Genomic DNA, 48,090 nt, shown 5'->3' with positions numbered 1-48,090 from the left:
ATATAGATTTCTCTGACTATATGCATCTTCCTCGCATGATGATTCTAGTAATAACGCACCTTCTCTTACTTGCTGTAATGTATCAACCGGGCTAAAATCTTGCTTATTCAATGTAACTTTAATTGTATCTCCAGCTAATCTAATATCTAATTCTCTTTTTGCTGAAGTAAACAATTGTATATTAGAAGTATCAATATCTTCTAAACACGCTAAATCTTCTTTCTTTAACACCAATTCCACGCCATTCGTGCTCTCTACAATTATCAATTCATTATTGCAAATCTGTACTTTCACATAATTTTGCAAAGGCTCATCTGCTCGAAGATAAATTCCCTGACCACCTAATACATTTCCTTGAAGCGTTACATGCAATTGAATGTCCTGATATGTCTCACTTTCTTTTAATTTTATTAAGCCTACATCGCTTGGAAGTGAGGTAACGGTAATCGACTCTTCGCTAAACTGCATTGCACCTTTTACTAATTCATATTGCTTGCTCTTCTTCACATCTCCAATTTCAAATGTTGTATCTTGCTTTGTATCATCCCATATTCTCATTAATAGATGATTGGAAGACCAGTATGCTTGCGGTTGCATTCTTGTCAAATCATAAAGGTCGCACTCCTTATTATTAACGCTGTATCCTTCCCTATTATAATTCATAGAAAACATTTCTTTTATTCGCTCTTCATTAACATCACTTACCTTTTGATTGTTTCCGAAGCGTTCCGTATTTGCATGCATTAGCACATGTAACACAGGTATGTCTCCAATGCCTTTTTTATAACTTTTCTCTAGTTGCTCATATTCCGTTGTAATACGATCCTTCATCTGGCGATATGTCTCTTTGGGAACTCCGTCTTCATCTCGTATATAATCCATTAGATAATGATTATATCTTCGATTCAACTCATTTCTAACTTTCACAAATTCATACGAGGATAGCTCACCAAGATAGTTATCTTCCTTGTCAAATACATTAATATACGATAGGCGATATCCATTCGTACCAAGTTCCCAGTACGTCTCTTTCTCTAACTTTTTCAAATCCTTTGCCTTTAAGAACTTCGCATCTTTACACGCAAGCTTATCTCCATAGGTAAGCATTGTTGCTTTTAAATTATATTTCTCCATTAATTTTCCTGCAAAGATTGCCGTTCCTGCATACCCATCTTCGAACATAAGAAAAAGAGCTTTCTCTGGTAACTTCTTCCCATTAAGATAATAATCTAATATATCTTGCTGTGTTATCGTTACATAACCATTTTTCTTTAAAGCTTCTATATGTTCTTCCAATTTCTGCGTTGTTATTGTTACATCATCGCCTGTTCTACTAACTCCAAAGTAGGATAATGCCACAAATCCATAGTCTTTCGACTGCTTATTCACCTCTTTATAAGGAGTATACTTACTTATCGATAACAAAGCTCGCAATAGCAGAAAAAGTAATAGAAGTAATACAATCCCCTGAAAAGTCCCACGAATTAATTTCCTTTTATCTTTCACCTATTCTCTTCCTACTTTCCCTTTTTTCATATACTAAAATATCACTTGGCGTCATACGTGTTCCCCATGTTGATTTCCAGAATGTTACCCATGCTATCGGCATTTGCCATAAGAGTACACCTTCATAGAATAAACAAAATGCAAGACCAAATAACCATGTAGTACTTTTTCTTAATAACAATTGCACCACGCTCATCATCATCGCCATCATTAGCATACCAACTAAAAATGTTGTAGGAAAAATGCCGAAGCGAAGCGGTGCGATAACGATGTTATAAACAACGATAATGGGCGCAAGTACCGGAACAAGTAATCCCATGTAGAAACTAACTGCCGCAAACGGTTCCTTTTTCCACATGAATTTACCTGCCATTAAAGACTCTCTTAGCCAAGAACGCTTCCATCTCATCTGCTGCTTTAGAAACACTTTATATTTGTTAGGAACGATTGTCGAACAAACCGCAGTATCTTGATATCCTGTTCTATATTTTTGTAATATAAAGTTTGTCATTGCACGGTCGTCTCCAAATGTCGCCTTCTGTCCTAAGAAGCTCTGACTTAGCCACGCCTCAATATTATCTTTCACATATTCCTTGCGATAGCAAGCAAGTGGCCCTGACAAACAGGTTACTGCATCAAAATATCCTTCTGCCGCTTTCATTATTCGAAATGCTATATAGTAACGAACAGACTGCATCTTTGTAAGTACATTTGTATATGTATTCGCCACATCGGTACGCCCAGCAACGCCTCCCATCTTAGGGTCTTTAAATGGCTGCACTAGATTTCTGATTGCATCAGGATTTAAGAAACTATCCGAGTCCACAAACACGACTAGTTCATGCTTCGCTTCTAATACTCCTTTTGCTAATGCCTCTCTCTTTCCTCCATTCTGCTCTTGTACAATATATCGCAATCGATTCGATATATCATATTCCTCACCTTCTTTGAAAAGCTGTTCAGCAATTTCCTTAATCTTCTCAACAGATTTATCATTGGAACAATCATCTACTACGATTACTTCTAACTTATTCATTGGATAACTCTGATTCATACAACTAAGTATTGTCTGCTGAATCCACTCTTCCTCATTGAAACACGGAATGATTATACTAACAGAAGGCGTATAATCTGGGTCCACTTTTACAGGGCGATAGAATGAGCCAAACAGATATCTTGTTAGTAAGAATGCTGCTGTAACAATACTATATAGATACAGCCATTTATTAAATTTGAAGTAAAGAACGCTTTCCGCTCTCATTAGCATAATAAACAACGTAATAAAAGCCAGTAAGATACACGATGCCACTAACGCATAATTTCCTCTCTTTTCTTTTGCTTTTTGCTTTAAATCTTTCCGAAATTTCAAAGCAATCATAGTTGTCTCTTCCTGTTCTACTTTACGCACAAAGTCCGCCTTTACGCGCATCTTCATCTCATACCCCTCTGGCATTGACCCTGGAGAAACTTGAAAATGTACTACTACATATTCCGACTCCTCCAAAGTTTTGATATCTTCTTCCCGTTTTAGCTGAACTAAAATACCACTTGTAGAAACATCAACCGCAACACCGTCTATTTTTTGCTTTCGAACTCCTTGCTTGTAACAGGTTATTGTAACAGGATACTGTACTATATATCTTGTTTTACTAATACTGTCCTCTTCCTCTACACTACTTCCCCGACGTTCCTTGCCAGAACGTATCTTCTTCGCGTCAGGAACGTTTGGTAATAGTCTTCTATCTTTTTTTGTTTCAATTAATATGTCTTCCACTTTTTTCTTTTTTCCTATCTCAATCACCTCTGTCATTCTCATCTTTCATTACCTAGATAATCACTTATTCTTGCAAAATGATATCCTTGTGATAAATAATATGGTATTACTATGTCAAGTGCCTCTGCTGTATATCTTGCCTCATCTGACATATGCATAACGATGATACTTCCATTTTCAATCTTGGAGACGTTCACATTTTCTTCTACGATTCCATTCTTCATTACCTCTACGATTTCATCAACACTCTTTGCTTCATAATCATGCGTTGAGAAATCTCCTGCTATAATTTGTGTTGCTCCTGCTTTAAAGATAGCCTCCATTCCTTTCTTGCTAACCGCAAGTGTTGGTGGACGCATAAATGTCTGCAAGGAAGGACGATTATTAATCAAGATATCCCCTACTATATGCTGCAAGATATCGTATGATTTAATAAAATCTTCTTGTAATTCATCTGCTTGCTTCTCATCAAGATTGCTATACACACCACGTTGCTCTGTCGCATTTGCTAATACCATATGGGAATTGGTATGACTTGCAACATCATGGCCTGCAAGCGCAATTGCACGAAGCAGGTTCGGATTCCCTTCTACATATTCTGTCCGGATAAAAAATGTCGCTTTTATATTATATTTATTCAAAACATACAATAATTTTGTGATTGCTGCATCACTTCCCCAATCATCAAAACTTAAAAACAATACTTTATCAGAAGTAAATCTTCCTGTTTTATCCAACTTCGTAATCTCTTCTTCCGTAAAGCCAGGCAAAGTGCCCATTGATGGTATAAAACCATTTCCTATATATCGCTTTGCTATATAATCTACCATAATCTCTGATAAAGCAACTTTGTCTCTTTGAATCTTGTTCTTCGTAATATCCAAGATACCAGATTCTTGCAGAGGATACTCATAGATACCATCGCCCTCTATAAGTTCACTTAATGTCTTAAACTCATATCCATCTTTTCGAATTCCCTTTTCTAGAAAGCCAATCACATCTATCTTTTCTCGCTTTATCTGGTCTAGCACATTTGCAATTACGGTAGAATCTTCATAATAATCCATACGAAAATGTGCAATATATCCTCTTGTTGCTGTTATATTTCCTTGATGAGAAATCGACTCCATAATATCTTCTTTTGTTGCCTCTTTTTCCACTTTTGAAGTTGCAACAGAAATATTCTGGCCAATTGTTTGACATTTTGTTGCTGCAATCGCTTCTAAAACTTCTTCTTGATAATCCACATCATAAGCATATCTTACAAGAGTTGCCTGTTGGCTATAGGTATCATTGATAAATTCTTGTATTGTTAGTATTGTTGTCGCCACTTCTGTATAGGAAGCCCCATCAGAATCCAACAGAAGAATCTGTAGCTCATGTCCTTCTTTCACAATCTTATCAATCATCTCTTTGGAATTCGTAATATCCTTTATAGAAATAAAAAATGTTGCATGTATGTCTATTTTTTTCAATTTTGCTACTACCTTCTTGGCAACATCTTGACGACTGATGCCTGAGAAACTATAGCCAACTACAAAATCGGTTGTATGTACGAAACGATTTACACTCGCTAACTTCCCTTTGTTTTGCTCTCTTAATTTTGCTACTTTTTTTAGCAGTTCTTTTTCTTTTTTTATGTCTTTTTCTTTATTTTCATCTTTATTTTCATTCTTATCTTTATTTTCATTCTTATCTTTACTTTCATTCTTATCGTTATTCTCTGTAGTTGAATTCTTTTCTGTACCCTTTGATGTGTCTTTTGCAGAATTCTTATCCGATTTTGTTGTTTGATTTTCTGTTTTGTTACTATTTTTCACTGTAGCTGCTGTATTCTTTGTTTCTGTATTCTTTGTTTCAGTTTGCTGTGCTGTATTCAATCGTATGTTTTGCAATAATACACTTACCATATCCACGGAATGTTTGCTTTCCTCTATGCTCTGTGCTAATGTATTAAGAATCTCTGTAAACTGTGTGCAATATCCCATTGGCAGATACATAATATCCCCTGTTTGCAATGGTACAACAAAATACTCCTTCGCTTGCTTCGCATTGATATCCTTTGACGTAATTGGATATTTGTTATATGTCACAATTGTATAGTCTAACAGTTTTGCAATTTTTCTTATTGTTTCATTACTTTTCCCATAAGCAGGCATACACAGTTTTGCCTTTATCCCTACCTTTTCTGTTAGCAATGTGTCGCATCTCATAATTTCATAGTAAGCTTCCCCTACGCTCATCTGTGTAATATCTTTTCCAGTCAACCCTCCATTGCCAATCTCATTTCCTCGCTTAACAATCTTTGCAATTCTCTCCGGATACTTAATAACCTCTTCTCCTGTAACAAAGAATGTTGCTCTATAATCATACTCTTTGAGAAATGCTAATGTTGTCTCAAACTGCTCTTCATCCTCTATCCCTCGAAACACGAGTCCCACTTTTCCTGCACTGTTTGGTATTGATTTGTATTCTTTTGCTTCCTCTCCTAACTCTTGTGACACTATACTATAATCTTGCTCCAACGATTTATCATAATAGTTCTCCAAATCTTTACATAGTACAGTATCTATCTTTTCTTCCTCGATTGCTTGCAATATCCATTCTATAATCTGTACAATTCTCTCTTCCTTTGAGCCTTCAAGTACTTTCGCTTCCTCTAATTGTGCCTGCATATCCTTTGCTGGTTTTTCCTCATCAACAACTGGCTGATATTCTATCTCATCTAATTCTCCCTCAAGCCTAATTGTAAGAATTGCACCTTGGGGAAGTTTACGAATATAGCTCTGTACTTGTTCATAAGAAGTAAAACTTCGATAATTTAGGATATAATTACTCTTTACTACCTGCTCATTTCCACTTGCATATGCTGCTTGCAATACCTGATTAGTATATTGCGTTGCGGTACAATAGAGTAAATGTTGCTTGTTTTGATTGCTATATGTATTTAATATTCCATTTGTCCGCACAAAAGAATTCACCAGTTCTTCCATTGCTAATTTTTCCATAGAGCCTTCGCCATTAAGTCCATTACTTCCTATATTATGCCCTTCTCTTTCCAGTCTTTGTAACAATTCCGAATCCTCTGCTGCCAAAATTCCCGACATAAAAAATGTTGCCTTATCACCATAGGATGATAACAAAGCAAGAATTGTCTTATTCGTTTTACTATCTAATAGTCCAACAAAATTCAATGCTACAACATAATCTAATGTCTTTGTATCTGTTATCACAGTTGCATTATCACAATTATTCTCTATCTCTTTCCATGCTGAGTCAAATGTTTTTTCCTCATCATAACTCACATAACTCTGAACACTTTTACTTGCTGGTGATCCCTTTTTATTCTGAATATGTCCGCAAAAAAATCCCCCAAGCACTATCAGCAATAAGATTCCTACTACTGCTATAAACCATCTTATATTTCTCCACTTCATATTCTTCCCCTATAAACTCCAATACGAGTATCCATTCTTCTTCATTTCCTCTCGATCCATAATACTCTTCACATCAATAAACACCTTCTCTTCCGAAGTATCATTCTTAAATAAGCTGTCGTATGCTTCTACTTCTAACCTTTGAAATGCTTCATGTGCAACTGCTACAATAACACAGTCTACTTCCTTTACCTCATCTAATGGTACAAGCTTTATACCATATTCCATCTCTAATTCTTCCTCATTTGCCTCAGGGTCTACTATTACAGTCTGAATCTCAAATTCACGTAGTCTTGCAATAATATCTAGTACCCTTGTATTACGAATATCCGGACAGTTCTCCTTAAAGGTAACACCAAGAATGCAGACTCTTGAACCTTTTATACGTTTTCCTGCTTGTATCATCTGCTTTACGGTAATATCTGCAATAAATCTTCCCATGTCATTATTAATCTTGCGCCCAGCAGATATCAATGGCGAGTGATAGTTCATCTTCGATGCCTTGTATATAAAATAATACGGGTCTACCCCGATACAATGTCCACCTACTAATCCTGGTGTAAATCCTAGCGCATTCCATTTTGTATTCATCGCTTGAACTACCTCATATGTACAGATTCCCATACGTTCAAATACAACTGCCAACTCATTCATAAATGCTATATTGATATCTCGCTGTGCATTCTCTGCTAGTTTCGCCGCCTCTGCCACTTTAATTGAAGAAGCCCGATATACGCCCTCTTTCACTACAAGTTCATATACTTTGGCTATCTCTTCAAGTATCTCTTTATTTATTCCTGATACAATCTTTACAATGTTATGCACTCTATGTACAGGATCACCTGGATTAATTCGCTCTGGAGAATAGCCAACTCCAAAATCCTGACCACATATAAGCCCTGATACCTGTTCCAATATTGGTATGCATACATCTTCGGTAACTCCTGGATATACGGTTGATTCAAACACTACTACACTTCCCTTTTGTAGATGACGGCCTACTATTTCACATGCACCTTTTACTGGTGACAATTCAGGTGTCTTGTCTGATTTTACAGGAGTTGGAACTGCTACAATAAAGAATTTTACTTCTTGTAATTGCTTTTCATCATCTGCAAATTCAATACTACTTAGCTTTATCCTGCTATTTCCCACCTCCTTAGTCTCATCCATTCCTTGCCGATACTGCTCTATCTTCCTTTGGTTTATGTCAAACCCTATGACCTCCACCTTTTCCGCAAATGATACTGCCAAAGGTAATCCCACATAACCTAGTCCAATAATTGCCAACTTGTCTTTTTTGTTAATTAAGTTCTCATAGATTGTCATCTTTATACCCATGCATATCAAAAATCTTCCTATGATACCGCCCAAACACATATAGTTGAAAGAGCCTTTGGGTTGCATGTTCTCCTTTATATTTATTTTCTTTCAACTTCTTCTTATTGAGAAAAAACGCTTTCTAATTTATTCCTCAATAATACATTCTATTAGCACTATATTTAATTTATTCGTAGTATGGTGGGATTTTTTGATTTTGCATTGGGGGAAAATACTCTTGATGAAAAGGCTTCTATTACTAATCCTTATGATGGAACTGAATCTAATGAAGTGTTTTTCTTAAGCTATCCTAACGGTAATCCTTTCGTTATAAGGAATTAAATAATTAATACGTTCTTTTTATCTTACAGAAACACTTATATAAATAAAAACCTCAACTCAAATAGTGATAATAATATCATTCTATTTGAGTTGAGGCTTTTATTTATTACACTATTCTTTTGTTATCATGCAACCTCTTACTCGGAAGTATCAATTTCCTTACGATGTTGTAGATGTATTCCTATATGCCCAATTCCTAATATCACAGTAGAAATCATTAACCATATAACCTTTCTGTATATAGCAAGTAACTAGTACTTCTCCTATCTTTTCAAAACATACTAATATTTTATTTTCATTCTGTGAATCATAGTTCTGCGGTTGCTTCTTTGTCCATAGGTTTCAATACTCAATTTCCATCATAATCCACTTTTCAACTAATTCTCGTTCCTCGGTTTTCTCCAAGGTAAAACCAAAGCCTTGCCCATGGCATCTTCTGTATGATTTTCCGTTAATCGTGTACCTTATATTGTGCTCCACTAAATCTGGTCTTTTCGTTGCACAACCAGTACATTCATGTTTCCCGTCAGTCAAAGGAGTTAACATATTTTCAGGAAGATATTTTATTATATTGTCTTCACATGCAAAGTGACCCCCAAAAGGAAATACCTTACAGCCCTCTATCCCCATACTTATCTTACATATCTTTTCTTTGGTTCTACGAGAGGTGTAAGTAAGAATAAGGTTTGAATTAAAATTGTTAATCTCACTAGTGACGCTACAACCATTAGTTGTTAAAAAATTATCCATGCTAATAATCCACTCCCTAATTTCCTGCGGATGAGGATTAAGGAACAAATTGAAATTCAATTCTTTCACCCTTGCACTCTTATTGGCAAGCGGATAAAAATCACAGCGCATAAACTCTGCTTTTAAGTTATAGTAAGCAGTTTTCTTCTTTGTTTGAGCCTCAGCAAGAAGTTTCAGCCCAAGGGGCAGATAGGCATTATTCTCATGTTTTACATAAAAAGTTTCTATTTTTGTGAAATCAATTTCCTTTGATAAATCAACACCCTCAAATATAAAACCAAGTACTGACAGAATTTGAAACAACTCTGTTTTTCGTTAGTTTGGTATATTTATAAATGAATTATATTTTTCATTCTTATGGTCAAACGGCGTAAGTAAATCATTAACTGTTAAGAGTAGTTTATATTCTAGTTTTGTTTCCAGTTTGCCACGATAACCAAGGTTGAATAAAATAACAGCAAGGTCATTGATTACCGGAAAGCACTTATGAACAGAACCTTCACAACACACATGCATTAATCCATCAACGGAATCTGGTGCAAAATTTTTGCTAGTTTCTATATCTATTTTATCCTTATCTGCAACCAACTTGTCATATAGAATATATAAAAACTTACGAAATGCGGTTATTCCTGCGTTTAATTCTGTATCAGACAAGCCATATCTAAAATTCTCTGCTATAACAAAATCATCTGGTATATCCGAAACAACAATGGCTTTCATATAATTGCAGACGTCTGATAAATCTTTTTTCTCATTGTAGCTTCTTGCAGAAATTCCGTAATCACTTGACACCTGACTGATTGATTTTGATTCCATATGTTTCCTCATTTCATTTTCTTTTTTAGGACAATGACGCACTTTGAACTCGTCTCAAATAACGTATCTTAATGAGTTACTTCGTTATCTTCCTATGTTAATTTTAAACATGGCACGGTGTCAAAGTCAAGATGTTTTTAGGCATAATACTGCGCTTGCGCATACCACAACTCATAATATTTCCCCTGCTCCTCCCCAACAAGTTCACCATGACTTCCCCTCTGCACAATCTGCCCTTTATCAAACACAACGATATCATCACAAAACCGACAACTTGATAGTCGATGACTAATATAGATTGCCGTCTTGCTCGCGATAATTTTATTAAACTTTGAATAGATTTCATACTCTGCAATAGGGTCAAGTGCCGCCGTTGGTTCATCAAGAATCATAAATGGGGCATCCTTATAGAGGGCACGGGCAAGAGCAATTTTTTGCGCTTCTCCGCCAGAAACTTCAACTCCCTTTTCTTCAAAATCCTTATACATGTAAGTCTCAACACCACTTGGCATTTCAGCTAGACGTGTTCCAAATCCAGCTTCCTTTAGGCAATCTTTCACCTGAGATTTATCGTAATCCATACTTACCGCAACATTCTGAGCTAGGCTGAATGAGAATAGTTTAAAATCCTGAAACACAACGGAAAAAATACTCATATACTCATCATAATCATACTTTTTGATATCAATACCATTGAGTAGAATTTCACCTTCTGTAGGGTCATATAGTCGGCAAAGTAGTTTAATAAATGTTGTTTTTCCACTCCCATTCATCCCCACTACTGCAAGACGTTCCCCAATACGGATTTTCATACTGACATGACGTAGTGCATATTCATCAGATTCATGATATCGAAAGGACACATCACGGAATTCGATTTCATAATCATTATCTCCACCATCGCAGAATGCTCGTTTTTCAATAGGTAACGTCCCTTGGTACTTCTTGTTCGGTATATCAAGGAATTCAAATAACCCTTGCAGATGTGAACAATACACCCCATTATCTGTAAGAACGAACATGATATCTTGTATGCCTGTTCCTAGGCGTGTGAGAACACCTACATACTGAACAATGCTTCCAACACCAAATGCTCCAAAAAATGCTTTCAACACAACAAACAGATAACATAGTGCATTAAAGATATCCGTAACAAAACCCGCCAACAAGGAGCACATTGACATCTTGAATATATGGTTATCATCCTCTACATTGTGCTGTAAAAGCCTCTTTAATACACAATCAGCAATCAAGTTTTGCTCATACATTCTAACATCCTTGGCACGTTCTGGATTCATATATAAATCACGTCCAAAGAAGCTAAATGCCCGATTGAACCATACTGTTCCATTACTCCACTCTTCTAAAATCTCGTTTTCCTTACTATTCGCTTTGGAACTGCACCGTCCCCCAAGCAAGATACAGACAAACAATAAAGCAATCCAAAGTGGTGAATCCATCACACGATTTCCTGTTGCTTGTGTGAATAACGTCACTGTCATTAAAACAGATACTATAACAGTCGTTAACGCTGTCACAAGTCCAGTAATTCCCCACACTAACTGACCAAGACCATTCGCAAACATAAACAAATTCTCTTCTGCCTTTTTTCTTTGATGTTGGATTTCTGCATTTTCAATATCCACATAATCCATTGACATTTGCTTGTCTGTGAATATCTTACGGAAGAAACTCCACATCTGCGATTCCTTTTCGCTTGTTATTTTATCAATTATATTTCGTAGAACCGATGTTGCTAGGTTTATTAAGACAACAAAACAGACATACAAAATCAACATATTTATTCTACGCTGACTAGATATTTCATTAATAATCTGTGCAGAAAACCAGATAGATACAAATGGTTGAAGTGATACAACAAGTGCAGACAAGGCTTTCCCTTGAGCAAGTCCTGGACAATATTTATTTAAGATGCTCCAGCCTCGTGTGGTAATCTTTACACGCTCCCTTATCGTTAATTTTTTCATTCCTGCATCGCCCCCTCACCATTTGAATTCTGTTTACTATTTGAATTCTCTTTGCAGTTTGAACTTTCTTTGTAATTTACATTCTCTTTGTAATCTAAATCCACCTCATCACTCTGATGTTCACGATAATACTTTGCCTGTGTTTCAAACAAATCGTAATAGATTCCCTTTTGAGAAAGCAAACTTTCATGAGTTCCCTCTTCGATTAGCTTTCCATTGTCAATTAGCAGAATTCGATTACAAAAACGTGTGGAAGCAAGTCTGTGAGATATAAAAACAGAAGAATACTCCTGCATGATTTGGTTATAGGTTTCATAAAGCCTGCTCTCTGCTATAGGATCAAGTGCCGCCGTTGGTTCATCAAGAATCATTACTGGTGCAGATTTATACAATGCACGTGCAAGCAGTAATTTTTGTATTTCACCACCTGAGAACTCAACACCATCATCATAAATTGCTTTTCCAAACTCGCTCTTTGTACCTTTTGTAAGATAAGAAATCTTATCCCAAAGTCCTGCCTGATGTAAGCACAGTTCAACTCTTTTACTATCAATACATTCCGTAACTGTTTCTGCAACAATTTCTTCAATCGTCACGGGCATAATGGAAAACTGCTGAAATACCACTGAAAATAATCTATAATAACTACGGCGGTTGTATTCCTTTACATCAATTCCATCATACAGTACAACCCCTTCTGTAGGGTCAATTAATCCACAAATGAGCTTAACAAGTGTCGTCTTCCCTGCACCATTTAGCCCTACGATGGCAAGATGCTCCATTGGATTAATTGTTAGGTTAATATGTTGGAGCGTATCATGTTCTGCACCTTCATAACGATAGCTAACATTTTTTAGTTCAATCGTTTTAGGGCATTCCATAATGTTGTTTGTTTCAATGCCTCCATCTCTTGTATAATGTTCTGGATATTCAAGATAGTTGCGAAGATAATTAACTGCTAAGTTGATTCGATTTAATGTATTAACCTGTCCTAAAATTCCACCTAACCACATAGAGAAGCCAGTGATTACACCAAAGTACAGCACGAAATCTGCTACACCAATTTTTGATGACAACACAAGATATAAAAGATAGGCATAGGCAACACACTCACGAAGTAGTGACAATATACTATCAACGGCGGATACCTTAAAAACTTTTGCTGTAAAACGTCTGTACCAGCTTGCCAAGCCTTTCATATTACTATGATAAATCTTCTCAAACCATATAGACATATTGTAAAGCCTAATATCTTTTGCTGACCAGATATCGCCAGAGACATCATTGATATAATTCGTTCTTTGCTCATATCCTATCTTTTCTCTGTTGTTATCTGTCAACCATTGAACGATACGCTTGTTTAAAAAATAGCTGACTATCGTAGTCGCAATCAAAAATAGCACGACAAAAATATTCAGCTTCACAAGTATTCCAAAGTATACAAGAAACCCAAGTGCATTGGAAAGTAATGCAATACCAATATCATAAATCTGTGTCAACGGAGAATAGTGACCGTTACAACAGCCAAAACTTTCCGTTTGTAATTTCCGAAAATACTCCTTTTCCTGATTACAATAATCCGTCGTCAATCCTTTATTTGCAACTTTACATGTGTAAAACGTATTCATTCGAAACTTCTGAAAGGATATATATTTTTCAAAAAAGCGTTTCACTCCAAGTAAAACAGCCGTACTCAGCATAAATACCAATGTAGTAATAATTAGTTCCTCTACACTGCTTCCATTTGTAATTTTCTCAATCACAACCTTCGGCAAAAAGATTGCAAGTACTGGTAACATTACATTCACGACAACTGCCAGACCGCACCATAGAAGTAACAGGGGATAGCACTCTAATGTATTTTTCAGGCAAAAAAGAATATTTTTTGTGATAGAGTACTCTTTGGCATTTAATTCATTTGATAATTTCTTTGTTTTCAATTTACTCACCTCTTGCCGCTATCGTACCATAAACTACTATCATTAAGATAGTTTTTGCACGAATGGTAAAAATTCGAACACGAATGGATTTCTGTTTACAGTGGAAGCATAATCTCTGTTGCAAACACACCTTCTTCGTTCTGTCGATTGATGTAACCATCGTATTTATCAACAATTCGATCAACACGCATAAGTCCAAAGCCATGACCTGCACTGTCCTTTGTTGATAGATACGTCTTTCCTGATTTCTTAACTACTCCACGAACAGAGTTTGATACTGATATATATAGTTGCCCTTTTAACACACCGATAAATACACGGATGAATTGTTCGCTATTTTTATTATCTTTATTACTTTCATCATCTTCAGCTTGCTTCAAACATGCTTCCATCGCATTTTCAAGCAAATTGCCAATAATGGCGCAAAGGTCAATCTCAGATATTTTTAATTCTGCTGGCACAACTGCTTTCGCATTTACAGTAATATGTTTGGATTTAATCAGCGATAATTTGCTGTTTAGAATTGCATCGACCATGATATTTCCTGTTTTAATAACAGTATCAACCATTGTCAAATCGTCATTTAACTTGAGCAGATATTCACGTACCTGCTCCTCATTCCCAGATAGAGCTAGAAGTGTTTGGATGTGATTATGATAATCATGTCGCCAACCACGCATTGTTTTATAGATATTCTGTACTTCATCATAATGTTTTGTAATAAGGTCATTCTGGTATTCCACAATACGGCGTTCAATCATACGCCCAAAAAGTAGATTTGTAAATTTCATCTTAGTAACCTTGCCTTTCTAAACATGTTACAAATTTTATGCCTCAAACAACAATTTTGAGAATTTCTCTTCATATAATTTCTCTAAAATAGCGAATAAATGCTTGATTCACCATATTATAATTGTTTCGTGACAATGGAACTGTAATCCCATTATCAAGGATTATCTCTGTCTTTGAAATACTCTTGATATATCGAATTCCAACAATATAGGAACGATGGCAACGAATAAACTCATCCCCAAACATCTTCTCTATATCTGATATACTTGTTCTAATTTGAAATTCATCACTTGTTGTTGTAACAGTACATGAATGTGCAAATGCTTCTATTAAGACGATATTGCATACTTCAACACGTATCGTTTTACCACCAAGATTAAAAATCACGTGTTTTGCAAACTTTTGAAGATTCTGTGCCGCTTTATCAAGCACTCTCCATAATTTATCTGCTGGTACTGGTTTTATCAGATAATGCAGTGCTGATACCTCATAACCTTCGGCGATAAAATCAGGAAAACCCGTGATGAAAACAATCTGAATCGAATTATTTTCATCACGGATTTTCTTTGCAAGCTCTATGCCATCCATCTTTCCCATTTCAATATCAAGCAACAAAATATCATAATCCGTATTATCTGCATAATGAAAAAGAAACTCTTCTGCTGAAGTAAATGTTTTTATATTTACTTTATTATGTGATAGCTCTGCCCAATTAGATACCATCGTAGATATATAATCAGTATCTGCTTTACTATCATCGCAAATTGCAATACGAAAATTCATTTTGTTGCCTCACTTTCTTATGGTTTTTAGACAATTAGGAAACTCTTTTATTAAAAGAAAAACTCCTGTGGATCTTTGATTTGAAAAACCTTAATTAACTTCTCCATCTCTGGATATGTCCAGTCTAATTTCCCTTGTACTTTCTTTGTTAACGTCTGTTTACTGATTCCAAGGTTCTCTGCTAAGTCACCAAATGTCATATTATATTCTTCTAATAATTTTGCTATCTTTTCTTGCAAATCATATCTCCTGTTCTTGAACGATAGCACGGATTGCTACTTATTTCATGCACCCACAATCCTAGTATCATCACCTTATTTTAGCTTTTTCGATCTATGTAGTAAGAACATTGCTCCACTAAGAATAACTCCACCACCAACAATATTACCAATCGTTACTGGAACTATATTATGAAAAAATGCATTGGATACTGTCAATGAATTAATCTGTTCTGCTGTCAAATGATATGTTTCCTTTGCTATCTCAACATATTCACTGTTTCTTGCTGCAAGTAAACCTGCTGGTAAATAATACGCATTTGCGATACAATGCTCAAAACCTGAAATTACGAATACAAAGATAGGGAAGAAGATACCAAAGATTTTTCCTACTGCATCTTGTGCACAACCGCCAACTAAAATTGCACCTGCAACAAGAATATTACACAGGATACCAGATAAGAATCCTGGGAATGGTTCTACATTTGCCTTTGCAACTGCATTTTTAATTGTATATGCTCCTAATGCACCATGATTAAAATCAAATTGTCCTGAAAAATAGCACATCGCTGCAATAAATATCGCACCAATTATATTCGCTACCCAAACGATTGTAAGATTCTTTGCAACCTTTGACCATGTAACCTTCTTGTCCCAACCTGCCATAAACAATAGGCAGTTACCAGTAAACAATTGTCCACCAATAATAACAACTAACATTAATCCAACAGGGAATACAACACCTGCTACTGTTTTTGCAACACCTGGATCTGCAATATTATGAATTGCTAATAAACTTCCTTGTGCTCCAATCGCAATAAACATACCTGCAAGAAGTCCGTATATTACGACTTTCATAAATGAGTAATTTGCTTTGTGTGTGTAATCGTTAATTGCATTTTCAACGATTTCACTTTGCGTATAATAATTCTTTTCCATAATCTAACCTCTTTTTATTTTTTTATTTACTTCGTATTATTTTTATCTTGTTTCTGTTAATAACACACTATTCAACATTATAATAATCTATTTACAATTTAGCAAATATAAATCGAAGGAAATTACAGTATTTTTTGTTCTTTTTTTGAAACAAAAGCAAAATGTGCATTATTTTAAAAAAATCGGTGTATAAAACACTTCTTATAAGCGTTTCACACACCGATTTTTATTGAGTCCTTTATTGAATTTTTATTAACTTCTATGCTGTCATTCCATCTTCGAATAATTCTCCATCAATGATTCGAACAATTCGATCGGCATGTTCTGCTACTTTCAAATCATGTGTAATCATAATAATTGTATTTCCTAAATCATTTAATTTCTTAAACAATGCTAGTACTTCTTGACCTGTTTGTTGATCTAGAGCACCTGTTGGCTCATCAGCAAGTAAAATTGCTGGATTTCCAACTAGCGCTCTCGCAATTGCAACCCTTTGCTGCTGTCCACCAGAAAGTTCACTTGGTCTATGACTAAGACGATCCTCTAGTCCTAACATCTTCGTTGTTTCTTGGCATTCTTCTGTTGCCCATGCTAAGGTCTCTCCTCTTGTAAGAAGAGGCATTACAATATTTTGAAGCACTGTATATGTTGGTATTAAATGATATTTCTGAAAGATAAAACCGATCTCTTGATTACGGATACGATTCAGATGTTTTTCCTTTGCATCATGTATTGCAATATCATTCAAGAAGTATTCTCCAGAATCAAAGTGATCCATACAACCAATCATGTTCATGAGCGTTGATTTTCCTGAACCTGATGGACCTAATATGGCAACATACTCTCCTTTCTCTACAGTAAGACTTACATCCTTTAGAATTTTCAACGATTCACTGCCCATTTGGTAGCTCTTGCATATATTTTTCATTTCGATTACTGTACTCATACTATTCTTTCCTTTCCAAATGGTTTTCTGTTACTTCTATCCAACAATATAAATCGCAACAATAACCTCTTCACCTGCTTCATTTGTCTCAACAACAACTTTTAACGTATTATCAATTGCAATTCTTGAGAATGTAGAAACTGTTCCAAGTAGGGTTGTTACAGGTGTTCCTACTGGTATTAGCATTGTCTTCTCTTCTCCTGTTAGCGTATACATCACTCGTGATTGTTTGCTGCTATCTTCTGTGTTAGAGGAACTTGATTTCCCACCTTTACTTGAGCTACTATCTGAACTGCTGTCCGTATCTTGACCTGGGAAACCATCTGGCATGTTGCCACTTGGCATTTCTCCGCTTGGCATTTGTCCGCTTGGCATTCCTCCACTTGACATCTCACCATTAACAGAGCTATCACTGTTTGGTATTCCTCCATTTGGCATCTGTCTATCTTCTTGTGAAGTACTTCCTTCAGAATTCTGCGCTGTGTCTGCTCCTTCTGACGTATTCGAACTACTATTTTCCGAAATACTCTCACTTCCCGACGTACTCTCTCTATTTCCACGTCCACCTTGCATACTACTTAAATCTACTTCTTCCGCAAGTGCTAATGTAATCTCATTTCCATTAATTGTGGATACTTGTGCAATTAGTAATGTTTGATTGTCAGCCAACTTTAAATCACCATCAATTGCTGCATTCGTCGTACTGCTGTCTTTTCCACAACCTGCTAACGTTACAGCTAAAATTAATAACATACTTATGACTTTCTTACGCATCCCTTCTTCCTCCTATTCTTCTGTCAAAGCTTCAATTGGAACTAAAGATGCTGCTTTTAATGCTGGATAGAAGCCGAATACTGTACCTGTAGCAACTGCGAACAGAATCGCAATTACACTTCCTGCAGCGGATGCTACTACACTTACACCATAATGCTGTGCAATTGGCAGAATAATGAAACTAACCGCAACTCCTGTCACACCACCGAACACGCTAATCATACTTGCTTCTAGTAAGAATTCAATTAAGATATCTTTCTTGGAACAACCAATTGCTTTTAAGATACCAATTTCTTTCGTTCGTTCCTTTACCGATACAAACAAAACATTCATAATACCAATTCCACCAACAACAAATACAATTCCAGCCATCACTACTAATAACATCGTCAATGTACTATTTGATTTTGATGCTGCTTCCATTTTGCTCCCTGCATCACTAATTGTAAATGTTGTGTTTGGATATGATTCTGCAAGTACTGTTTCAATATTCGTTTTCACTACATCTACATTATTCACATCTGATGCAATTACGGTAATCGTTGGGCTAACATCTGTACCTGTTATGTATTTGATACCTGTATTATATGGAATAAAGATAGAATCATCCGGGCTAATTCCCGAAGACACCGAACCCATCTTATCTAAAACACCATTAACAACGTATGGTCTTCCATCTATATAGATTGTGCTATCGTAGGCATCTATGGCTGATCCAAATATTTCTTCCGCTACTGCATATCCAAGTATACATACTTTTTCTTTGTTTTCATCATTGCTATCTGTAATAAAATCACCAATCTGCATCGACAAATTACTTATACTTGCATAAGCATTCTTTACTCCTGCAATTGTGTAGGTTGTGTCTTCCTCTAAGTCACCACCTGTAACCGTTGTTTTTGAACTAAATGAAATAGATACCGCATCAATGTCTGGAACAAACACCTCAATGTCTTCGGCGTCTTCTTCCGATAATGTTACTTTCTCTTTGTTTAACATTGCATCTACGCCTGAATTCGAACCACCAATCGTAAATCCTCCAGAAAACGGATTTTGACCGCCACTCATACCTCCACTAGAGAAATCAGGTCTTGTCATCTCTCCTGAACTGCCTGAGGAACTTGATGAGTTTCCTTGACTACTAGAACTACCCGAAGGCATTGATGGCATACTTCCCATGTCTGGCATGCTTCCCATACTTGGCATACCACCCATGCTCATTCCACCACTGGAACTTTCGCTTGAACTACTACTTCCTTTATTTCCTGTATTCGAAGTAAAGGAAATATCTATCGAGCCTGCATTCAAATTTTTGAACTGATTTGCAACCTCTTGTTGACCACCTTTTCCTACAGCTATAACCATTACAATCGTTGCTGCTCCAATAATGATACCAACTGAGGTTAAAAGCACTTTAAATTTATTCTGAACAATATTTAGCCATACAATCCTAAATAATTCGCTTAACCTCAATTTGACTTCACCTGACTTTCAATTAATACTGTCTCACCTTCTGTTACTCCACTAAGAATCTCCACATTGTTACCATCAGAAAATCCAGTTGTTACTTCTTCTTTTCTAATTGTTCCATCGGAATCTTTTACTTTTACATAAGACTTCGTACCATCATTTATAATCGTTTTATTCGACACATATAATACATCTTGCATTTCTTTCGTTACAAATGTTACATCAGCACTCATACCTGAATAGATTGCAGATACATCACCTGTTAATGTTACAACTACTGGATAAGTAACTGTAGAAGAGTTATCCGAAGATGCTGTTGTTGAAATGCTTGATACAACTGCTGTATATGTTATGCCTGCATATGCAGTTAAATCTACATTTACTTCATCATTTACAGCGATAGAAGCGATATCTTCTTGGTCTACTGATACCGTTATTGTAACTTCTGTAGCATCTGCAATTGTTACAATTGATGTTGAAGAAGATATACTATCTCCTACTGCATAACCAACTGCAGTTACTAAGCCTGAACAATTTGCTACAATCTTTCCGTCCACTACTAATGCATTAAAGTTTTCAAGTTGTTCTGTTGCTGTTTCTAATGTTTCTGTTGCTGTTGTCACTTCATCATCAATACCATCTAAATCAATATCATGTAATGTAGATGCATTATTTGCTGTCACTAATGCAGCATCTAATGTTGCTTGTGCGTCTAGTTTTCCTTTCTTTTGGTTTGTTACTGCTTCATCATATGAAAGCTGTACACTGTTTAACTGATTCTGTAATTTCTCTAATTCTGACTTTGCTTGTGCAAGTGCTGACTCATATTTTTCATATGCTTGATCGTATGACTGCTCTGCTGCTGCTAATTCTTGTTCCGCTTGTTGAAGCTGTGTTTTGTAAGTTTCTAACTCACTTGTTCCAGACGTATTACCCGATATTTCATCAGACTGCTCTACTTTTGTTTCTACTGATGTTGATGCAGCACTTGATGACTCAAGCTTCTCTACCTTCGCTGTCAATGTGTCCACTGTTTTTTGCTTTGTTTTCACAGCTTTTTTAAGTGTATCAATTTTATAGTCTGTATAATATGTATCATTACTTATTGCCTTTTTATACGAAGCAATGCTTTCCTTTGTATTTGTTAATTCGCGTTGTGCACTTGTTACGCTATTTGCTAACTTCTTAATTGTATTGTTATATGTCTCCTGCGCTAATTCTGATTGGGAAGAATTCGACTTGTACTCACTATCTGCAGTTGTTTTTGTTAATGTACGATTTATCTCTGCTTGTTGAAGTGCTAATTCTGCACTTGTTACTGCTTGCTCTAGATATGTCTTTACTGAATTATAACTTTCATCTGTTACTTTAAGAATTGCATCACCTTCTGTAACCGAATCACTTGCTGATACATAGATTTCTTCCACTTCTAAGGAAGGCATTGTTGTTGATGTGCTTGAAGAACTACTTGAGCTTGAACCTGTACTTGCACCACCCATCATATTCGATTGACTTGAGCTACTTGAACTAGAACTTGTACTGCTGCTTGTTGCTGTAATATCATAATCTACCGTTTGCGTTCCAAGTACTGTGTTACCACTCTCTGTAATGCCTACTGTTAGATTTCCTTTTGTTGCAGTTGTTTCTTTATAAACAGTTTCTGTTGCCGCTTCTGATTTACTATTTAAGTTAATCGCAACCGTTCCTATTGCTAAAACACCTACACACGCAAAGATGATAATAACTTTTTTCTTGCCAAACTTGCCTTTGCTCTTTACTTTCACTCTGGTACCTTCCTTATTTGGCTCTTTCTTCTTCATAAACTTCTTACTACCTCCTTGATTATTTAAATCATAATATTTGTTCTTGATAGCTATATGGTAACCGAAGTTTGTGATTGTTTGGTGTAGGATATGTGAAAATTATTTGAAAAATGTATGAACTGGTCATTTTATATCTTCACACTATCTTTTCAATATTTTGTCGATTTGTAGTGCCAAAAAAGTTTTTATGGAATATTATGTACTATAACCAGAAGGAGTTGATGTTATGTATAACAAAGAGGCATTATTAGAATTATTAGATGGAGCATCAGAAGAAGAAGTACTACAAGTCTTAAAAGACAACTACAATATCTCTTGGGATTTTAGAAATGGAACATGTAAATCATGGTACGCAAAAGTTTTCACTTATTGCAACGCTGACCAACTTGAAGACCAATTGAACTTTTTCTTATGGCTAGTTAATTTCTTTGCACCTATCTTCCATGTTTGCTTCAAAGAAGAAGACACTGTTTTCTTAGGCTGTAGCTGCCCTTGTGGACGTAAACAAGTAGTTTTATATTATTCACTTACTCGTAATGATTAATTACTGTTTATAAGCTAAGTTGTCATAGATAGAATATTATAGGTAAAAATGCTGCGCCCCACATAACAATATGTTTTTGTGGATGCGCAGCATTCTTTTATTGAGGGGAGGTAGACTGTTTCCTATTCATTCCAATAATCAGTTGAATCCTGAGATGTTGTCGTAATACCAAATAACTTATATATAAAATCTTCTCTGTCATCAAACATCTCCACAATAATTATTTTGTTTTGTTCAATTCTATACCCCCAATTCTGCTTCTAACTCATCTGCAGATATGGTTCCTTCTTCCCGAATAGAAATTTCCGCTTCGTTTAATTTATTCATAAGTTGGTACAGTGCTTTCTGTTTGTCTAACTCATCAAGTTCTTTCATATCTATAATAGCACACTGTCCATGCCCATTACGAGTAAGATAAACTCTATTACCATATGCAACTTCATTTATTACTGCTGTATAATTTCTCAAATCTGATATAGGCTTTATATTTGGCATATCAATTCCTCCATCCATAATATAATTATTTTATTTCTCTGTAATAACTATATTATACACATGCATCACAAATTATACAACATATTCGCATGTGAATTTGCAGCTTTTATATAAATGCTTTTGCCATCGAAAGTGATATATTAAATTAGAAATATTGTTTTTCATACCCTATGTGGTAATAAGGTTAAGGACTTTATTGTAGATATTGAGGGTGCAGAAGGAAGAGAAGCTCAATAAAAAAATATACGGTAACAAGTGGTCATCTAAGCTTGCTTACGAAACATAAGTAAAAATACACTTCCCAAACCAATGCACGAAAGTGCAATTGCTTTTGTTCCAATAACATTTGCCATTATCGCTCCAACTGCTGCCCCTATAATAAATAGAAGTATTATCACCAAATACTGAAGACTGCTTGATAATGCATCTCTGTCTTTTGTATGTATATATTTATATAAGCATTCCATTGCACTTCGCAGATTTCCAGTGCACATTGTAGTTGCTATCGCATTTCCATTAAATTTACGGAAAGTTTGCACTTGTAAGGAGCATACAAACGATACCATTACATTGACAACAGTATCATGCCAGCCTCCTTTTGGTATAAACGTAATTCCTAAGATGACAATGATCTCAAATGCAATGATAATCTGTCTCCAGTGAATTGCATCTTTGTCTCTATATCCTTCCCTTATTATCTCTGCGATAAATACTCCTATCACAAATGCAACAATAGGAATCAGATACTTTACACTTCCAAGTAATCTCCCCTCTGCTATTCGTACTCCAAACAATACGATATTTCCTGTTTGTGCGTTCGCAAATACACCGCCTCTGCAAATATATGTATAGGCATCAAGGAACCCTCCAACACAGGCAAGTATTAATCCTACAATCATTTTTTCTGACATTTGTTTGCTGTTATTCATAGTTTCACTTCTTTCATTGTATGTTTCATTTTATTCAATTCATAATTATATACGTTTTTCCATCTCTAGACAACAATATTTATAACAAAACTAATCTTCTAACAGTTCCATCTGATTTTATTTCTTGTTTTGAATAAAAGAAAAGCAACCGTTTCTATGACAGATTGCTTCCATTTTACATATTCAATTTTAAATTCTAACTATAATTGTTATATGAATTCCGACAGTTCTGCTATAAGCTTTACCGCATCATGAAAACCTTGTCTATAAGCAACATTACCATATGCTGCACCACAAGCATTATTTGCAGAAATAACATTTTCAACTTTCTTTTTCTGTTTCTTGCTTAGTTTCACCTTTTCCAACTTTTTATACATAATATCTTCTTCCCGAACAGCCTTTTGATAATCCTTATCTGTATTCAATGTTAATTCCAAAGCATGGCTTAATCTATCGGAAAAAAGTTTTTCTAATAAGGTATCATCTATTATTTTTCTATTCATTTTCAGATACACATATATTGTGTGATATTAAAAAACTAATATCACACAATATAGGTCAACCTCCTTTTTCTAATCTACTCACACAATCACACTTACTATTATAATATGACGCCACAATGCCGTCAATAAATATTTTGCCGTCATTTAGGCATTATAATAAAGTCATACTATTTTATTAAAAGGGGGAACATAGATGCCATTTCAACTATCTAAATTCACTTTGCGAATAGATTCTGAATTACTTAAAAAGTTTCGTTTTGTAGCCGATTATAATGCTCGGTCCGTCAATCGTGAAATGGAAGTCCTTATAAAAAAACACGTTAACGAATTTGAAGAAAAACATGGAAATATAAATCAGGTATAATATACAGCACTTTACAGCCGTCATCATGCCGTCAAATCTTCTTTAAGCCGTCATTTAGTCGTTATAATAAAGTCATTCTTTATTGATGGAGGTATTTTTTATGCGGTCTGATATAGCAAAGTTTACACTAAGAACGGATACTGATTTACTAAAAAAATTTCGCTTTGTAGCTGATTATAATGCTCGGTCTGCTAATCGTGAAATAGAAGTCCTTATGAAAAAGCACGTTGATGAATTTGAGAAAGAGCATGGTAAAATTACATTTGAATGATTTATAATATCTTTTTTCTAAAACCTTAAACTCCGCTCAAAACTTCAGTCATTTTTTGAGCGAAGTTTGAATTTATTTTAATAATATCTGTTATAAAATAGTAATCTAAAATTCTATATTTGTGTATTGCCACCTTTATAGTCTACCTGTCGTATTATCTATATTTTTCAATGATGCTGATTAAAATGAAATATGTATATTCTGAAGATTTTGAAACATCTGAGACACCTATTCTCATCTACAACAAGGTGTGTTGAGTTGCGATGGTCTGAAAGAACTTGAAATGATTAATAAATTATGTTATATTAAATATATAGAAAGCACCCACTCCAAAGTGGATGCTCCCGAGAAAAGACTTAGTTACCTCTCATTGAGAGGCGCCCATTCCGTTTGCAGACGGGGTGGGCATTATTTTTTTCTCTTGTTTCTCTTATCGAGAAAGGCAAGAAACGCAACAATCAAGCTACCAAAAGAAATCAATAAACTGATTATCCCTATAAATATCATAATGATATCCGCTGCTGTCATGATTACGCACCTCCCTTCCTATGTATTCCGATGAATCGGTTTTCATTGGCTCGGGAGGCTACCACCCTGTCATGGGTACTTTCCGTTTAATAATTTTAGCACACATCCTTGACAGTTTCAATCGGAAATACTCCCGTCAACTAGAGACTTCCGAAAAAATAAAATAGTTCTCTTTCTCTTGATTTGACATTTCCTCCATAGACATATATAATATTATCAGAATCAAAAAACATTTAATTTTGTTTTTGTAAGGACGGCGTTACGACGGCGTTCTATTTTTTTGTTTAAAACACTCTCAAAACGACATGGAATCTCTTAATTTTACTAGATTCTCACTTGCCCATCTACTCCCTATTCTTCAACACCTCCGCTGGAACAATCTTCTTTAATCTCGCCACCAACATCTGATTAATTATCATATACAACACAATTACAAAAGCATAGATGCCAACATACAACTGCCACGTAAATTTTAGATTAATCCCACATGCCACATTAGACACCAGATACGGATACAAAGCATCCATAATTATTTTTGCTAATGGAATGCATATCACTGCCCCGATTGAAACTATCATGAAATTACCATTCAAATATAGCTTTCGAATCTCCTTCATTCTATATCCAAATATTTTTACAAGTGATATATGAAATGCCGACCGATCTATCATCACTTTTAACATCAGATACATAACAACTGCAAAGATAATTGCCGATACCGTACACATCATTATAACCAAAGACTGCATCTTCTCAATAAATATATCCGAAGCCTTGCTAATATCCTCTTTTGTTGTAGTTGCATACAATCTTCCTTTTTCGATATCAAGTTCTTTGCCTGAAAGTACTACATTGTAGTAATTGTCTTCCACAGAAAACAACTCCCGCATACTAGTAATATCCATAAATGCATATAATCCTACTGAATATTGCATTATCTCACTAACTCGAAATGCATAGTCAACCTCGGCTTCTTCATCTGCTAATACAACTTGATCTCCAACTTTCAGACCATACTTTTGCGCCATGGCACTAGAAACTACAAGCTGATTCTTTCCTTCCTTTACTTGCACATCCAAATATGGATTATCCCTATCTATCCCCATAATCGTTACATCAAAATGATATCCAAACCTTTCTTTTTTTAATACCTTTGCATAACATGCTTCCCCACCTTCTGGTATCTTTTCCTCTGGGTACTTATATGTATACATATATTCATAATGGATATCTTCTTTATTTTCCTTACCGATATGCATACACAAAACATAGCAGTTAATTCCTATCATCATAATGAGTAGTGAAATGAACATTCCAAACACTACGGTTACTCCTGTTCTTGCCTCTCGCATCATTTGCTTAATCTGAAATCTCCTTACAAATCCCATATCCCCTAGATTAACATTTGTTGCTTTCCTAACCTTTTGTTCATTCTTTATTAATTTCAATGCCGGTGCTGAAAGGCGTTTTTGTATTACTGCACAGTTTACAAGCAGAGCAACAATGGAAGGCATAATTAAGCTATAGATTAATAAATACACTGGATAAATACGTTTCAAATCAGGCATTGAAAAGTATGAGTAGGATTCCCTCATTTGCACTGACACCCCATACTTACTAAAACCGAAAACTGTTCCAATTACTCCTGCAATACATGTTATCAAAACAGGAAGTACAAGATAATGCACCATCAAGTCCCTTTTCTTAACTCCTAGCGCATATAATGCACCTATCACACTGCTTTCCTTTTCAATTCCATGAATCACAAATACAGAAATTACATAGGTAAATAAAATCATCACAATAATTCCAGCTACAAGCCCTGTTACTTTATTAATTCTGTTATCGTCTGCCGCTGTTCCTATCCTTGGATTGTCATCTGCCTTTAGAAAAAATGTCATATTACTTACATCGATATCAAAATACTCATCCATAAGTGTATTTGTACTATCTTGTAGTTTTTTTATGCCATCATAAAGTGCATCACTTCCTTCTGCCATTGGCTGTATCTCTTTATAAAATGTACTTGCTTCATTTAGTGATGATGATAACTCCTTCGAACCATCTACAAGCTCTTCCATTGCTTGTTTTAACTTATCTTTTTTACCTATCGAATTATCCCAATACTCTTGAAAATAAATATCATCCACATCGTCTTTACTAAACTTAATCGTATTTAATTCTTTCTTTAATTCTTCATACGACATACTATCATCTAAAAGATACGCATATTGATATTGCTCGGATTTCTCACTCTTTCCTGATTCTTTTAAACTTGTATATGCCTCATTCACGACAAATGCTAAACCAAATTTTTTACTGTCTATTACACTGTCAGATAGATTTTCCAATACGGATTCATAATCTGGTACTGTTCCAATTCCAGTAATTTCAAATTGAATCCCTGCAATTTCTACTTTGTCACCAACCTGCAAACCATTTTCTTCACAGTATCGCTTTTCTAACACAATTTCATTTTTGTCCTGTGCCAACTTCCCTTTATTGAGTACGATTTGATTTATATTCTCTCGATTTGCAAAAACTCGAAGAGTACTGTTATCCTCTTGTTTAAAATCCATACAAAACATGTTCTCAAGGATTAGTCCTTCTGCTATGAGTTTTTCTTCCTCTTCTTTTGTAAGTGGAACAAATACTCCAAACTCGCCATCTTCAACATGATTTTCGATTCCATTTTCCTTCATTCCAACGATAATTGTTTCTGCTGCTCCCACCACACTAACAATCATATACATTCCTAATGCAATTAACGCACCTAGAGCAAAATAACGTAAGAAATTCTCTTTTAAATCTCTAAAAATTCTCCTTCTTAGTATCCTTTGCATTCTACAAGTCCTCCAATTCAGCCGCTGGCACTCTAACATCATTCTCGTATTCTTTGCTAATTTCTCCGTCTTTAATGACAATCACTTTATGTACCATATCTTTGATGGCGTTGTTGTGTGTTACAATTAGCATGGTTGTTCCGTACTTTTGGTTAATCTTTTCTAAGAGAATTAGGATATCCCTTGATGTCTTCGAGTCCAGTGCTCCTGTTGGCTCATCACAAAGAAGTAATTTCGGATTCTTTACCAATGCTCTGGCAATTGCACATCTTTGCTGCTGCCCACCTGATAATTGCGATGGAAGTTTATTCTGGTGTTCTGTCAATCCTAAGGTTTCTAACAGCTCATTGATATCTAATGGCTGCTTTGATAAATACTCACACACCTGTATATTTTCTTTTACCGTAAGATTTGGTATCAGATTATAAAATTGAAATATAAAGCCCAAATTATCTCTTCTATAGTCGCATAATTTATCTGGTTTTAATCCGAATATTTCTTTTCCATCTACCTTAATAGAACCAGAATCTAATGTATCAAGCCCTCCGATGCAATTTAAGAAAGTGGATTTTCCCGAACCGCTTGCACCTTGAATCACACACATTTCTCCTTGCTCTACTCCTGTAGTAATTCCTTTTAAAACCTGAACGTAGCTTTCATTTTCTCCATAGCTTTTTTTCATATCTTTTACTTCTAAATACATAGTATCAGCCTCCTTTTTAATCTATAAATTTTTACTCAATTGTCAAATTCTTTGTAATCTTCAAAGATATATTAATATGTTTTATGTCTATCGCTACAATTTGTCAAATCGTATGTACACAACACATATTTTCAACGTAATTGCTATATAGTTACTCAACATAACAGTGTTATCTAAAATTTATTTTTATAGCTACATAATACAATTTCTTTACAAAATATAATTGTATTACATAGCCATAACTTTGAAATGAAACATTCCTCTATCTAAACATTCCATTCCAACCTGACACCAGATACTTAATCGTTATCTCCATATGTTTCATTGCCATCTCTTCTGATTCCGCATGTGTTAGTACATGTGCAAACATATCTATCTGTGTGTGCGCAATCCAATGAATAACAAAATCATTGACTGGTTTCACATTCGCATTAACAGCCATCTTATCCGCTACCAGACGATAATGCTTTTCTGTGATTTCTACAAACTTCTCCACACTCTGTTCATATCTTGAACCTTGCGATTTCATCAGCACAAGATGAAATACATCATAATACTGATACATATAGTGAATGATCAATTTTGCAGTTTCCAAATCCTCTGAAAAGTTTTCTACCATTGTCATTCCTGTATTCACTAGCTCTATTTCTTCTTGATAATGTGCATTCATTACCATATATAATTTCGAAAGTGGCTCTTCCACCAATGCTGCAAACAAATCCTCTTTGTCCTTAAAAAAGAAATATAACGCTCCTGTTGTTACACCTGCATTCTTACATATATTACGAAGCGAAGCCTGCATATATCCCTTCTCCATAAATTCCTTTTTTGCACTAGACAGAAGATTTTCTCTTGTTTCATTATCGTGTTTCAAAGTATACCTCCAGTCTAATTTAAATAATAATATTATTTAGATAACAGTGTTATGTTATCTTGTTTTTATGATTTTGTCAAGCTAGCTTTTAGATATTCTTCTACCATTGGGTAGTATTTCTCATCTGGCTTTGCATTTTCATAATAAAACTCTAATGATTGTACATGAACTACATTTGCATCAATTTCAACAATATCTGTATTTTTATAAAATATTTCGTCTGTGTCAGTTTCTTGGAATTCCTCATACAACATACATCTGACTCTTATACCTTCAAATTCTGTGTCGTAATACTTAAACCCTGGATAAGATTCTACAAATTCCCCATCCTCGTTAAAGAAATCTAGTACGCTCTGCTCCTGTTTCCACTTGAATGTCAAACAGATTTTATCAAGTTTAAACTCTAAACCCTGAGCAAAAATCATTGTCTTACCATCTATTTTAAATTTCAAATCTGTCTGCTGTAATTTCTTCACTAGTTGTAATAATATGCTCCAGTCCTTTTTTTGCTTCATATTATTTGTGCTGATATGAAAATTACATGTATTTTGTATTTCCTGTTCTACAGTTGTTTGTTTCGTTAATGATGGTAATTCATCTTCCCAGCCACCCGTTATCTCTAGATGAATCTGTATTGGCTGAAATACTCTCAATTGGGTATTTGTCCTTCTTATAAAACTCGGTGGAAATCCATAGAAACGTGTAAATGCTTTTGAAAATGCCTCAAGTGTTTCATAACCGTATTTCAGTGCAATGTCTATAATATGTAATCTTGTAGTTTGAATATCATATGCTGCCATTGAAAGTCGCCTATTTCGTATGTATTCCATAATTGTGATATCAAAAATGCTACGAAATAGTTGATTGATTAGATTACTATTCAGGTAAAAATGATTTGCAATACAATCTAGGTTTACCTCTTCTTATCCTTATCCATATATTTCTCTTGAAATTTATTCCATTCCTTGTTTACCTAATGAATACTTCTGTTCCATTAATTTTAATTGCCTTAATACTGCTCCAATCCATCTTTTTCGAAAAAGTATATATTTCTACATAGTTACCTTTGTCATCTATATAATTGCCACTGCCTGAGAACCATTCATTATCAAATTCGATCCTATTGTTAGTAATACTATGGAAAAACCCACTACTCGAACCGTCTAAGAATTCTAATGATATCTCCATGCTTACATTATCCTCTGTTACATTTTTTAGCGTTCCATAAATCATAAAACCAAGTTCAGAATATTCCATCTTATGAAAAACAACTTGATGCTCCTCTGTTGCAGGTACACTTATGTTTACTTTCTCTAACATCGTTGTTTGAGGTATTACAACTTTGACTTTTTTGCGGATCCCTTCTAGAGAAAATACTAATTTTCTTTCGTTTTTCTGCTTATTAATATCATAAAACGAAAACGAAAAATAACGTATGTTCTCTGTTGCTAATTCTTCTAGCTCGCAAATACTATATCCAACATGTCCAATATCTACAAACTTATTTATAATATCTTCCTCTTTAAAGTTTTCTTTTAAATCCTCAGATATTGCTTCCACAGATACTGTTACCCAACCTGTATTCGTATCAGAGGTAATATCAATTACAGTTAATTTATAGTCTTTATTCTGAACCGATTCGCCAATTGCTAATACTTCTGTTTTAGAAATACCTAAAAGCTCTGAAATAATAATTTTAACCTCTTCACTCGCTGTTACATATGTAAAACCACTAAGGCATAATATCATAACCGCAACCATTGCTACTTTAGAAAACTTTTTTGAATACAACTTAGAATTAGCCGTCTTTTCCTCTCGTACTCGTCGTAATGTTTCCTTCTTTATCTTCTCCTCGTTTATGCTACCTTCTCTTCCTGAATCTGTGCTCATTGCTACATCTTCATCGTCTAATTTCCTAAATATATTTTGTATGTTTATATTAATTTTCATAGAACTCTCCTTCCTCAAATCTTTTAACAAGCTCCTTTTTTCCTCTATAAATCTTTGACTTAACTGTGGATAATGGCAGTTTAAACTTCTCTGCTATTTCCTCTAGCTTAAATTCATAGAAATAGTAAGCAAGCAAGATATCTCTATCTGGATATTTAAACTCCCCAAGTAGCTTCCTTACTGCCTCTACTTGCTCCGTTAATACCAAATCCTCTGCTATATCGTTGACTTCCACTGTTATTACATCTTCTTCAAATGTATAATCATTCCTACTCTTCACTAGTTTCTTCTTCGTCATATTCCTTGTAATCTGAGCAATATACGGCTTTAAACTTTCTGTTTGAATTAGGTTATCCCTGTTTTTCCAAACAGCGTAAAATACATCAGAAGAAACTTCTTCGATATCTTGATTTGTTAGCAGTTGCCCTCCAATGCGAGTTGCAATGGCAATTACATACGATATGTACTGCTCCATCAATGCTACAAGAGCTCTCTCACTATTCTTTTTTAACTTTTTTATAATTGTGCTGTCTCTCATACTACCTCCTTTCACTTAACAATACCCTCGATTAATATATAAAGTTTCAATTTTTTCAAAAAATTTTACGGCATTTTATGGATACTTTTCATAGATACAGCAACTATGAAATTTTACACTAGTAAAGGATAGTTATACATGTCCAAATGAACTTGTCATAACTATCCTCAATTGATTCTCTTTATTTTTATTCATAGCAATTCCGTATTATGTAAAATACTCTGCAATCGCTTCCATTACTGAATAGATTGTATTTGATTTAACATATAAATCCGCTTTTCCCTCTAATGTTTCATCATGATTAAATGCAACAGAAAAGCCAACCTTCTCAAATAGTGGTACATCAGAGAAGGAATCGCCTACAGCAAATACATCTTCCATGTTTCCACCCAAACTCTCCACAATACTTTGTACATGTTCTATCTTATGTTTACTTGAACAAACTGTTGTTCCAATTCCAACTGTACCATCTTTGAGTACTTCATGAACCGTACCAAACACCTCATCAAATCCATACTTCTCCTTGAAACATTCTGCAAATAAAATATTCGATGTAGTAACGATAATAGGCTTTATTCCAGCTTCTTTCAAAGTGTTGACGGTTTCAGCAATGCCATCTACGATTGGTAACAAATCAAAATGTTCTTTTATATAATCTACAGTGAGCTTGTCCATAATTTCTGATACTGATACCATAAAAATGTTAGAGTCAATTCTTCCTGCTTTTAACTCATTTTCTAGTTGAATCACTTTATCTTCAACGTTGAGTAGTTTTGCATAAAATAGATTTGATGTCGTTCCTTTTATTAAAGTGCCGTCCATATCGAAGCTTGCTACCTTGAAATGGCTTTGTAATATATCGGTGATTGGGGTCATGTTTTGTTGATTCCTTTCGTTTTGTTCAGGGTGTCAGAGATATGACGATAAGAGCTTGTATAGTGATTTATTGATTGTTTGACTTGTTTTTTTTGTTTATAACAGGTAACACTTACCGCAAATATAATAAACATATTACTACAATAATTTTATGTATTAATATATATTTACATACTATCCACTAATCTTTCAAGTTCATCGTATATTTGTTGGTCTGTTTGATTTCTTTGAATAAATGATGCATCCATACCATTTTTTCTTAATTTATCTATCCAAGACAGTGCTGTTTCTTTACCAATACCTCTTTCTAGCATTCCATAATAAATGTATGCTAATTCATTTGAAACGTTAGTATTAAATACTGTAGGGTCATCTGAATTTACGCAAGTTAATATATTATCCTTTTCTTTTTCAATACTGCTTATTTTATATATATGATTTTCGGTCACTATATCCAAATCTCCAATTACTAAATTTGAAGAAGGATTGATTTCTATCACAATACCTAATCTACTGAAATTATTTCGAACAATACTCTGCAATTCCTGAATAATTATAATATCTTCTTCCGTAATCTCATAATTAACAGGATAGTACATTTGTGATACATAAAACTTACAGTGCCTAGCAAATGTTAATTTGGTACTATCCCATATTAGTCTTTTTTCTTGTTGTTCCTTGCAAAAATGCTGTTCTTCTGCTTCTTTGCACATATCCAACAATTTACTTGCTTTAAAATTGTTTAAATACCCATCAACAAGAACTGCTGTTGTTAATCCTCTAGTAGTTCCATATATCATTTTAGCAGTTTTATATATCACCTCTTCCATATATGCAAGTATCGAGGCTTCAAACTTTGCATAATTATGGCTTAGTATGTGATATGCCCAAAGATAATTATCAAGGATTTCTATTCTTGGCATCACAACTACAGGATTACTTACTCTCCATTGAATTGGATCAATGCCAATTGCTGTTCCATGTCCAATACGATCTCCTGCATGAAACTTGAGATTTGTAACCACTTCATCCATTCTCCTCAAACCCGATAATATGTGTCTGAAATCTTCACCAGCATGAAACGTAAATCCTAAACTCTGTCTAAAACAATTATTATAACTTGATAAACCTATAGGCTCAACCGTACTGTCACGAGCTATTTCAAAAACAGGAGTAAACGTCCAAATAGGCGTAGAATTTTCTAAACTAGCTGCATCTATTCCAACTAGATATTTTGTAAGTTCTGGATTCTCCTTCCTTAATTCAATAAGGTTTTCTATTTCTTGAATATAATTGTCTTGTAACTCACCATACTGCAATTTACGATGATTTACTTCCCCCAAGGCAATGCACTTATCAGGAATTGAATCATCATAACGCTTTAACAGATGAAAAACCAAGCCAACTTTAGGCATTCTTCTTTGTACTATATATTCATTATTGTGATTTGTCACACAATAATCACTACGTAAAATCTGCAAATAAGCTTGTAAAAAATCCTTTACCATTTTTCTAAGTTCAGAACAGTTTTTATGTAAGCTAACACGAAATTCTATTTTTGTTAAATCCGTGTTTTGAAACTGTGCCCGAATCGCCTGTTCCCAAAATTTTGTATTCTTTATCCTATTAAGTTTTGAATTCTTACTATACTTTTCTACTTGAAAGTAATCTAAACCTTTAATCGTTTTCTGTTGTACAGACGTATTAAATACAAAATTCTTAATACGTAAATATTGTACTATTAGCTCATTTATACATTTTTGTTCAAGGCTTTTTTCTTCGGATAAGAAATGCTTCATAGCATAGTATAAAAAAATAATTTCATCATATGTCTTTATAGTGTTATCTACTTTAAAAATAGCTCGTACTAGATTACAATCCCTATGCTCTGACCATTTAATATATTCTAATACTTCCTCCCAAAGTGATTTCATATAGCCATCTATTTCTTTGGGATTATCTTTAAAATGCTGTTCATAAAATACACGCAATTCTTTTCCCGATTTGAACATGTTAACAAAAAATTTCAGCTCAATGTTTTCATTGTTATCACTATCTTTATAATTTCCCAAAACCCCATAATTAGTCGCTATCTCTATAGAAATGCATGCACGAATCAATCTACATGCACTTACATAAAACTGTAACTCCGTTTTTGAAACTAAACTATGATTGTCCAAAGGGAGCATTAAATATAGATGTTCATCCTCTCCACCTGTATATTCCATTAGTTTATCCCATATATTAAGAAATGTTCTTGATACCCCACTATGTAAATGATTTTCGGCAACACCTTTTTGCAATATCTTTGCTAATAATTGATCTGCAACCTCAATATTTCCATAATAGCTATTAAAACAATACATATCTTGTTCGTCATCACCATTTACATTCATATAGGTCATAACTATAAAATCTAATGGTACATGACGCATCAAACTATGGAATAAATAGATTTTATTATTTCCACTAAATCCACCAAGTAAATCATTATCTTTATCATTCTTCCAATATTTAAAAACTATTTTCCCATCCCTTTGTGAAATAAATGATTGTGCCAGTGCCTTAAATAAATTAACATAAAAATCATGGTTACTTTCTTGTTCACTATATAAAAAACACATCTCACAATACAAATTGATTTCATCGTATGAGTTTACAATATAATTCCTACCAATATAATGAATTACGTCTTCTTTGATTGATTTTTTCAAACTTATTATGGATTTCTCCAGGTTTTCCCTATTTGTCAAATCATCTTTAATACTATTTCGAACTCCTATAAACTTTTTAAGCTTATCCTCATAAAAAAAATCCAATGAAGTGAACGGATAGCATAATACTCCTAAATAGCGATTAATTGAATCATTTATCATTATTTACTACCTGCCTTAGCTTTATGAAATAGTTTATCCAACCTTTCCTCTGTTATCCTATTATTATCTTCCACTCCATTGTTTATTTCTTCAATAAACATACTCAATACTGCTCGGTCAGCTTGTTCATGTGACAGAGATAGTAGTTCTGTAAATTGCGACATAATCTCCGCTTTTCTGCTTATCTCTACCAAATTCATCTCTTGTGATTTATATACTATATAGTGACACAGAAGAAATTGTAAATATGATATATCTACACTATCATCAACATCATAATAACATTCATTCAACGCATTTACCATTTCACTTGCTTCATACCTTCCATACCAAACATTTAAATTTGTAGATAATGATAAACATTCAAAATAGAATTTAGAAAAATTCACCTCCTTTACTTTTCTATTAATATTTGAATAATTACCTATTTCATTGCTTATTGCACTAGCAAGTAATTTCTTTGCTTTAGTCTTACTAACTCCTTTATTACTAATTAAAAACTTCTTATAGCTTTCTTCTAGATTTGCAAGATTGATACTTTCTTCCCAACAATAAGCTAAGACCAAATTTTTTATTTCTTGAACGATAAACGTTTTTATACTATCACAATAATTCATTTTCCATAAATTATTTTGAGTTATATTTTGAATTATTTTTCTTCGATCAATATATTCTTCTTTTTCTTTCTCACTTATCGGAATTACGATTTTATTTAGTTTATACTTATCAGCAGAAACCTTTACAAAATTCACCTCCTCAAATATTTTTTCAAAATTATTTTCACTATTCATCTTTTTTATAAATGAAACTATATCATTATTATATCCAATCAATTTTGAACTCTTATCTATTACTAACATATACAATAGATTTTTTATGAGAGTTCCATCTAAAATGCTTGCATCAAAGTTTAAAGCTAATGTATCGAACACAGCAGAACAAATATTTTTATCTGTACTCTTCGATACATTCATTTGTATATAATTAAATTCGCTACCAAAATCTTCATACATATCTTTAATTAAATCTTGCATAAGTTCTCCATAATTTTTATTATCTTGTAGATAACAATAAGATTGTAATGCATAAAAAAAACATACAATAAGTGTAGATAATAGTTCGTCCAAATCATCAATACGCGATTCATCTTCCATAAGATTTACATTTAAACATTCTACAATCTTGTCCATAGGAAGATTATTAAATAGGTATAGACTTATTTCCATTTTACATTTAAATAGAATACGAATTATAAAATCCTTCATACAAAATCCTTCATAACGCATTCCAATAAACTCCACTGTTCGAAAAACTCCAGTTCTATCAAGACTTTTTTTTACTTTCATAGTAAAATCACTAATACTTAGATCAACTGCACCATAATATAGAGTATTATCCTCATTAGAAGATATATCTTCACTTTTATTCATTTTAGGCAATATTACTTTTAACTGATCACTACATACTCTTTTGGATACTACCGTTGAAGATAACAACAAATATAGTGTTTTTTCTTTCATATTATTATAATATTCACCTATAATATCAACTACATTGCTATTCAATAACCGATGCGCAAAATCCATTAATATAAATAGTTTAAATTTCACATCTTTTTTTAGTTCATCATAACTATCACCACTTGAATTAATAATTGGTTCGGCATTTTCAAAGATAACTTTTGAATCTTCCTCTGTTCCTCCTAAAACAATCATATCATTAAAAATCTTATCCCTCATACTATTATAGCTTGGATTAGATGCAACTATTGTCTCTATTATTAATTTTCTATCACTTAAGTCAATGCTTCCATCACTCTTTGTTTTGCTATTTATTTCCAACAGCACATTATATACATTATTTAGACCTCGAGATGTATCATCAAATAGGTTATACGTATATGATAAATTGCTATACTTATCCTTTTCATCTATCTCATAAGAAGCATTTAATTTTACATATCTAAAATAACTTGGTTGGACATATGCTTTTAATGTATCACAAAGCAAATCGCTCAAAGTCAATCTACTATTCTCCAAATCTATGGCATAGTTTCCTCGTTCTGATAACGTCCAGCGTTTAATAGCGTGACGAAACACAGGTGGAATAATTTTCTTTAAATACTCATATGCTAAAACTTGTTTCCGCTCTAATAATGTTTTATTATTATCTCCTAAATATGCTGTATCAAAAATAGAACTGTCAAGGGCTTTCTCTGCTCTTAAAAATTCTAAAGTAAGCGCCTCCTCAAATGTTTCTAAATCACCTGAAATAAATGTTACAATTCTTGAATTAGATAAATAAGATAACAAGGTCTTTACAACATCAGAGCAACGATGTGTACTCAAATCAATATCATCAATGAAGATATAAATAAGTGCTTTCTGTTTTTCTCCTTCCGTTCCCAGTAATTCATTAATAAAATCATTAAATTTTCTAATAAACTCAGTATCTGAATTAAAAACTTTAGCTGACTGTTTCACATAATCATTTTCACTTGTAAATTGATTTAGTAAAATATCTCGATAGTCTTTCTGAATATATGTATACTGTTTAATAACTTCGTTGTATTTCTTTATTAATATGTGTTCCCGCTCACACATATAAATTTGACTTTTCTGTTCCTTTATGTATTTCTTATGTCTCTCTTCTACTATCGTACTGAACATTCCTAATATTGTCGCCATCAATGTACTGTGAGTAGACATATTTTCAGGAATAATAATTGGTAATATTACATCCATATCTTCATTATCTTCTGAGTCATTAATTCGTTCTCTCACTGTTTTTAGTAGTGATGTCTTACCTGCTCCTCTACAACCTAGAATACCAATATTATTTGTCTTTTGATCTATTTCTCTATGATAATCCTTTTTTTTCTTTTGATTTTCGTTTTCATTTTCAATTTGGCGCTTAACAATCTCTGCTGCCTCTTCTCTAATTGCTTTTACTTGTTCAAATATCTTTTCATATGTAGGAAGTATTAATTTACATTCATTCTCCGTTAATACTCTTGCACCAATTTTGTTTGCTTTACTCATATGTACTCCTCTCATATTTTTAACTTTCCTATACCAAGAAATTAAGCAATGTATTCTGCTCTCAGCTATTTCACTTCTCTTCTTTTGTTTGTTCTTTTGTTTGTTCTTTTGTTTGTTCTTTTGTTTGTTCTTTTGTTTGTTCTTTCGTTTCTTCTTTTGTATTTGTATGAAGCTCAAACCATTGCTTGTGTTCTTCGTCTATCACGTGATTGATCTGCTTTACTAATTTAGATTTTAAGTCTTTATAAATATCATAGCCTTCTTCATTCTTATGTTCACGATAACCTTCTACTTCAATTAGATAATCTGCTACATATTGTTTCACTTTCTCTGCTGCGCTTCGATATTTTGTCCAGTTATCTTTGTAATGCATCAATCCATTTATAGATAATGCAAATGCTGCTACACTTGCTATTACGCTATTTACAATACTAAGATATTCCCCGTTTCCTAATAAATTAATTGTTGGTATAGAAACATTTGCCGCTATTGCAATAATACTAAAAAGCTGATAGAATCTTTTATTACTTGTTGCTTTATCGATGTACCAAATAAGTAAATTGCTTATTCGAAATCTTAGTGCATCATCATCAATCATATCAAGCATTCCTAAGACAAACTGTTTCTCATGTTTAGGAATTTCCTTACTGATACTGTATCGATTCCAACTAGTTTTAAATCTTCTTTTTTTTAATCTTGTTTTTTCTATTTCTTCTTTCATATTAATCCTCCCTTGACTAAAAACTCAATATACTGTTACTATTTTAATAATTATACAACAAATTCCATATTCTTTCTACATTTTATCCTGTTTTATATATTTTTTCTTCTCTTATAAAAAAAACGTTCCTTTATAGCACCTATGATATGCTTCATCATAACTACTATAAAGGAACATTTTTATATGACTAATAATCCAAAATATAATTCAGATTTTTTTATATTACTTTCTTAACTCTTTGCTATATATCAGTTCTCTTCATCCACCCAATCACATAATCACTCACTTCCGACATGCTTTTTTCACTCGTATCATATATATCAAATTCCGTATCACCTAAACTTGTATGCGTCTTAAAATAGTTATTGTAATCTATAGAGCTTTTAATCCAGCCTTCATCAACAATTCCTCTTCCTTCTGTCATTCGACTTCTCAAAGCATCTTCATCACACACAAGAGCCAAACAATGAATATCACTAAAGAATCTGCTATTGTAAGTATGTTTCAGCTTATCAAGATTACCTGCCATTGTCCAAAGTACTGGCTTTCCACTTTGCATAATATTCTTTGACAAACTTTCAAGCTGTTCAACTTGTGCGTAATAATCTTCCTCCGTCGCACCCGGCATAATGTTATAAAACATATCCGCGTCTAAAACAACAACATCCATCTGCTTTTTCATTATTTCAATCCCTGTGGTCGTTTTTCCAATCCCGCTACAACCAGTTAATATATATAATGGCAACGAATTGAACTTCCATGTATCTCCGCATTTCGGACATTTAACCTGTCCATTCATAACTTCTTTATCCCAATTATGATTTCCACATTTTGAACAAATTCCTATCATCTTAATACCTCTGCCTTTCTCATATCCTACAATCTTTGGATCACAGACACAAAGTTGCGTATAATAAATCTTGATTTATCACACTAGTTTCATCAATTTATTATAATCTTCATCCTCAGTAACCCATAACACAACATACACATATTCCATTTTCAGTTGCCTATACATTTCTAATCTGTGTCGTCCATCATTTACTTCAAATCTTCCTTCAACATAGTTCACAATCAGCGGTGGAGCATCCCAGTGTTCAATGTATTCCTTCATCTTATCTACAATTGCAAAAAAATGTTTGATAGAATTATCATCTTTCAAATACTTAGGCGCACCACTTTCTATATTGGATAAAAGCTCTATTGATATCTTTCTTAATCCAATATAATGCCTTTTCTCCAAAAGCAAACCATCTGCCAATGCTAAATTTTTACCATCGTTGCGCAGAAAAAGCTGTATCCACTGCTCTATATTCCCATTTTCCGTATATTCTTTTGCTATACTATATGTACCATATATCATAATTTTGTCCTCTGTCTTACCACTTCATACATCATGATTGAAGCTGCGCAACTTACGTTAAACGATGACGCAACTGCCTTTTCTGCCATTGGTATGCTACACAATTCATTACTCTTCTCTTTATAGTGATAGCTCAATCCCTTTGTTTCATTTCCAATCATCAACATAAGTGGTGATGTCAAATCCAGTTCACAAATTGTTTTTTGAACATGTGCTGTAGAACCAATCATTTTAAAATCGCTATACTTCTTTCTTACATTACAAATAAATTCATCCAATTTATTATTATCCAATATTCTTACTATCTTCAAAGAAAAAAACGAACCCATTGATGATACAATTACGTCTGGGTCATATATATCTACAGCATGTCCTATTATAATAAGCAAATCTACCCCAAGCGCATCACATGACCTGACTAATGTACCAAGATTGCCCTTGTTGGAAGGTCTATCAAACAGTACAAAAAACGGATTTGTAGATAACTCTATCTGCTCAAATACATTTTCTCGCATTTCAACAACTGCCATCAATTCTGATGTATCTTCTTTACTACTTAGTTCCTTCATCAATTCTTTAGAAAATCGATAATTTATATTTGTCTTAACTTCATGCAGTATATCTTGCGCCCAATCAGATATCTTTCCCTCTATAAAAACAAAATATTTAATATTCCAGCCATTACGTATTGCCTCATTAATATTTCTTACTCCCTCAACAACAAATTCCTTGTAATAATTTCTCTTCTTACGATTTGTTTTTAACACTAATATATGTTGATATATATTGTTTTTCACATACACTTCTATAACCATTTCTCAACTCCTTGCATACTTTTCAGAAAGTATACCAGAAATCTTCTACAAAGATTATTCCAACATCACTTTAAAACAAACTCGGTATATGGCGAATATTTATTCATAAAATCTGTATAATCGTGTTCTGATGTACACCACATTATTACAGGAAAATATGTAACATTTTCTCTTAGTAATGCTTCAAATAATGGACTGTTACAATTAATTTCAAATTCACCATCTGTATAACCTACAATAATAGGAGGCAAAATCGTATTATTTCTAATCTTTTCTCTCCAACTCTCCACCCTACATTCAAATACTTCACCATTAACCTGCCACTTCATATCCTCTTCAGGACCACTATTTCTTACAAGTAAACTCAATGGCATTGCCAATGGTCCAGCGTAGTATCTAGTTTCTTTATACAAACCATCTGAAAAGACTTTATTCTTTCTTTCAAATAGAAGGTAGGTGTGAATCCACTCCTCTAAAAGTTGATTATCATTATACTCTTTTGCAGAATTGATATCTGGACAAAAAACAAGCTCACTAGAGTCTTTTCTGGAATAAACAATCTTCTTTACGGTATCCGCTGACAAGCAATATTCCTTCGCCAATTGCTGCACTGTTATCCCATATTTAAATTTATTAATCAGCATTCTATTACGTCTTTTAAAATATTTCTTTTGACCGGAAACCTCTCCCCACGTCTTTGCCTCTGCTTCCTCTTTAGGAACATAAAGCAGTGTTCCACCTGCATATTTTTGAATTTCCTTTAATAATTCTGCTGGAAGTACATCCAGCGCATTTAAATAATTCATTTTTTCTAATCCTTTTTATATAAACATCTAAGTCTATAACTGCATGTAAATTTCGAAACGGGTTACCCTCTTTAAGCGTTTGATGAATTTTCAACGACTTATTCTGTTCACCTATGCAAAAAGAGCAGACAATTACTTTTGCCTGCTCCGCAATCATATCATACTGCTCAATAATTCGCAATATGATACCAAATGTTGGTTCATGTGTATACTACTGCTCACTTAATATTATATTCGTTTGCTCGATTACATCTTTCACATGATCCGCCATCTGAGATACCTTATCCATAGAACTCTTAATTAAAAGACTCTTATCCGATGTTTGCCCAACTTTTTCAATTGCTGTATCTACAACTGTTAACATTTCTCCTGTCGTTTCATTGAAATTCTGAATAATCTGCGTAACATCTTCAATGGCACGATGAATTCCTTCATCATTTTCCCGTGCATTACCAACAGATGCCTTTGAACTACTTGATAAATCTTGAATATTAGATGCAACTACAGCAAAACTTCTTCCTGCATCACCAGCTCTTGCAGCTTCTATTGATGCATTTAATGAAAGCAAACTAATCTTACCTGCAATCTTTTCTACATCATGTGTCATAATATTATATGATTCCACACTCTCATTAATATTTTCCATAGAACCTGATATGTTTTGATTCAACTTATTCAGCTCATTCATGTGTAGCACAATGTTTTCCATTTCCTTGCTACTAGTCACACTTACATCACGAATGATGTCCGCCTCTTCCTTAACCTTATCAATGTTTTCAATCAACTCAGAAAATATAACCATCAGTTCATGATTTCGCTTTAATACTTCTTCGTTAACTTTTGCAACTTTGCGTCGCTCCTCACGAATATATTTCATCATATATTGATGACAATTTTCTTTTTCATTGATTCCTCTTACCAATGCCATAGCCATCTCTCGACATTGCTTATAGCCACAAGCATGACAATCAAAATGACGTTCTCCTTCTGTGACTTTGCCAAGTTCCAAAAACGCCTTTTCAATTTGCTGCTCTGTAATCTCAGCAGTATTTTTCTTCTTCACTTTATATATACGCATAAAATCATCAATATTTAATTTTTTATCAAACTCTTCAAACTGTTTATCTAAACCTTTTTTTGTTGTTTCTTTTTTACGAACCGCCCTCGCATAATGCTCTACATCGTGCATAATATTATTCATTATAAACCGATTATAATCCATGCCTGTAGCAGGTCCACCATTACATCCATTCTCACAGTTCAACACATCAAATACTACCGGAAGTACACTCTTCTTCTGCAAATTATAAGTATCTAAATCGTCATATAATTTTTCAACACCTTCCGAAGTGATAACATCTAATCCTGGTTCATGAATTAATAGGTTCGTCATTAATCCACCTGGCTTAGAATAAATTGCTCCTTCTAATCCCTGTTGAACATCAAACTCAAATTCACTATATATCTTAACCTTTGGTAAATCTACATTGTTTTCGTTAAAATATTTTTTCAAATGTTCCATTGTCACATTGTAATCAATAACTCCTGTTTCATGAAACTCATCGATTTTCGCAATGCATGGCGAAATCGCTGCTATCTTTCCTTTATACCCCATTACCTTTCTCATAAAAATTGCAGTACACAACATAGGACTATGGATTGGAGATAGACTTGATATCAACTCTGGTTTATGATGTTCAATATAATTTACCACTGCTGCACATGGTTGTGAAATAATCTTCGTATCAGGATGTTTTTCCAAATAACGAAGATGCGCCCAAGTACATATATCAGCCCCATATCCAACATCGTAAATTGCCTGCACTCCATGAATCCGCAACCATTGCAATGCATGTCTCCAATTACCATCAAAAGCTATTTTAATCGCAGGTGCTGCAATCAATGCAATTTCTTGCCCCGCTTTCAAATCTGCCAAAAACCGATCTGTATCATCCTGAAAATATCTAGCCTCATGTGAACAAATCTTAATACAAGCACCACACTTAATACATTTTTCATCGTTAATCTCAATACGTAGCTGTCCATTCTCATCCTTACGAGCAACATTAGCCTCTCTCGCTGGACATACTCTAACACAAGCATTACACCCTACACATTTCTCAATTTCAACTAAAATTGTACTCAATGTTGTCTCCTTTCCACTGCCATCATCCCCCTGAATAACCACAGTGCTCTTTAGTTTTTTATATCCTTATGTAAACTAAAACGGTATGTTATATTATAACATATTTTGTGCTTAAATATAAGACTAATAAGTTAGCTTTTTCTTGGTTGTAAGATAACCCTTTCTCCATGTTCTCCAACCCAAGCCTTTAAATGTGGATATTTAACCCTAAGATAACGTGTAAATAATTCTGGATTCTCACTATTCTCCGAAAACATCTCATAATGTCCTGGAACTACCAAATCCGGTTCTATATACCCCGCCAAATCCGTAGCTTCCTGATAGGTCATATTTCCAATAATATTGTTTTCTAATCGTTTTGCGTCTCTACCGTTAATAGGTAGAAAGATTGCACTAAAATGACTATTCTCCTTTAATTTCTTGTATAACTCTGGATAAATACAAGTATCGCCTGCATGATAGATCTTTACCCCATTTCCCTCAATTATATATCCTAGACAAGGATACTCTCCTGTTCTCTTATCTTGATTTAATGCTTCATGTGCTGAAGCAATTCCTCTAATGGAAATTCCATTTAAATTAACATCTACTCCATCATTCAGACCAATAAATCGTTCTTCTTCTATCTCTAAATCCTTAGCTAAAGAAGGAAGGAGTATACTTGGGGTAATAAATTTAGCATTTGGAGAACTTTTAGACATTTGATTCCACGATGAACGATCAATATGATCATCGTGGTCATGAGTACCTAATATAATATCTGCATTTCTTACCTCACTTGGATTTAATAATGTAGGTATATTCCTTGCATTACTATCTTCTAAATATGCGTCAATATAGAGAATCGTCTGATCTATCTTTATAGCATATCCCATCTGACCAAGCCACCAAAAGGCTAATTCTCCATAGTTTACCTTACATTCATTAATATCATTAATTAATTCTGTTCCTATTTTCATATGCTACCTTCTTCTATAAAATATTCTTTGATAAACTTATACCATCTATCCGAGAGTGAATTGTCAAACGGAAGTCAAAGCGAATTTCAAGTTGTTGTAATGCTTGTGTTTACTAGGGTTCTATTTATGATACGGTTCACCTTTCATAATCCTATACCCCCTATAAACCTGCTCCAACAACACCATCCTCATCATCTGATGTGGAAATGTCATCTTCGAGAAGCTAAGCTTATAATCAGCTCTATCTAGTATTCTCTTATCCAAACCAAGAGAACCACCAATAACAAAAACCACATTGCTATCTCCATTGACACCTAACTGTTCCATCTTCTCTGATAGTTCTTCACTGGTCAGCATCTTACCTTCAATGGCAAGAGCGATTACATAGGCATTGTCCTTTATGTATCTTAGAAGCTTGTCACCTTCTTTTGCTTTGATTTGAAGCTCTTCGTTTTCTGATGCGTTATCAGGTGTTTTCTCGTCGGGTACTTCTATAATTTCTAATTTGCAATAACGACTTAGTCGCTTTGTATATTCATCAATCCCTAATGTAAAATATTTCTCTTTAATTTTTCCCACACATAAAACTGTAATTTTCAATGTTGTCTACTTCGCCTATATTTTATACTTTTATCAATTCCACCATCAACTTAGCTTATACACTCGATATATAATATAGATTCTAAGTACAAGCATATAAACTACAATACAGCTCCCTAATGGATTAATTCCCACTAAACCAATAATACACAGAAGCAAAATTCCTATAATGTATAAAATCTTATATCGGCTTAACATTTTTTCATTTTCACTTGCGTAATCAAGATTTCCCTTTGCTTCCAACATCTTTATCATTCCATCAAAGAAATAAAAGACAAACAGCAATTCTATTGCTGAAACCATTGCAGATACAATATAAGCATTCGTAACAATATCATTCCAAACTCCGAATAAATCTAATAGCTGAATTACAAATAATATTAGACTCATCTTTTTTGCGTTATTTATCTGCGGTTCTTCCTGTACTTTGGCTATTGCATAAACTCCAAGTACTACAAGAAGCCAGCCAAAAGCACTCGGAAATATCTGTACTGTTCCTAAATTAATATGAAATGTTGCCAAGAATAATCCTAAGCTTATTTTCTTACAATCCTTCCCCACTTCGTTTCCTCCCTTTTGAAAACTAAATAAATTCACTTTCTATGACATAAGTATATCATGTTGCAACAATAATTAACACGTAAAAACTTCGGTTTTCATAGACAAACACTACTAATTTAAATTTCAAATTAGTAGTGTTTGTTTTAATCTTTATATAATACCATAGTAAAAACCTTCTACAAGTTCTTTCACTCTAGTAACAACCAAATTTGCTAATTGTTCATGCCCTTCTTCATCAAGATGTTCACGGTCTTTTGTACTTGGTTCTGCCACTGTTGAAGCATCAAGAAAACTGCAGTTATTACTAAGTGCGATTCGTTTCAATTGTTTGCTTAACTGTAACGATACTTCAACCGACTTTTCATCAAATTCTGGATCAAAGCCATCTTCACCAACACCTTTTGCTAAATGGATAGGTGACAAAATTACAATTCTTGTCTGATTACCAGCAAATTGGCGTACTTGCTCAATAATCTGCTCTGTACCTCTTGCAATCGTACCAGCCGATGCACCATATCTTGTCTTGCAATCATTTGTTCCAAGCATAATAATTACAATATCAATTGGATTGTGTGTTTCAATAATCATTCGAATTGCATCAATTCCTTTACGATTCGGGCGAATCTCATCCTCAAAGACTGTCGTTCTTCCACACAATCCTTCCTCAATCACAGTATACTCATCTCTACCAAGTATCTCCTGAACTCTACCTGTCCAACGAATTGTTTCATCATATCTTCCAAGTCCATCTGGTCTGTATCCGTATGTATTGGAATCTCCAAAGCATAGTATTCGTTTCATATATTATAACACTCCTCTCTACAATGATACCTTATTGATAACTTCTTTTTTTTGCTTATTTTTCTACCTAGTTTATATTACCATATATACCAACTAGGAATTGTATGAATTTAATTTTACTTCTATCACTTCCAATTGTCAAGGAGATTTTGTTTCTTTTCAAAACGTTTCTAAGCCGAAACTTTCTACTAATCCATTTCCACAAAAAAAGACGACAACACCCACTTGAGCTAAACTCAAATTAGTATCATCGTCCTTGCATTTTCATTTATTCATTATCTTATTTACTTAAAATCTCTTCAATCACACGAAGTTCTTCTTCTGTAAAGTCAAGTTTATCTACAATTGCAATATTATCTTTG

42 protein-coding genes are annotated in these 48,090 nt (G+C 33.9%); 3 read left to right on the top strand and 39 right to left on the bottom strand.

Going from position 1 to position 48,090, the window contains the following annotated elements; all coding sequences use genetic code 11:
- The 16 genes from RMR19_RS14785 to RMR19_RS14705 form a co-directional block, all read right to left on the bottom strand.
- The coding region (locus RMR19_RS14785; RefSeq protein ID WP_310604264.1) for a glycoside hydrolase at window positions 1-1,506 on the bottom strand (1,506 nt) is incomplete at its 3' end.
- Window positions 1,496-3,322, bottom strand: a complete 1,827-nt coding sequence (locus RMR19_RS14780; protein ID WP_310604263.1) for a glycosyltransferase — start codon at window positions 3,320-3,322, stop codon at window positions 1,496-1,498. The genes RMR19_RS14785 and RMR19_RS14780, both read right to left, overlap by 11 nt.
- Entirely contained in the window at window positions 3,319-6,717 is a 3,399-nt protein-coding gene (locus RMR19_RS14775; RefSeq protein ID WP_310604262.1) for a polysaccharide deacetylase family protein, read from the bottom strand. Before RMR19_RS14775 ends, RMR19_RS14780 begins: the two co-directional genes overlap by 4 nt.
- A gap of 9 nt (window positions 6,718-6,726) precedes the next feature.
- On the bottom strand, window positions 6,727-8,058 hold the full coding sequence (locus RMR19_RS14770; protein WP_331654749.1) for a nucleotide sugar dehydrogenase: 1,332 nt from the start codon (window positions 8,056-8,058) through the stop codon (window positions 6,727-6,729).
- A 663-nt stretch (window positions 8,059-8,721) separates the two neighbouring features.
- On the bottom strand, window positions 8,722-9,432 hold the full coding sequence (locus tag RMR19_RS14760) for a hypothetical protein (RefSeq protein WP_310604261.1): 711 nt from the start codon (window positions 9,430-9,432) through the stop codon (window positions 8,722-8,724).
- 12 nt (window positions 9,433-9,444) lie between these two features.
- Window positions 9,445-9,948 (bottom strand): hypothetical protein, encoded by a 504-nt coding sequence (locus RMR19_RS14755; RefSeq protein WP_310604260.1) that lies wholly within the window; start codon window positions 9,946-9,948, stop codon window positions 9,445-9,447.
- Window positions 9,949-10,085: 137 nt separating this feature from the next.
- On the bottom strand, window positions 10,086-11,936 hold the full coding sequence (locus RMR19_RS14750; protein ID WP_310604259.1) for an ABC transporter ATP-binding protein: 1,851 nt from the start codon (window positions 11,934-11,936) through the stop codon (window positions 10,086-10,088).
- Entirely contained in the window at window positions 11,933-13,876 is a 1,944-nt protein-coding gene (locus RMR19_RS14745; RefSeq protein ID WP_310604258.1) for an ABC transporter ATP-binding protein, read from the bottom strand. Before RMR19_RS14745 ends, RMR19_RS14750 begins: the two co-directional genes overlap by 4 nt.
- A gap of 95 nt (window positions 13,877-13,971) precedes the next feature.
- Window positions 13,972-14,667 (bottom strand): sensor histidine kinase, encoded by a 696-nt coding sequence (locus RMR19_RS14740; protein ID WP_310604257.1) that lies wholly within the window; start codon window positions 14,665-14,667, stop codon window positions 13,972-13,974.
- Window positions 14,668-14,737: 70 nt separating this feature from the next.
- Window positions 14,738-15,451, bottom strand: a complete 714-nt coding sequence (locus tag RMR19_RS14735) for a LytR/AlgR family response regulator transcription factor (protein ID WP_310604256.1) — start codon at window positions 15,449-15,451, stop codon at window positions 14,738-14,740.
- 50 nt (window positions 15,452-15,501) lie between these two features.
- Window positions 15,502-15,690: a helix-turn-helix domain-containing protein gene (locus RMR19_RS14730; RefSeq protein ID WP_310604255.1), complete on the bottom strand. Its 189-nt coding sequence runs from the start codon at window positions 15,688-15,690 to the stop codon at window positions 15,502-15,504.
- A 75-nt stretch (window positions 15,691-15,765) separates the two neighbouring features.
- Complete coding sequence (locus tag RMR19_RS14725; protein ID WP_310604254.1) at window positions 15,766-16,608, bottom strand: formate/nitrite transporter family protein; 843 nt, start codon at window positions 16,606-16,608, stop codon at window positions 15,766-15,768.
- A 259-nt stretch (window positions 16,609-16,867) separates the two neighbouring features.
- On the bottom strand, window positions 16,868-17,554 hold the full coding sequence (locus RMR19_RS14720; RefSeq protein ID WP_310604253.1) for an ABC transporter ATP-binding protein: 687 nt from the start codon (window positions 17,552-17,554) through the stop codon (window positions 16,868-16,870).
- Window positions 17,555-17,590: 36 nt separating this feature from the next.
- Window positions 17,591-18,328 carry a hypothetical protein gene (locus tag RMR19_RS14715; RefSeq protein WP_310604252.1) on the bottom strand — a complete coding sequence of 246 codons (738 nt, stop codon included), beginning with the start codon at window positions 18,326-18,328 and terminating at the stop codon, window positions 17,591-17,593.
- Window positions 18,329-18,340: 12 nt separating this feature from the next.
- Complete coding sequence (locus RMR19_RS14710; RefSeq protein ID WP_310604251.1) at window positions 18,341-19,801, bottom strand: ABC transporter permease; 1,461 nt, start codon at window positions 19,799-19,801, stop codon at window positions 18,341-18,343.
- On the bottom strand, window positions 19,798-21,618 hold the full coding sequence (locus RMR19_RS14705; protein WP_310604250.1) for an efflux RND transporter periplasmic adaptor subunit: 1,821 nt from the start codon (window positions 21,616-21,618) through the stop codon (window positions 19,798-19,800). Before RMR19_RS14705 ends, RMR19_RS14710 begins: the two co-directional genes overlap by 4 nt.
- A gap of 229 nt (window positions 21,619-21,847) precedes the next feature.
- Here RMR19_RS14705 and RMR19_RS14700 point away from each other — a divergent pair, with 229 nt between their 5' ends.
- Entirely contained in the window at window positions 21,848-22,165 is a 318-nt protein-coding gene (locus RMR19_RS14700; RefSeq protein ID WP_310604249.1) for a hypothetical protein, read from the top strand.
- A gap of 240 nt (window positions 22,166-22,405) precedes the next feature.
- Here the strand turns inward: RMR19_RS14700 and RMR19_RS14695 are convergent, their stop codons facing one another.
- The 3 genes from RMR19_RS14695 to RMR19_RS14685 form a co-directional block, all read right to left on the bottom strand.
- Window positions 22,406-22,660: a type II toxin-antitoxin system prevent-host-death family antitoxin gene (locus RMR19_RS14695; protein WP_310604248.1), complete on the bottom strand. Its 255-nt coding sequence runs from the start codon at window positions 22,658-22,660 to the stop codon at window positions 22,406-22,408.
- A 263-nt stretch (window positions 22,661-22,923) separates the two neighbouring features.
- Complete coding sequence (locus RMR19_RS14690) at window positions 22,924-23,589, bottom strand: YoaK family protein (protein ID WP_310604247.1); 666 nt, start codon at window positions 23,587-23,589, stop codon at window positions 22,924-22,926.
- A gap of 209 nt (window positions 23,590-23,798) precedes the next feature.
- Window positions 23,799-24,092, bottom strand: a complete 294-nt coding sequence (locus RMR19_RS14685; RefSeq protein ID WP_310604246.1) for a DUF6809 family protein — start codon at window positions 24,090-24,092, stop codon at window positions 23,799-23,801.
- A 193-nt stretch (window positions 24,093-24,285) separates the two neighbouring features.
- Between RMR19_RS14685 and RMR19_RS14680 the strand changes: the two genes are divergently transcribed.
- Together RMR19_RS14680 and RMR19_RS14675 are read left to right on the top strand one after the other, a co-directional pair.
- Entirely contained in the window at window positions 24,286-24,456 is a 171-nt protein-coding gene (locus RMR19_RS14680; protein WP_310604245.1) for an Arc family DNA-binding protein, read from the top strand.
- A 100-nt stretch (window positions 24,457-24,556) separates the two neighbouring features.
- On the top strand, window positions 24,557-24,727 hold the full coding sequence (locus RMR19_RS14675; protein ID WP_310604244.1) for an Arc family DNA-binding protein: 171 nt from the start codon (window positions 24,557-24,559) through the stop codon (window positions 24,725-24,727).
- A gap of 408 nt (window positions 24,728-25,135) precedes the next feature.
- Here the strand turns inward: RMR19_RS14675 and RMR19_RS14670 are convergent, their stop codons facing one another.
- The 20 genes from RMR19_RS14670 to RMR19_RS14575 all read right to left on the bottom strand — a co-directional run bounded on the left by RMR19_RS14670 (window position 25,136) and on the right by RMR19_RS14575 (window position 47,728).
- A complete protein-coding gene (locus RMR19_RS14670; protein WP_310604243.1) occupies window positions 25,136-25,255 on the bottom strand; it encodes a putative holin-like toxin in 120 nt (39 codons plus the stop codon).
- A gap of 344 nt (window positions 25,256-25,599) precedes the next feature.
- Window positions 25,600-28,098, bottom strand: coding sequence for an FtsX-like permease family protein (locus RMR19_RS14665; protein WP_310604242.1), 2,499 nt, complete (start codon window positions 28,096-28,098; stop codon window positions 25,600-25,602).
- Between the two features lies 1 nt (window position 28,099).
- Window positions 28,100-28,801, bottom strand: coding sequence for an ABC transporter ATP-binding protein (locus tag RMR19_RS14660; RefSeq protein ID WP_310604241.1), 702 nt, complete (start codon window positions 28,799-28,801; stop codon window positions 28,100-28,102).
- Between the two features lie 262 nt (window positions 28,802-29,063).
- Entirely contained in the window at window positions 29,064-29,675 is a 612-nt protein-coding gene (locus tag RMR19_RS14655; protein ID WP_310604240.1) for a TetR/AcrR family transcriptional regulator, read from the bottom strand.
- A 65-nt stretch (window positions 29,676-29,740) separates the two neighbouring features.
- Window positions 29,741-30,577, bottom strand: coding sequence for a helix-turn-helix transcriptional regulator (locus RMR19_RS14650; RefSeq protein WP_310604265.1), 837 nt, complete (start codon window positions 30,575-30,577; stop codon window positions 29,741-29,743).
- 67 nt (window positions 30,578-30,644) lie between these two features.
- Window positions 30,645-31,625, bottom strand: a complete 981-nt coding sequence (locus RMR19_RS14645) for a hypothetical protein (RefSeq protein ID WP_310604239.1) — start codon at window positions 31,623-31,625, stop codon at window positions 30,645-30,647.
- Window positions 31,615-32,163 carry an RNA polymerase sigma factor gene (locus RMR19_RS14640; protein WP_310604238.1) on the bottom strand — a complete coding sequence of 183 codons (549 nt, stop codon included), beginning with the start codon at window positions 32,161-32,163 and terminating at the stop codon, window positions 31,615-31,617. The genes RMR19_RS14645 and RMR19_RS14640 overlap by 11 nt, the downstream gene beginning before the upstream one ends.
- Before the next feature lie 207 nt (window positions 32,164-32,370).
- The gene (locus RMR19_RS14635; protein ID WP_310604237.1) at window positions 32,371-33,039 is read right to left on the bottom strand and encodes an HAD family hydrolase; all 669 of its coding nucleotides are present in this window, start codon (window positions 33,037-33,039) and stop codon (window positions 32,371-32,373) included.
- 167 nt (window positions 33,040-33,206) lie between these two features.
- A complete protein-coding gene (locus RMR19_RS14630; protein ID WP_310604236.1) occupies window positions 33,207-35,915 on the bottom strand; it encodes a hypothetical protein in 2,709 nt (902 codons plus the stop codon).
- Entirely contained in the window at window positions 35,915-38,956 is a 3,042-nt protein-coding gene (locus RMR19_RS14625; protein WP_310604235.1) for a hypothetical protein, read from the bottom strand. The genes RMR19_RS14630 and RMR19_RS14625 overlap by 1 nt, the downstream gene beginning before the upstream one ends.
- 70 nt (window positions 38,957-39,026) lie before the next feature.
- Window positions 39,027-39,677, bottom strand: a complete 651-nt coding sequence (locus tag RMR19_RS14620) for a DUF4231 domain-containing protein (RefSeq protein WP_310604234.1) — start codon at window positions 39,675-39,677, stop codon at window positions 39,027-39,029.
- A gap of 241 nt (window positions 39,678-39,918) precedes the next feature.
- On the bottom strand, window positions 39,919-40,527 hold the full coding sequence (locus tag RMR19_RS14615) for a hypothetical protein (RefSeq protein WP_310604233.1): 609 nt from the start codon (window positions 40,525-40,527) through the stop codon (window positions 39,919-39,921).
- A gap of 78 nt (window positions 40,528-40,605) precedes the next feature.
- A complete protein-coding gene (locus RMR19_RS14610) occupies window positions 40,606-41,040 on the bottom strand; it encodes a ParB N-terminal domain-containing protein (protein ID WP_310604232.1) in 435 nt (144 codons plus the stop codon).
- The gene (locus RMR19_RS14605; protein ID WP_310604231.1) at window positions 41,037-41,855 is read right to left on the bottom strand and encodes a TrmH family RNA methyltransferase; all 819 of its coding nucleotides are present in this window, start codon (window positions 41,853-41,855) and stop codon (window positions 41,037-41,039) included. The genes RMR19_RS14610 and RMR19_RS14605 overlap by 4 nt, the downstream gene beginning before the upstream one ends.
- Before the next feature lie 65 nt (window positions 41,856-41,920).
- Window positions 41,921-42,661 carry a CD3324 family protein gene (locus RMR19_RS14600; RefSeq protein WP_310604230.1) on the bottom strand — a complete coding sequence of 247 codons (741 nt, stop codon included), beginning with the start codon at window positions 42,659-42,661 and terminating at the stop codon, window positions 41,921-41,923.
- Between the two features lie 211 nt (window positions 42,662-42,872).
- Window positions 42,873-44,807, bottom strand: coding sequence for a [Fe-Fe] hydrogenase large subunit C-terminal domain-containing protein (locus RMR19_RS14595; RefSeq protein ID WP_310604229.1), 1,935 nt, complete (start codon window positions 44,805-44,807; stop codon window positions 42,873-42,875).
- Window positions 44,808-44,938: 131 nt separating this feature from the next.
- Window positions 44,939-45,766 (bottom strand): MBL fold metallo-hydrolase, encoded by an 828-nt coding sequence (locus RMR19_RS14590; protein ID WP_310604228.1) that lies wholly within the window; start codon window positions 45,764-45,766, stop codon window positions 44,939-44,941.
- A gap of 120 nt (window positions 45,767-45,886) precedes the next feature.
- Window positions 45,887-46,366, bottom strand: a complete 480-nt coding sequence (gene rlmH / locus RMR19_RS14585) for a 23S rRNA (pseudouridine(1915)-N(3))-methyltransferase RlmH (RefSeq protein ID WP_310604227.1) — start codon at window positions 46,364-46,366, stop codon at window positions 45,887-45,889.
- Between the two features lie 45 nt (window positions 46,367-46,411).
- The gene (locus tag RMR19_RS14580) at window positions 46,412-46,927 is read right to left on the bottom strand and encodes a hypothetical protein (protein WP_310604226.1); all 516 of its coding nucleotides are present in this window, start codon (window positions 46,925-46,927) and stop codon (window positions 46,412-46,414) included.
- Between the two features lie 150 nt (window positions 46,928-47,077).
- Window positions 47,078-47,728, bottom strand: coding sequence for an SGNH/GDSL hydrolase family protein (locus RMR19_RS14575; RefSeq protein ID WP_310604225.1), 651 nt, complete (start codon window positions 47,726-47,728; stop codon window positions 47,078-47,080).
- Window positions 47,729-48,090 lie beyond the last annotated feature (362 nt).

This window comes from Anaerosporobacter sp. (genome assembly GCF_031551385.1).
Classification (GTDB): Bacteria; Bacillota; Clostridia; order Lachnospirales; family Lachnospiraceae; genus Anaerosporobacter.
This window is presented reverse-complemented; position numbering and strand designations above follow the sequence as displayed.

Excerpts from the sequence above, each read along its gene's own strand:
- RMR19_RS14780 (WP_310604263.1), bottom strand. The coding sequence starts at position 3,322 with ATGAGAATGACAGAGGTGATTGAGATAGGAAAAAAGAAAAAAGTGGAA.
- RMR19_RS14775 (WP_310604262.1), bottom strand. The coding sequence starts at position 6,717 with ATGAAGTGGAGAAATATAAGATGGTTTATAGCAGTAGTAGGAATCTTA.
- RMR19_RS14770 (WP_331654749.1), bottom strand. The coding sequence starts at position 8,058 with ATGGGTATAAAGATGACAATCTATGAGAACTTAATTAACAAAAAAGAC.
- RMR19_RS14755 (WP_310604260.1), bottom strand. The coding sequence starts at position 9,948 with ATGGAATCAAAATCAATCAGTCAGGTGTCAAGTGATTACGGAATTTCT.
- RMR19_RS14750 (WP_310604259.1), bottom strand. The coding sequence starts at position 11,936 with ATGAAAAAATTAACGATAAGGGAGCGTGTAAAGATTACCACACGAGGC.
- RMR19_RS14740 (WP_310604257.1), bottom strand. The coding sequence starts at position 14,667 with ATGAAATTTACAAATCTACTTTTTGGGCGTATGATTGAACGCCGTATT.
- RMR19_RS14735 (WP_310604256.1), bottom strand. The coding sequence starts at position 15,451 with ATGAATTTTCGTATTGCAATTTGCGATGATAGTAAAGCAGATACTGAT.
- RMR19_RS14725 (WP_310604254.1), bottom strand. The coding sequence starts at position 16,608 with ATGGAAAAGAATTATTATACGCAAAGTGAAATCGTTGAAAATGCAATT.
- RMR19_RS14720 (WP_310604253.1), bottom strand. The coding sequence starts at position 17,554 with ATGAGTACAGTAATCGAAATGAAAAATATATGCAAGAGCTACCAAATG.
- RMR19_RS14715 (WP_310604252.1), bottom strand. The coding sequence starts at position 18,328 with ATGCGTAAGAAAGTCATAAGTATGTTATTAATTTTAGCTGTAACGTTA.
- RMR19_RS14705 (WP_310604250.1), bottom strand. The coding sequence starts at position 21,618 with ATGAAGAAGAAAGAGCCAAATAAGGAAGGTACCAGAGTGAAAGTAAAG.
- RMR19_RS14700 (WP_310604249.1), top strand. The coding sequence starts at position 21,848 with ATGTATAACAAAGAGGCATTATTAGAATTATTAGATGGAGCATCAGAA.
- RMR19_RS14695 (WP_310604248.1), bottom strand. The coding sequence starts at position 22,660 with ATGCCAAATATAAAGCCTATATCAGATTTGAGAAATTATACAGCAGTA.
- RMR19_RS14690 (WP_310604247.1), bottom strand. The coding sequence starts at position 23,589 with ATGAATAACAGCAAACAAATGTCAGAAAAAATGATTGTAGGATTAATA.
- RMR19_RS14685 (WP_310604246.1), bottom strand. The coding sequence starts at position 24,092 with ATGAATAGAAAAATAATAGATGATACCTTATTAGAAAAACTTTTTTCC.
- RMR19_RS14680 (WP_310604245.1), top strand. The coding sequence starts at position 24,286 with ATGCCATTTCAACTATCTAAATTCACTTTGCGAATAGATTCTGAATTA.
- RMR19_RS14675 (WP_310604244.1), top strand. The coding sequence starts at position 24,557 with ATGCGGTCTGATATAGCAAAGTTTACACTAAGAACGGATACTGATTTA.
- RMR19_RS14670 (WP_310604243.1), bottom strand. The coding sequence starts at position 25,255 with ATGACAGCAGCGGATATCATTATGATATTTATAGGGATAATCAGTTTA.
- RMR19_RS14665 (WP_310604242.1), bottom strand. The coding sequence starts at position 28,098 with ATGCAAAGGATACTAAGAAGGAGAATTTTTAGAGATTTAAAAGAGAAT.
- RMR19_RS14660 (WP_310604241.1), bottom strand. The coding sequence starts at position 28,801 with ATGTATTTAGAAGTAAAAGATATGAAAAAAAGCTATGGAGAAAATGAA.
- RMR19_RS14645 (WP_310604239.1), bottom strand. The coding sequence starts at position 31,625 with ATGAAAATTAATATAAACATACAAAATATATTTAGGAAATTAGACGAT.
- RMR19_RS14640 (WP_310604238.1), bottom strand. The coding sequence starts at position 32,163 with ATGAGAGACAGCACAATTATAAAAAAGTTAAAAAAGAATAGTGAGAGA.
- RMR19_RS14635 (WP_310604237.1), bottom strand. The coding sequence starts at position 33,039 with ATGACCCCAATCACCGATATATTACAAAGCCATTTCAAGGTAGCAAGC.
- RMR19_RS14630 (WP_310604236.1), bottom strand. The coding sequence starts at position 35,915 with ATGATAAATGATTCAATTAATCGCTATTTAGGAGTATTATGCTATCCG.
- RMR19_RS14625 (WP_310604235.1), bottom strand. The coding sequence starts at position 38,956 with ATGAGTAAAGCAAACAAAATTGGTGCAAGAGTATTAACGGAGAATGAA.
- RMR19_RS14620 (WP_310604234.1), bottom strand. The coding sequence starts at position 39,677 with ATGAAAGAAGAAATAGAAAAAACAAGATTAAAAAAAAGAAGATTTAAA.
- RMR19_RS14615 (WP_310604233.1), bottom strand. The coding sequence starts at position 40,527 with ATGATAGGAATTTGTTCAAAATGTGGAAATCATAATTGGGATAAAGAA.
- RMR19_RS14610 (WP_310604232.1), bottom strand. The coding sequence starts at position 41,040 with ATGATATATGGTACATATAGTATAGCAAAAGAATATACGGAAAATGGG.
- RMR19_RS14605 (WP_310604231.1), bottom strand. The coding sequence starts at position 41,855 with ATGGTTATAGAAGTGTATGTGAAAAACAATATATATCAACATATATTA.
- RMR19_RS14600 (WP_310604230.1), bottom strand. The coding sequence starts at position 42,661 with ATGAATTATTTAAATGCGCTGGATGTACTTCCAGCAGAATTATTAAAG.
- RMR19_RS14590 (WP_310604228.1), bottom strand. The coding sequence starts at position 45,766 with ATGAAAATAGGAACAGAATTAATTAATGATATTAATGAATGTAAGGTA.
- RMR19_RS14575 (WP_310604225.1), bottom strand. The coding sequence starts at position 47,728 with ATGAAACGAATACTATGCTTTGGAGATTCCAATACATACGGATACAGA.